Origin of the sequence: Mycobacterium sp. SMC-21, from assembly GCF_045310825.1 — a bacterium.
Taxonomy (GTDB): Bacteria; Actinomycetota; Actinomycetes; order Mycobacteriales; family Mycobacteriaceae; genus Mycobacterium.
On sequence record NZ_JBJIAO010000016.1, the window covers coordinates 56,266 to 111,164 of the forward strand.

Genomic DNA, 54,899 nt, shown 5'->3' on the forward strand with positions numbered 1-54,899 from the left:
CGGAATCCCGTTGGCGGACTTGGAGAATTCCTGCGTCAACCTGACCGACCTCTGGGGCGCCGCCGCCACCCGGCTGCGTGAGCAACTGATCGAGACACCGGGCTGGCCGCGGCGCATCGAGATCGTGGAAGCCTTCCTCCTCGCCCGGTTGCGGCCGGTATCCCACACGCTGATGCCCGTCCTGCACACCGCCGAACACCAACCGTCGCTTCGGGTTTCCGAAGCGGCCGAACTGACCGGCCTCTCCCCCAAACGCCTGATCGCGACATTCCGCAACGAGATCGGGCTCACCCCGAAGGCCTATCTGCGCGTGCGGCGGCTCCAGGCCGCCCTGCGCCTGCTCGATGCCGGCAGCGGCGACGGCGCCGGCGTCGCGGCCACTCTCGGGTACTTCGATCAACCCCACTTCGTGCGCGAATTCCGCGGGTTCACCTCGGTCACGCCGACGCAGTACACCCAGCGGCGCAGCGCGCTGCCGAGTCACGTCGGGCTGACGGGATAGTCGCGGAGGCGGCAAAAATATCCAAGCGCAGGGCTCGGCTGACCGGCAGCATGGAGGCATGCACGAAGGAGCACAGGCCGTCGCGAACACCGGCCTTCTGGTCGCCGCCATCCGCGCCGACGAATCCCGCCGGCCCGACCGCCTTTTCACCGATCCGTTCGCCGAACGCCTGGCCGGTGAGACGGGCCGCCGACTGCTCGCCGAGGCCGTCGCCGAAGCCGGGGACCGCCCGACGCGGCAGATCGTGGTGCGCACCCGATTCTGGGACGAGGCCCTGCTGCGCGCCACGCAGTCTGTCCGCCAGGTCGTCATTCTCGCCGCGGGCATGGACGCCCGCGCGTTCCGGCTTTCCTGGCCCGGCGCCACGACCGTCTACGAACTGGACCAGCCCGATGTGATTGCCGCCAAGGCCGCGGCGCTGGCAGGCGAAGAACCGTCGTGCACCCGGGTTGCCGTCGGCGTCGATCTCACCGGCGACTGGACAGATGCCTTGCGGTCCAATGGCTTCGATGACCGGCAGCCGACGGTGTGGTTGATCGAAGGCCTACTGCAGTACCTCGACGCGGCCGCCGTCGGCACACTCTTCGAACGCGTCGACGCGCTGTCCGCGGCCGGTTCGGTGCTGCTGTACGACGTCGTCGGCAAGACGCTGCTCGACGCACAGCTGCTCGCGGCGGTACGCCAGTCGATGGCCCGCAACGGCGCGCCGTGGCTGTTCGGGACCGATCAACCGGGTGAGCTCGCGGAGCGCCACGGCTGGTCGGCCGTCGTCACCGATGTGGCTGTGCCGGGCAATGAGTGGGGACGCTGGTTCGCCCCCGCGGTACCGATGGACGTACCCGACGTGCCGCGCGGTTACTTCGTCGAGGCGACGAAGTAGCCGCGCCTGCGCCGTGACGTCAGGTCAGGTGGTCGAATTCACCGCTGACATGGCGGATATGAGCGTCGGCGGAGCGGTGCACGATGTCCTTGGCGTCGTGGTCGATCTCGTCGCCACCCAGGGTGTAGAGCCGGTCGTATTCGTAGGCATCAAGGCGGTCGACGATACGCCGAACCACTGCCGCCGACAGCGGCAAGTGCTTGGGGTACATGCGCTGGAACGACACCCAGTCTTTGGCCAGGGCGCCCGAGATGGTGTCCCCGACGAGCAGCGTGCCGTCCGGGCACACCGCCACGGCACTGCCCCGCATGTGACCACCCACGTGCACCAGCCGAAGTCCCGGCAGCGGCTCGATCTCGCTGTCCCAGTATTCGATGACCGGATCGGCGACCGGAACCCATTCCTGGTCACGGGCATTCACGTAGACCGGGGCGCCGCCGAACGCCTTGCTCCAGGACAGCTGGGCGCCGAACATATGGGGATGGCTCGACGCGATCACCGCGACCCCGCCGAGCGCATTCACCAGACCGACGATCGAATCGTCCAGGTAGCTCGGCGCATCCCACAACATGTTGCCGGCAGCAGTCTGCACCAGATATGACCGGTGCCCGATCGCGAACCGGGGTGCCCTGCGCAGGCTGTGCACTCCCCGGCCATGGTCGACGTATTCGGTCTGATGTGGCTGCGCGGCAAGACGTTCCAGAGTCGTCCAGGTGCCATGTGGTGGCAAGTGGCCGCATTCCTCGATGGGAACGACCTCGACCGTGAAAACACAACTGTTCTCGGGCGGCCGCGTGTCGGTGTCGGCGTGCTCGACTCCACATCCGTCGCAAATCCAAGTAGGCATGCACCCAGCCTGCAAGCTCAACCATGGTTGAGATCAAGGTGCAGTGTTCGAGAGCACTTCCAGCCAGGGATGATCCGGATGCACCTGCGACAGCCAACCGGACAGCCGGGATCGCCGGGACCGATCCATCATCGGGAGTGCGCGCAGAAAGTCTGCTTGATCTTTGGTGCGTTGCGCTTTCGCCTTGAACAGGAGCACGACCTCGGGGATCAGATACGGGATGCCGGTGTCGGTATGAAGAATCAGCTCGTCGTACGGCATGGTGATCGAAGCGTCGCGGCGGCACACCCACCGGTCGCCGACGTGCGGCTCCCGGAAAACGTCGAGGCGGTAGTACCCGGTCGCCGGGTCACGCAGCCAGGTCTGGTGCATGGTGTCCGCTTCTTCGGGGAACGGCCAGACACGACCGCCGCCGACGACATCCCATTCGAAGCCCGGAAACGCGCCGACGAGCCCGGCGAATTGGTCACGCGGAACTCCGATTTCGAGATCGTCGTGGGCACGTCCCAGCCCACCGACGAACAGGTCCAGCGCCCAACCCGCGGCGACATACCAGCGGGCCGAGGTGCCCGAGAGCCGTTCGGCGACTTCCGTCGGTGTCCAGGCCTGCCAGAGCCGATCGCATTCCTCGGCCGACAGCAGGCGTCCGGTCATCAGAGTCAGGCCGGAGCCACCGCCGGCCTCCGGTCGGCCGCTGTCCGCGGCTCGGTCACCGTATCGGCCTCGGTGAATTCCTTGGTCCAGCAGGCGAATTCCAGCGTGATGCCGTCCGGGTCCTGGAAGTAGAACGACCGCACGTACACACCGGGATGCACCGTGGCCGACGCCTGCATGGGGCTCTCGTCGTGGTTGAGTACCGGGCCGACCCGCACGCCCTTTTCCTTCAGCCGCTTGCGGTACTCGTCGAACTTCTCCGCGGGCACATGAAAGGCCAAGTGGTTCAACGAGCCGACGGCACTCACGAACTCGCCGAGGCCGGGCAGCGCCGCCGGCTGCGAGATGCCGGGCTCCCCGTCGGGCGCCTGCGCGAACCAGAAGAACGCCACGCAGTCGCCGTTACCGGCGTCGAAGAAGAAGTGCTGCCCCATGCCGCCCGGCAGATCCAGTGACTTGACCAACGGCATGCCGAGCACGCCCGAGTAGAAGTCGACGGTCCGCGCCATGTCCGCGCAGACGAGGGCGACATGGTTGATGCCGCCCAGCTCGAATTCAGCGTTGCGGTTGTCGGGCTTGATCATCGTGCCACTCCTGACGACAGGGTCTGGTCAATCACCTAATCTGAATCTAACATCAGGTTCAGGTTTGATCAATGACTCTTCGGAAGGACGCCACCGTGACCGTCGCGCCCCGCGAGCAGCTCCCCACCGTGCGGGGCCGCCAGACGCAGGCGGCGATCGACAGCGCCGCGCGCGCCGTCATTGCCCGCAAAGGCATTCTGGCGACCACCATTTCGGACATCGCGGCCGAGGCCGGCCGCTCCACCGCGTCGTTCTACAACTACTACGACTCCAAGGAGGCGATGGTCCATGAATGGGCACAGCGCTTCCGCGACGAAGCCCGCGAGCGGGCCCTGCCGGCCATCAGCGCCGAACTGACCAACTGGGAACGCTCCCACCAGGCCGCCGCCGCGCACTGGGAGACCTACCGGCACCGGCTTGCCGAGGTCATCGCCATTTCCCAGCTGGCAATGATCAACGAGGATTTCGCGCAGTATTGGTCCGAAATCTGCGAGCTACCGATCTCCCTGATCGTGTCGATGGTCAAACACGCTCAGCAGCAAGGCTTCTGCCCGGACGACAATCCACGGCTCGTTGCCGTGGCATTGGTATCGATGCTGAACCAGTTCTGCTATACCCAATTGTCAGGCGACGGCGCCACCACCGCAGACGACGACGCCTGCGTCACCACCCTGGCCAACATCTTCTACCGGACCATCTACCACGAGGGGAATCCGCGTACATGAACAGACCCGGAAGTTCGTCCGCCGCGGGAGTCACCCGAGAATTCATCGGAATGGACTCGCCCACCGCGCTGCGCGCCGGGTCCGGTGGCCACCCGTGCCAGGGCATCTACTACCGGGGCATGGGCCGCAAGCCCAAGGTGGCGATGATCGCCACGCACTACCAGATCGACTTCGCCGAGCACTACCTCGCCGACTACATGGCAACCCGCGGTATCGGGTTCCTCGGCTGGAACACCCGATTCCGCGGCTACGAATCCAGCTTCCTGCTCGATCACGCGCTCGTGGACATCGGGGTCGGGGTGCGCTGGCTACGCGAGGTGGCCGGCGTGGAAACCGTTGTTCTGCTTGGCAATTCAGGCGGCGGATCGCTCATGGCCGCCTATCAGGCCCAGGCGCTGTCACCGCACATCACCCCACTGGACGGGATGCGCCCGGCCGCGGGCGTCTACGACCTGCCGCCGGCCGACGGCTACATCTCCAGCGCGGCACACCCGGGCCGACCGGACGTGCTCACCAATTGGATGGACGGTTCGGTGACCGACGAAACCGACGCGCTGGCAACCGATCCCGATCTCGACCCGTTCGCCGAGCACAACGGCCCGCCCTTCTCCCCGGAATTCGTTCAGCGCTACCGCGACGCGCAGGTCGCCCGAAACCACGCGATCACCGACTGGGTGGAAGCCGAGTACGCGCGTGTCCGCGCCGCGGGCTTCCGCGACCGCCCCTTCACGGTCATGCGGACCTGGGCCGACCTGCGCATGATCGACCCCACGCTCGAACCCACCAAACGCCCGGCCAATCAGTGCTATGCGGGCACCCCCGTCCAGGCCAACCGCTCGGCCAACGGCATCGCCGCCGCCTGCACGCTGCGCAGCTGGCTGACGATGTGGAGCCTGCGTCACGCGCAGACCCGGGCCGAACCGCACCTGGCCCTCATCGACAACCCCGCGCTGGTGATCAACGCCGAGCAGGATTCCGGCGTGTATCCCTCTGACGCGCAACGCATCTTCGACGCCCTGGCGTCCACGGACAAGACGCTGCACGCCATCGACTCCGACCACTACTTCACGACCCCGGGCGCCCGCAGCGAACAGGCCGATCTCATCGCCAAATGGATCGCCAAGCGGTGGCGGTGAATCCGGCCATCCGGGTACTGGCGCACTTCACGCCCGGCCCGCGCGTTACCGAATTCCTGGCCCCGCTCGGCGATCTGGTCGATGTGCGGTTCTGCGCCGCGGACGACGACGCGACGTTCTACCGGGAACTGCCGGAGGCCGATGTGCTGTGGCATGTCCTGCGGCCGGTCAGCGCCGACGATCTGGAACGGGGCCGGCGCCTCAAGCTGGTCCACAAGATGGGCGCGGGCGTCAACACCATCGATGTCGATGCCGCGACGCGCCTCGGCATTGCCGTGGCCAACATGCCCGGCGCCAACGCGCCGTCGGTCGCCGAGGGCACCGTCATGCTGATGCTGGCCGCCCTGCGCCGGCTACCGGAACTCGACCGCGCCACGCGCGCCGGCGCCGGCTGGCCCACCGACCCGACGCTCGGCGAGACGGTGCGGGATCTCGGCAGCTGCACCGTCGGCCTGATCGGGTACGGCAACATCGCCAAACGAGTCGAGACCATCCTCACCGCCATGGGCGCGACCGTCGTGCACACCAATACCCGTGGCGCACAGGGCCACCCCGGCTGGCGGGCGCTCCCTGTCCTGCTGGCCACCAGCGATGTCGTCTCGCTGCACCTGCCGCTCACCGAACACACCGAGGGACTGCTCGATGCCGAGGCGCTGTCCCGGATGAAACCGGGTGCGGTCCTGGTCAACACGTCACGCGGCGCCGTCATCGACGAGCCCGCACTGGTGTCCGCGCTACAGAACGGACCGCTACAGGCCGCCGGCCTCGACGTCTTCGCCACTGAACCCGTCGATCCCGGCAACCCGCTGCTGGCGCTCGACAACGTCGTCGTCAGCCCGCACACCACCTGGTACACCGCCGACACCATGCGGCGCTACCTGGCCGAAGCGGTGGGTAACTGCGAGCGACTCGCCGCCGGACAGCCGCTCGCCAACGTGGTTAACGAAGTGAACCTCTAAACACCCGTCAAGTGGGTTACGCTCGGAGTCAACCGACCAGTTATTTGGTTGGGTGCGCCACAAGCCCACAGCCGGTCACAGGAGGCAACGATGCCCATCGCGATCACGTCCGAGCACAACGATCTGGCCGATTCGGTCCGGTCCCTGGTGGCGCGCGTCGCGCCGTCCGAGGTGCTGCACGAGGCCCTCGAGACACCGATCAGCAACCCACCGCCGTACTGGGCTGCCGCCGCCGACCAGGGCCTGCAGGGCCTGCACCTGTCGGAAGCCGTTGGCGGACAGGGCTTCGGCATCCTCGAGCTCGCGATCACCCTGGCCGAGTTCGGCTACGGCGCGGTCCCCGGCCCGTTCGTCCCGTCGGCCATCGCCAGCGCACTGATCGCCGCACACGACCCCAAATCGGCCCTGCTGCCCGGTCTGGCCTCCGGCGAGACCATCGCCGCGTACGCCTTGACCTCGGGACTGACCGCCACCGCCCAGGGCGACGGACTCGTCGTCAGCGGTGAAATCCGCGCCGTCCCCGCCGCCGCGCAAGCTTCCCTCCTGGTGGTGCCCGCCGACGACCGGTGGGTCGTGCTCGATACCGCGGGTCTGCAAATCGACCCGGTCCAGAGCGTCGACCCGCTGCACCCCGTCGCCCATGTGCGCGCCGACGCCGTCCCGGTCGCCGCCGACCGCGTCCTCACCGGCCTGACGCACCCGCACGCACGGGCCCTGATCACGACGCTGCTGTCGGCCGAATGCGTCGGTGTCGCCCGGTGGGCCACCGACACCGCCGCCGGGTACGCCAAGATCCGGGAGCAGTTCGGCCGGCCCATCGGACAGTTCCAGGCCATCAAGCACAAGTGCGCCAACATGATTGCCGAGACCGAGCGCGCCACGGGCGCCGTCTGGGATGCCGCCCGCGCGCTCGACGAGCACGCGGCGGGTGACGCGGAGGCGAGCGGAGCGACGGGGGAAGTGCAAGACTCCGACTACCTGTTCGCCGCCGCGGTGGCCGCCACGTTGGCACCCGTCGCCGCTCAGCACTGTGCGCAGGACTGCATCCAGGTGCACGGCGGCATCGGCTTCACGTGGGAACACGACACCAACGTGTACTACCGGCACGCCATCGCGCTGGTCGCCGGGTTCGGCCGCGCCGCCGAGTACCCGCGGCAGGTCGTGGACCTGGCCACCACCTCCGGCATGCGGTCCATCGACATCGACCTGGACCCGGACACCGAGAAGCTGCGCGCCGAGATTCGTGCGGAAGTGGCTGCGCTGAAGGCACTTCCGAGCGGACCGGAGCGCAACGCCGCGATCGCCGAGGGCGGCTGGGTGCAGCCGCACCTGCCGACGCCGTGGGGCCGGGCCGCGACGCCGATCGAGCAGATCATCATCGCCCAGGAGTTCAGCACCGGGAAGGTGCGGCGCCCGCAGATGGGCATCGCGGCATGGATCATCCCGTCGATCGTGGCGTTCGGCACCAGCAAGCAGCAGCAGGACTTTCTGCCGCCGACGTTCCGCGGCGACATGATCTGGTGCCAGCTGTTCTCCGAGCCGGGCGCCGGTAGCGACCTCGCCAGCCTGACCACCAAGGCCGTCAAGGTCGACGGCGGCTGGCGCACCACCGGCCAGAAGATCTGGACCACCGGCGCGCAGTTCTCCGCGTGGGGTGCGCTGCTGGCCCGCACCGACCCCAATGCGCCGAAACATCAAGGCATCACGTACTTCCTGCTCGACATGAAGAGCCCCGGGGTCGAGGTCAAGCCGCTGCGTGAGCTCACCGGCAACGCGATGTTCAACACCGTGTTCATCGACGACGTCTTCGTCCCCGACGACATGGTGCTCGGCGAGGTGAACCGCGGCTGGGAGGTCAGCCGCAACACCCTGACCAACGAGCGGGTGTCGATCGGCAGCAGCGAGCCGCCGTTCCTGGCCAGCCTGGACCAGTTCGTGGAGTTCCTGCGGGACGGCGAATTCGACGAACTGCAGCGCCACGAAGCAGGCAAGCTGATCGCCGAGGGGCACGCCGCCAAGCTGCTCAACATGCGCTCGACGCTGCTGACCCTCGCCGGTGGCGATCCGATGCCGGCCGCCGCGATCTCCAAGCTGCTGTCCATGAAGACCGGCCAGGGCTACGCCGAATTCGGGGTCGCGTCATTCGGCAGCGACGCCGTCGTCGGTGACCCGCAGCAGCCCTCCGGCCGGTGGGACGAATACCTGCTGGCCGGCCGCGCGACGACCATCTACGGCGGCACCTCCGAGGTGCAGCTGAACATCATCGCCGAGCGGCTGCTGGGCCTGCCCCGCGACCCGTAGCCGGCACTCGCCGACGGTCGGAAAACCCCCATTTCAGTGCAGAAATGGGGGTTTTCCCTACTGTCTGCGGGCATCCACCCAGGTGTACCGTTGACGTAGACGGAAACATTTTTGGTGGTGATGATCATGACCACACGAGTATTGGCGACACGAGCGTCGCGCGCGCTGCGACTGGTGTTCATCGGGGCCGTCGCGATCGCGTTCACGATCCTGCCGACGGCGCTGCGCAACCCGACCGTAACGCTGCATGCGACCGGGGAACCGTGCGTCGACGGCGTCGTCCCGTGGAACCCCTACGTCGTGAACTGCAACCTGCCGGCGCGCAACACCCCCAAGGTGCGCGGCGCGGCTCCCGACGCGGGCGCCATCATCGCGTGCCACGACAAGCCCGGTTGCCTGTCCTGGTACGTCAACAACTAGGCGACTAGACGTCCATGTCGCGCAGCGCGCGCTTGAGGATCTTGCCCGTGGGGTTACGCGGCAACTCGTCGAGGAAGATGACCTCGCGCGGAACCTTGTAGCGCGCCAGGTGATCTCGCACGTAGGCCTTGATGTCGTCCTCGGTGACCGTCGCCCCGTCGACCTTGACGACGAAGGCCCGCAGCCGCGCGCCGAAGTCCTTGTCGTCGACGCCGATCGCGGTCGCCTCCACCACGTCGGGGTGTCCGCTGATCAGGTCCTCGACCTCGGCGGGGAACACGTTCTCGCCGCCGGAGACGATCATCTCGTCGTCACGGCCGCTGACGTACAGGAGTCCGCGCTCGTCGAAGTAGCCGACGTCGCCCGACGACAGCATCCCGTCGATGATCTCCTTGCCACCGCCGCCGGTGTACCCCTCGAACGGGAATGTGGTGCCGACGAAGATGCGCCCGACGCTGCCCTGCGGCACTTCCTTGCCGTTGTCGTCGAAGATCTTCACGCGGACGCCCTTGACCACCGGGCCGACCGTCGCCGGGTTGATCGACAGGTCCTGCGGACGCGCGATGGTGGCGAACGAGATCTCGGTTGACCCGTAGAGGTTGTAGATCACCGGGCCCAGATCTTTGAGCGCGCGCGTCGCCAGTTCGGATCCCAGCTGCGACCCCGACACGAACACGATGCGCAGACTCGACAGATTCGGCTTCGGTGACGTCTTGTCCAGTTCGTCGAGGATGCGCGACAGCATCACCGGCACCACCACCATGGCGGTGACCCGGTGCCGCTCGATGTCGGCGAGTACGGTCGCCGGCTTGAACCGGCGCCGCAACACCAACGTGCTGCCCAGCAGCATGGCGATGGTCGAATGCAGGTAGCCCAGCGCGTGGAACATCGGCGCGGGCAGGCTGGTGACCTCACCCGATTTGAACGGCACCGACGACAGCACGCCACCCACCGGGGCCAGCGACGGCGGGGCACTTCGGTTGGCGCCCTTGGGCGTTCCCGTGGTGCCGCTGGTCAGGATGATGATGGACGCGGGCTTCGCGACCTTCGGCGGCGCGAGGCTGCTGGTCCGGGCGATGACGTCGGCCAGGGATTCATCGAGGCTGCCCGACGGTTCCGCCTTGTCGGGGTTGTGTCCCAGGGCCCGCAGCTTGCCCAGCGGCGGCTCGGACAGCGCGACGGCGTCGGCGTACTCGTCGTCGTAGATGATGAGCTGCGCGCCCTCGCGTTCGGAGACCTCCTTGATCTGCGGACCCGAGAATTCGGTGTTCATCAGGATGATTCGCGCGCCGACCCGCGCCGCGCCGTACACCGAGATCAGGAACCACCGATGGTTGCGGGCCAGGATGGCCACACCTTCGCCGGCCTGAACACCCTTGGCGCGCAACGCGTTGGCCGTCGCGTTCACGGCGTCGTCGAACTCCTGGAAGGTGATGTCGCCGTCGTCGTCGATGACGGCGGTGCGGTGCGGGGTGCGGCGCGCGTTGAGCGCCGGGACCATACCGATCTCACCCCACCGGACGATGTCGGCCAGCATCGCCGCGATGTGCTGTGGCGATTCGAGTTTGAGCGCACCCGCTTCGAACATCTTCCGGGCGTAGTGCAATTCGGCGGCGCCGCGGTCGACATATTTACCGACCGACTTCTCCAAAGTTTCCTGAACCTTGTTTGCCACCTGTGACGGGAGGTCGGTCAGCTTCGCCATGAGCCAACCATAGGTGACACCGCGGGTAACGCGGCCAGAACTCCAGCCCCAATTCTCGGGCCAATTACGATGACTTCATGGGTGACTCGCGGTCCCTCGAGGTGGGTGGGCGCGAGGTTGTCGTGAGCAACCCCGGCAAGGTGATCTTTCCCGAACCGGGCGTGACCAAGCTCGACCTGGTCAACTACTACCTCGCCGTCGCCGACGGCGCGCTGCGCGGCGTGGCCCGGCGGCCCATGATCCTGAAGCGGTTCGTGAAAGGCATTGCCCAGGAAGCGATCTTTCAGAAGCGGGCACCGGAGAAGCGGCCGGACTGGATCGACGTCGCCGAGCTGAAATACGCGTCGGGCACCTCCGCGAAGGAAGCCGTCATCGACGAGGCCGCCGGGCTGGTGTGGGCCGTCGGCCTGGGCTGCATCGACTTCAATCCCCACCCGGTCCGGGCCGACGACCTGGAACACCCCGACGAGCTGCGCGTCGATCTCGATCCGATGCCGGGTGTCGAGTGGCCGCAGATCCTCGACGTCGCAGCTGTCGTCCGCGACGTGCTCACCGACTACGGGCTGACGGCCTGGCCCAAGACGTCCGGCTCGCGGGGCTTCCACATCTACGCCCGGATCGAGCGGAACTGGCCGTACAAGCAGGTGCGGTTGGCGGCCCAGACCGTGGCCCGTGAGGTGGAGCGACGGGTGCCCGACCTGGCGACCAGTCGCTGGTGGAAAGAGGAACGCCAGGGCGTGTTCGTCGACTTCAACCAGAACGCCAAGGACCGGACGGTGGCGTCGGCCTACTCGGTGCGGTCGCGGCCCGACGCCCGCGTCTCGACACCGCTGTTCTGGGACGAGGTTCCGGGCTGCCGTCCCGAGGAGTTCACCGTGGCGACGGTGCCCGGCCGGTACGCGCAATTCGGTGACCCCTGGGCCGGGATGGACGACGCTGCCGGCGGCCTGGAGGGGTTGCTGGCGCTGGCCGAAGAACTGGGTCCGATGCCCAAAACCGAGAAATCCGGGGGTGGCGCGTCGGCCGACGGACGCCGGGCGTCGCAGATGCCGCTCATCGAGGTGGCCCGGACAAAGACGCGCGACGAGGCGATGGCCGCGCTCGACGAATGGCGGGCGAAGCATCCGGAAGCGGCATCTGCGCTGGAAGCCATAGATGTTCTGGTCGACGGCATGCGCGGCCCCAGCTCGATCTGGTACCGCATCAGGATCAATTTGCAGCACGTGCCGGAGGAATTGCGGCCGCCGCAGGAGCCTCTCATCGCCGACTATTCGCCGTGGGTCGGGTACCACGGCCATCAGATGCGCCGTCCGTGACCGTTACCCCGCTGAGATCATGTTTGCTAGCTGGAGCAATCACACTTCTTAGCGATGATTTAGGACTTACTCCCCGGTACCTTAACTTGGCCACATAACTTCGATCTCGAGCCGGAGAAACGACACAGCTGTCGGGCGTCCGGCAACATCGAAGGGAGGCATCACATGGCTGTAGTGACAGGCAAGGCCACCGGCGACGCAACAACGTCTGCCGCTTTCCGCTATGGCAATCCGGCGGTCGCCTGCGGCGACGCCGAGGTGCGCGCCCAGTGCCGTCAACTGGCGACGGTGCTCACCGTCACCGGAGTCATCGACGAAACCGATGTGGACCTGGTTGCAGCGCAGGCACGGCGCTGCGTACTCCCAGAGAAGCCGTTCATCCTGGACCTGAGCGGGGTCACCTCGTTCGCAGTGTCCTGCGTCGAACTGCTCGACAAGGTCAACGACAGCTGCATCGCAGCAGGCAACGAGTGGTCTCTCATCGCATCCCAGCCGGTTTCGACCGCACTGCTGGCCTGCGGCGCAGAGTCCGCCTTCCCGACCGCAACCTCCGTCTCGGAAGCGCTGCACCACTTCTCGGACAGCATGTACGAGCGTCGCCGGTTGCTGCCGTTCCTCACCAAGAAGTCCGCGTAAGACAGGAACTGAACATGTTGATCGATCTCCGCTGGCTGAGTGCCCTGCTCCACCACCGTCGTAAGACGCAGATGGCGACGCCGGCCTTCTGACCGCTTCGACCTCCAACACGGTGCCGACACCAATCTGGTGTCGGCACCGTGCTTTTTGTCAGTCTTGATTCCTGTCTGGGCACAGGATCGAACGTCAGGCGCTGAAGTCGATGCGCACGATCGCGCTGTCGTCCCAGACACCGCGGTTCCGCGCCTTCTGCCACTTTTCCCGCCACGGCAGCCCGGCGTGCACCTGGGTCACTCCCGGAATCCTGATCAGCGGCACCAGATTCCACTGCCACCCGTAGCGCCGGTGCAACACCCGGTTGGCCTCGGCCGCGGCCCCATCCTCGAGGATCGTCGCCGTGCCGGTGAATACGGTTGCGCCGCTGCGCTTTCGGCCGCGGTAGTCGCACGCCGTCAGTTCGACTTGCGGATGTGCGCGCAGCCGTGCGGTTTTCGGACCGCGCTTGGTCCGGAACACGATCGAATCCTGCTCGACGGCGAACCAGATCGGCGTATCGACCGGCTCGCCGTCGCGCCGATAGCTCCGGAGCATTGCGTAGCGGGTCCTGCCCAATTCACTGATGTCTGATCGCTGTGTGTTGGTAGCCATACGGACAGTCAACGACTTAGAGTTGGCTTCAAGTCAAGGCCGAACCAGGAGTGTCATGGCCACGTTCACCATCGGCGAAGTGTCGGCGCGCACCGACGTCGCCGCGACGACGCTGCGCTACTACGAACAGATCGGCCTCATCCCGGCGCCGGCACGCGCCGGGGGGCAGCGCCGCTACGACGACACCGTCATCGATCGCCTCAACGTCATCCGGGTGTGCAAGACGGCGGGGTTCTCTCTCGATGAGATCCAGCTGCTGTTCGCCGACGACGCGCCCGGGCGCCCGGCCAGCCGCGCGCTCGCGGAGACCAAGCTTGCCGAGATCGACGCCAAGATCGCCGAACTGCACCTCGCGCGCGCGGTCGTCGAATGGGGCATGCAGTGCACCTGTCCATCGATCAGCGCGTGCAGCTGCGGTATTCACCCCGCCAAGCCCGGGGACACCCGGACGGCCTGAGGCCTGCTGTCAGTGCCCGCCCGCGCGGGAACCGCCGACCTCCGCCGGCAACGGCGGCGGCAACGGCGTGGTCGGTACGGGCGCGGGAGCTCCGGTGACCGGTGTGGGCGGCGCACCCACCGGTGGCGCAGCCGGCGCAGGCGTGGCGGCCGCGGCTCCGGGCAGGGGCCCGCCGCTGCGGAAAAAGGTCATGGGCTCGGACCGGATGGACTGCGAACCCGCGCTGATATCAAGTGATTTCGCGCTGACGGTATAGGTGATGCCATCGCTCGTCGCGGTGTAGCCGCCGCGGCCGTCCGCGCTCGCGGCGACGATCAGCTTCGCGCCGTCGCTGATCCGGACGCCGCGATATTGGTACTCTCCGCCGGCGCTCCTGCAGACGGCGACCCGTGACGATGCGGTACTGCCGAACGCGACCGCGGTATCGCCCGTCGGGCAGCGCGCCGTCGAGTCGAGGAACCCCTGGGCGTCCGTCGCGGGCTCGGCCACCACCAACGGGCTTCCGGCCAGCGCCAACACCGCACCCGTCAGCGTCGCGGCAGCCAGCCCCCCGGCACGGAATCTGAAGTCGGACATCGTCACCACCACATCACACCGTGACCGGTTCGGCGAGCGCCCACACCGCACCGCCGGCAAATGATGTGGCCGTCACAGCGGCCGGGCCTGGATGAATTCTTGGAAAACTTCAGCTTGATTTATTTACCCGGGCAGGGAAATAGTGCACGTATTGCCTGGTCAGGCGGCCGATGGGGGTTTTTGCTCGGCTAGAGGCACCTCCGTCTTTCCGCTACTTTCAGACCGCCTAATTCCGCTCTGCCTCACTGAATCCGGGGTCCATCATGCAAATCGCTGTTCGGCACAACGCACTGCCTTCGTCTCTCGTTGCCGGAATGTGCTCGGTGTGCGTCGTCGCCTCGGTAGGAGCCGCGGCACCGTTGCCCGCGCCGCACTCCCTGCAGGCGGCACATTCCGCTGTGGCCACCGTGTCCCACGTGTCCACCTACGCGGAGAAGTACTACCTGACCGCCTTCCCGGCCGATCTGCTCCAGCTGATCTCGCTGCCGTTCACGGCATACCAGACGTTCCTGAACAACCTCATCGCCGGCCCGAATGAGTTCATCAAGGCCATCAACACGCTCAACGCCGCGATCTACAACCAGACCGTCGGGCCGTTCGTCGCGCAGTTGATCCAGGGCCCGAACGCGATCATCACCGGCCTGAACACCATCAACAAGGCGATCTACAACCAGACGCTCCTGCCGATCGTCAACACCCTGATCGCGGCGCCGAACGCCATCATCAAGGGCATCAACGCGATCAACGCCACCTTCTTCAACGGCACGACCGCGAAGATCCCGGTGCTCATCACCACCGCGATCAACACCGCGATCGCCGCGTTGCAGAACCTCAGCACGCTGCCGGCCACCATCATCAAGGGGATCAGCGCCTTGCCGGGTGCCCTCATCGCCGGACTGCAGGCGCTGCCGGGCGCCATCCTGTCCGGATTCCCGTTGGCCGCAACGCCGTTGGCCGCCACCACGTCGCTGAAGACGCTGGCCTCGACCACGACGCTGCCGACCACCCAGACGCTGTCGCTGACGGCCAAGCCCGCCGCCGCCGAGGCGGAGACGCCGAAGGCCACCGGTGCGACGTCGCCCGAATCCGGCACACCGGGCACGACGCCCACGGGCACCGACACCGGTAAGACGACGGAAACCGCCGGCGCCCCCACGGACAGCCAGACGGACGCCAAGGACACCAGCAAGACCGCCGGCAAGACCGACGAGAAGGCCGAGACCAAGGGCGCCGACACCAAGTCGACCGACACCAAGGGCACCGAGACCAAGACCACCGATGCCAAGGACTCGGGCGCCAAGGACACCGAGACCAAGGGCGCCGACAAGTCGACCGACGACAAGTCCGCGAAGGCCACCTCGGGCAAGTCCAAGAAGACCGACAAGTCCGCGAAGGGCGGCAAGCACAGCGCTCCCGAGGGCGCGAGCGGTTCGGTCTCCGTTCCCGCGGGTTCGACCGGCGGCAAGCACCGCGCCCCCGAGGGCGGCAGCGCGTCGCACGCGTCGAGCAGCAGCAGCAGCCACGACAGCTGACAACTAGCGCAACAACATTGAGGGCTGTGGCTTTTCGAAGCCACAGCCCTCAATGCGTTCCCGTAGGCGGGATCAGAATCAGTAGCCGGGTATCGCCGGAACGACCGGCGAGGACGCCAGCTGCAGCGGCGCCTGCGTCGCGGGAGCCAGCAGACCCGGTGTGGGCACCGTTACCGCCGGGGCGGTGAGGCCCGGCGCCGAAGCCACCGGGGCGGTCGCCGCACCGAGCGCACCGGAGACCGGAGCCGTCGCGGCCCCCAGCGTGCCCGGCAGGGGTGCCGTAACAGCGCCCAGCGTGCCCGGCAGTGGTGCCGTCGCGGCCCCCAAGGTGCCCGGCAGCGGGGCCGTCGCCGCGCCCACGACGCTCGACACCGGGGTCGTCGCCGCGCCCAGCGTGCCCGGAACCGCAGCCGTCGCGCCCGACAGGTTCGGCAGGCCGACCGACGGCACAGAGGGCAGCCCCGGCGGCGTCACCGGCAGGCCGCCGTTCATCAGGGCCGGGATGTTGCCGTTGGCGAGCGCCGTCATGAATGCGGGGCACTGAGTCTGGATCGCGACCTGCGTGGCGAACCCGGCCAGCGGCGGGGCGATGCCGCCGTTGCCGCTCATCTGGGTTGCCGTGCTGGCCATCTGACTACCCGGCTGCACCAGCAGCGGGCAGATCGAGGCACCCACCTCGGCGATCGCGTTGCTGACGGGTCCGTTGTTGCCGATGCCGACATCATTGAGCGCGTCATGGACGACGTCGGCCTGCGCGCGCGGTCCCCACATGAGGGCGGCGGCCACGATGGCGCCGGCCACCACGACAGGTCGCAGCACCGCGGCGGACGTCGCGATGACATCCACCGAGCCGACCTGGGTCCTTCCGGTCTTCGGCCGGCCCGGGCGGGCGGCCACCGGTCGTCTGCGGTACGTCACTTCAGTAGTTGCGGTCATCAGCACGCTCCCTGTTCCTGAGTGCTCGGCGCCACACTGGGCACTGGTTTCACTTCGGTAACGGTGGGCTACAAAAGTCACAAAAACAACACGGACCGATAACCGTTCGAACCCTATGCGTTTCGCTACCTTGATCTCTGAGACCGGGCTGAAATTCTGTCTCCTTTTCTTACGGGAGCTTCAACTCAATAACACCAGTAGTCACATTCGCCCCATTTGCACCTTTTGACACAAATTGAATGTGGCGTCAATACCTGGCCGAAGATCGGCCGTTTCGAGCCCTGTCATCACCAACTCGACCCGCCGTCGGACGTCGAGAAAACCCCGCATCAATTGACGCCGGAGTAGGCCTTACTTTGTTCATAGGTAATGGTCAGACGCGTGTGACATACTGCACTTTGGTCAGAAAAGGGGAGGTGATCTCCGCGTGATGCCCCACGCGCGGCTGCTCGCCGCCTCCAGCCTCGTAACAGCGGGTTTGCTGGCGCTGGGCCCCGCAGCCGTCGTGGCATTGGCCGACACCGACAGCGGCAGCTCCAGCACAGGGACCTCGGGCGGCTCGACCACCGGCGGCACCACGGGCACCACAGGCACCACGACGGGCACGACCACCGGCGGCACCACCACCGGCTCGGACACCTCGTCGACGACCGGTGGCAGCACCACTACCGGCTCCACGACCACGGGATCGTCGACCACCACCGGCTCCACGACCGGCGGCAGCTCGTCACCGAACCTGCAAACCACCTTGGGCGGCATGGTCGGCCAGTTCACCCGCATCATCCAGCACCCGACCAGCGTCATCGGCGGTGCACCGCTGACGGGCCTCGTGCCGGGCGTCAAGCCCAAGCCCGGTCAGAACGCTCCGCTGCTCACCCCCGGCGGCTCGTCGACGTTCTCCGCGCCGGCGCCGGCAAACACCGGGGCACCGCAGCCGTCGGCGGCTCTGACTCCGGAACCGACGAAGAACAGCCAGGACACCGGCCCCGCGACCGAGTCCAAGCCCCCGCTGGCGCAGCTGCCGCTGGCCGCGGCCCAGGTTCCGTTGACCGCACTCGACCTCGTCAAGACCACCATCCCGACGGTCGTCGACGCGGTCCCGATTCCGGGTCTCGCGGCACTACCCGTCTTCGCCGACGCCCTGATCAACCCCATCGAGACCACCGTCCGCGAGTTGGCGACGGCCGCGTCCAACCTGCCGTTCCTGCAATACACGCCGGGCATGCCCGCCATCCAGTTGCCACCGGACAGCCGGTCCTTCCCGCAGAGCTCGTCCCAGCTGCCGAAAACCTTTGCCGCAAGCACTGATTCGTTGCCACGCGACATCTCGCCGGGCGCTCCGGGCACCACCGACAAGCCGGTCCCGCCGGTCCAGCCCCGGAGCGTCTTCGCCGCCGAGTCGCACCTCGTCGCGTCGAAGGACTTCCGGCCGGGTTATCCGGACTACCTGCGGGCCGCCGGCCTCAGTGAGGTGGCGGCGGTCGCCGTCCCGGGGTTCGCCGGCATCATCACGCTCACCGCCGCCGGAGGGTTGGTCGGCTACCGGCAGGCGCGCGCCACCTCGTCGGCACCCGCTCGCGCCCAGCGATTCGTCAACTAGGTCCTGGCCCAGGTCTCCGGACGCGGCGACTTTCGCGGGCGCCCACGGGATTTCCGCCGAGGACTCCCCCGATGCCCGCCGACCGGGAAGAATCGGTCGTGACCGGAATAACCCGGCTTCCTCAATCCGTTGGGAATCGACGTGACCGAACATGAACTGAGCCCCACCGACTGGGTGCGCAAGCAGACCGAACAGATTCTCGCGCAGGGCACCACCGATGGTGTGCAGATCCTCGATCGGCCGGTGGTCCTGTTCACCACCACCGGAGCCAAGTCCGGCAAGAAGCGTCTCGTGCCGTTGATGCGCGTCGAGCACAACGGCCGCTACGCCCTCGTGGCATCCAAGGGCGGCGCCCCCGAGCACCCGTCGTGGTACCACAACGTCAAGGCCCACCCGCAGATCACCGCGCAGGACGGCGACAAGGTCTACGAGCTGACGACACGTGAGCTCGAGGGTGAGGAACGGCAGGAATGGTGGGACCGGGCCGTCGAGGCCTACCCGCCCTACGCCGAGTACCAGACCAAGACCGACCGGCTGATCCCGGTCTTCATCGCCGAATAGCGTCCCGCTCCTCCACCGCAAGCAGCCGCCGCGCGGACTGCAACAAGATGCGGTGGAGTTCGTCGTCGGGGATGTCCTGCAAGTCGGGATCCATCGCACTGCCGTAGACGCCCGAGGTGACCAGCGACATGGTCACCCGGGTCTCGGTATCCGCGCTGTCCATGCCCAGCACCTTGCGCAGGCGCTGGTTGATGGCGCTGCACTCCTCGTGGGTTTTGACCAGGGTGTCGATGGCCGGGTCGCGATAGAAGACGGCCGTCACGCGCCGGTGCCGGACCGCGAGCTCGACGAAACCCGTGATCGCGGCTTCCTGCCGTGCCGCCGCGCTCTCCGCGGCCTCGATCGCCGTGGCCAGTTGATCGAGTTCGGCGAATACCGGCCGGATCACGGCAAGCACGATGTCGTCCTTCGAGTGGAACTGGTAGTACACGGAAGCCTTGCTGACCCCGAGGTGATCGGCGATCATCTGCAACGATGTGCCGTTCACGCCGTGGTCCGCAAACAACGCCAGGGCGGCTTCGATCACCCGTGCCCGCGCCGATCCGCGTGGCCCCACCGATTTGGCCAATCCTCGCTCCCTGTTCAACGCCGACCCGAACCGGTCGTCGTGTAGCGGCGGTCACCGCTGTTGCGGCGACGTCACCTGCGTCACACGGGAAACCCCGATGTGGGCACCGACCTGCATCAATTGATTCGCTTAACTTGTCTAAGTTTACCGTGGTGGATACGCTGAGTCTGCCGATCGGCAGATTGAAATGTGACACAGCTGGAGGTGCCGCACAAGCGGTGCGCAACGCCCCAGCTCACACGGTCCGCCAAGGCATGTCGAGCAACAAGGACGGGGAGGTCAGCGTGACCAAGGAGATCGCAGCGTGATCGGCAATGCGCTCAAGAAGGCGTGGATCCCGTTGCTCATCCTCGCCGTGGCCCTCGTCGCCGGCTTCACCGTGCAGCGCGTACGCACCTACTTCGGCCAGAACCCCGTCATCGTCACCCCACGCAACTTCGCCGACGATGCCAAACCGTTCAAACCCAAGGTCGTCACCTACGAGATCACCGGCACCGGCAGCTACGCCGACATCAACTACCTCGACCTGGACGCCAAGCCCCAGCGCATCGACCACGCGCCCCTGCCCTGGAAGCTCACCCTGTCCACCACCGCACCGGCAGCGTCGCCGAACATCGTCGCCCAGGGCGACGGTGACTCCATCACCTGCACCGTCCACGTCGACGACGAACTCAAAGACACCCGCACCTCCACGGGCGTGCACGCCCAGACCTTCTGCCTGGTGAAATCCGCATGAGCAACCACAGCCTCGATACCCCGACCGACTCGTTTCCCAAGGCCGGGCAGGCACCGCACCGGCCGCTGATCCCGCGGGTCATCCGCACGCTCGCCGTCCCGGTCATCCTGGCCTGGATCGGCATCGTCGTGGTGCTGAGCACGATCGTCCCGCCGCTCGACGAGGTCGGCAAGATGCGCTCGGTCTCCATGTCGCCGCACGACGCGCCGTCGATGATCGCCATGAAGCAGATCGGTTCCGACTTCAAGGAATTCGACTCCGACAGCTCGGCCATGGTGGTGCTCGAGGGCGAGCAGCCGCTGGACGCCGCCGCCCACGCGTACTACGACCAGATCGTCGCCAAGCTCCAGGCCGACACCGCGCACGTCGAGCACGTCCAGGATTTCTGGAGCGACCCGCTGACCGCGTCGGGCTCGCAGAGCGCCGACGGCAAGTCCGCCTACGTGCAGGTCTACCTGCGCGGTAATCAGGGCGAATCGCTCGCCAACGAGTCCGTCGAGACCGTCGACAAGATCCTCAAGAGCGTCCCCGCGCCGCCGGGCGTCAAGAGCTACGTCACCGGTGCGGCCGCCCAGGCGTCCGACATGAACGTCGCCGGTGACCGCAGCCTGAAGATCATGGAGGCCGTCTCGTTCGCGGTCATCATCATCATGCTGCTGCTGGTGTACCGGTCGATCATCACGGTGCTGATCGAGCTGTTCATCGTCATGGTGCTGGTGGGGGCGGCGCGCGGCCTGGTGGCCGTGCTCGGCTACTACAAGATCATCGGCCTCTCGACGTTCGCCACCAACCTGCTGCCGATGCTGGCCATCGCGGCGGCGACCGACTACGCCATCTTCCTGATCGGCCGGTATCAGGAAGCGCGCACCGCGGGCATGTCCAAAGAGGACGCCTACTACGACATGTATCACGGCACCGCGCACGTCATTCTCGGTTCGGGTCTGACGATCGCCGGCGCGACGTACTGCCTGCACTTCACTCGACTGCCGTACTTCCAGACGCTGGGCATCCCCCTGGCCATCGGCATGGTCACCGTGGTGTTCGCCGCGCTGTCACTCGGCCCGGCCCTCATCACCGTGGTCACCAAGTGGGGCAAGACGCTCGAACCCAAGCGCGCGATGCGGGTGCGGGGCTGGCGCAAGATCGGTGCGGCGATCACCCGCTGGCCGGGCCCGATCCTCGTCGCCACCATCGCGGTGGCGCTGGTCGGCCTGGTGGCGATCCCCGGCTACAAGACGAGCTACGACGACCGCCAGTACATGCCCGCGGACCTCACGTCCAACGAGGGTTATGCGGCCGCCACCCGGCACTTCTCCCCGGCCCGCATGAATCCCGACCTACTGCTGGTCCAGACCGACCACGACCTGCGCAACCCGGCGGACTTCCTCGTGATCAACAAGATCGCGAAAGCCATTGTGGCCGTTCCCGGTATCGCTCAGGTGCAGGCCATCACACGGCCCGAGGGCACGCCGATCGAGCACTCGACCATCCCGTTCCAGCTGGGCATGCAGAGCACCACGCAGGTCATGAACCAGAAGTACCAGCAGGACATGATGAACGATATGCAGAAGCAGATCGGTGACATCCAGGTGAGCATCGACACCATGACCAAGATGCAGGGCATCACGGTCCAGATGTCGACCGTCATGGACAGCATGGTCGGCAAGATGCACGGCATGTTGTACGACATCGAAGATCTGCGCAACCACATCTCCGATTTCGACGACTTCTTCCGGCCGATCCGCAACTACCTCTACTGGGAACCGCACTGCTACGACATCCCGGTCTGCTGGTCCATGCGGTCGGTGTTCGACACCCTCGACGGCATCGACACCATGACGGATGACTTCCAGTCCGTCATTCCGGACATGGACAAGATGTCCGCGCTGACGAAGCAGATGGTCACGGTCATGCCTCCGCAGATCGAGACCATGAAGAACATGAAGAAGTACATGCAGATGATGTACGCCACCCAGAAGGGGCAGCTGGATCAGCAGGCCGAGGGCCAGAAGAACTCCAGCGCCATGGGTGAGGCCTTCGACAAGTCGAAGAACGACGACTCGTTCTACCTGCCGCCGGAGGCCTTCGACAGCGCCGACTTCAAGCGCGGCATGAAGAACTTCATCTCGCCGGACGGCAAGTCGGTGCGGTTCATCGTGCAGCACGAGGGCAATCCGCTTACGCCCGAAGGCATCTCGCACATCGATGCCATCAAGCTGGCCGCCAAGGAGGCGATCAAGGGCACTCCCCTGGAGGGCTCGAAGATCTACCTGGCCGGTAGCGCGGCGACCTTCCGTGACATGGCCGAGGGTTCCGACTACGACCTGATGATCGCCGGAATCTCCGCTCTCGCACTGATTTTCGTCATCATGCTGCTCATCACCCGGGCGGTGGTGGCGGCGGCGGTGATCGTGGCGACGGTGGCGATCTCGCTCGGCGCGTCGCTGGGTATGTCGATCCTCATCTGGCAGTACCTCATCGGGCTACCGCTGCACTGGATGGTGATCCCGATGTCGGTGATCATCCTGTTGGCCGTCGGCGCGGACTACAACCTGCTGCTGGTCGCCCGTTTCAAGGAAGAGATTCAGGCCGGCCTCAACACCGGCATCATCCGCGCGATGGGCAGCACCGGCTCGGTGGTCACCAACGCCGGCCTGGTCTTCGCCTTCACCATGTCGTCGATGATCATCAGCGAGCTGCGCATCATCGGCCAGGTGGGCACCACGATCGGCCTGGGCCTGCTGTTCGACACCCTGGTCGTCCGGTCGTTCATGATGCCGTCGATCGCCGCCCTCATGGGCAAGTGGTTCTGGTGGCCGCAGATCGTGCGTCAGCGGCCGAAGCCGGTGCCGTGGCCGACCCCCGCCGAGAAGGTCGACGCGACCGTCTGACCCGTCGTACCGAAAAGCGCCGCGCTGAGATCGCCTCTCAGCGCGGCGTTTTTGTTCTGTAGAGAACTCCCCAATTGCGAGATACGTCGTTTCAGTCACGAGGCACCGACGGCCATCCCGACTGAAGCCAGGGACTTTCTCGGGCCGCCGGCGGTCCCTGGGTTCGATCGCGGCGTCAGATCGCCGTCACGATTGAACACACGCACTCATTCGCGAGGCCGGCCGGTACGAGAGCAGCGCCACGGACCCCTGGCACGCAAAATGCCCGCCTCCGCGCGACGAGGTTGTCGCTCGGAGACGGGCACAAGCGTGAGTAGGGGTTGGAATGGCGGGCCGGCCGGGCCCTGGCAGCACCGCGGCGCTGCCGGGCTACGGAATCAGGCGCCGAAGCCGCGGCCCGTGGACCACGCGAACACCGCGTAGGCCGCCGAACCCGACAGCTGGTGGATTTCGGCTTCCGTGCCACCGAGTTCGCGGATGCGGTCGGCGAAGGTCGACTCGATGATGCCCGAACACGTCGACAGCAGTTCCATCAACGATGCGTCCGCCGCCGGCTGTGCCGACTCGAACTGGTTCGGCAAATGCGCTACTGCTCCCACGACCACTCCTGACCTCAAACTGATATTTCCAGCTATCTAATTTTATCGGCTAAGTACCGGTCGTGACTAGGCCTTTTGCCGTGACACTGACCAGTGTACCTAATGCGTTGTGGCGTGCGTCACATCGACGCGACCGAGATTCAACTTTGATCGCATCGTTATCACCACTGGTCCCACGGCACACTCCAGTCGCCGTTCTGCCACAGCTCCAAAGGCTTGCCGCCGGTGTTCCGCACCTCGACCACGTCGCCGGGTACGGAGAAGTTGTAGAACCACTGCGCGTTGTCGTGGTTCAGGTTCAGACAACCGTGACTGGTGTTGGTGTTGCCCTGGGCCCACACCGTCGCGTCGAGCTGATGCAGGTACACACCATCGGTGCTGACGCGCACGGCGTACGGGATGGTCTCCTTGTACCCGAGGTGGTTGTTGATCGGCAGGCCGTACGTCGACGAATCCATGACCACCGGATTGCTCTTGTCGAGCACGGTGTAAACCCCCGGCTGGGTCCAGAAACTCAGCGTCTTGCCGTTGACGGTTTCGGTGCCGCCGCGCCCCATCGAGGTCGGCATGGTCTTCACCAGTGCGCCGCCGTCGTAGACGGTGACCTTCTTGGTCTTGTCATCGGCGATCGACACGTGGGACGCGCCGATGTTGAACGTCGGGCCCCCGGCCACCGACACCACGGTGCCCGGCGCCCAGTACTGCGGCGGGCGCCAGTGCGCGGTGGTGTTGTTCACCCAGTGCCACGACCCGGTCACCGGCGGGTTCGCGGTCACCACCAGATCCCGCGCGGCGGCGGCCTCATCGACCGGAGCGGCGAAGTGCGCGACGATCACCGTGCCGACGCCGTAGGTGGCGCCGTCCCGAATCGGTGCCCCGGAGGTCATCGCGAACGAGACCGGCGGTGGCCCGGGCGGGGGCGCATCGTCGTCTGCGGATGCCACCGCGGTGGGGACGAGAAGAATCGTGGTCATTGCCAATACAAACGCGCGTGCCGCCAACATGCGGTCACAGTACCGATGCTCCATTCGCCACCCCCTCTCCGGTGAATCCCTCGTTGTGCCAGCAACATTAGGGACGGGTACTGAGGGCGGCTTAGTCTGCGCCTAAGAATCGGCTGAGTGGCCGAGTAACGCCCGCCACACCGCCACGAGCGCCCGCTCCGCCGTCACAATCCGTTGCCGTCCAAGGCGAACCGCGGGCGTTCACCTAGCATCGTCATCGATGGAGCACAGGCCCGACGACTCCCCTGCGGTCCCGGTCAAGACCGCCGATCTGGTGCTGTCGGGTGGCGGCGTCAAGGCAATCGGCTTGGTCGGCGCTGTCGTCGCTCTGGGCGACGCGGGCTACCGCGTCGGCCGGGTGTCCGGGACGTCGGCCGGCTCCCTCGTGGGCGCGGTCATCGCCGCCGCGAACCGTCGTCAGCCGGCCGGGTGCCAACTCACCGGCGCCCAACTCCGGGAACTGGCGATGTCTCTGCCCTATCGCAAATTCCTGGATCCCGTTGGCACCAGCCGAATCCCGGTGCTCGGCAAGTACTGGACGGCGTTCCGTGGCCAGGGGATGTACCGCGGCGACGCCATTCACGACTGGGTCGACGGCGAGCTGCGCAATCTGGGCGTGCGGACCTTCGGCGATCTGGCGCTCGACGACCGCGAGCTGCCGCCGGAGCAGCGCTACCGCCTGGTCGTCACGGTCGCCGACATCACCCGCGGCACGCTGGTCCGGCTACCGTGGGACTACCGCCGGATGTACGGCCTCGACCCCGACGAACAGTCCGTCGCCGACGCTGTCAGCGCGTCCATGGCCATCCCGTTCTTCTTCCGGCCGGTGACGATCACGAGCGCCGCGGGGACGACCTCGACGCTGATCGACGGCGGGCTGCTGTCGAACTTCCCCATGTACTCGCTGGATCGCACCGACGGCAAGGTCCCGCGCTGGCCCAGCTTCGGCATCACTGTGACGGCACAGCGACCGGCCCAGGGTGACGGCGACCCGAGCCCGGGTCTGGCACCGGTGATCGATCTGCCCGGAGCCCCGCATCTCCTGGAGAACCTCATCAACACCGCACTGCTCGGTCACGACCAGACTTATCTCCGGCAGCCATCCGTCGCGGCGCGCACGATAGTGGTCGACGCCGCCGGCATCGGATACCTGAATTTCGACATTTCCCAGGCCGACCGGAAGCGGCTATATGACAACGGCTACTCCGCCGCAAACGAATTCCTGAATACCTGGGACTGGCCCGCTTACCTACATCGATTTCGCGCCGGTTCGGCGTGAATTCACTGCCATCTCAATAGCGAGGGCGCGGCACTCCGTCGGCGCCGATGTTCAAACCGGGGCACAGATGCACCATCGCCATATCCATCACGAAAGTCGCGGAGGCCTTGTTCACCTTCAGGGACTTGGAGATGTCGTTGACGGCGTCGCCGGTCGGCTGACCGGCGTACACGAACATATTGCAGGTCAGGCGCCCAGTCTTGAGCAGATCGGCATCGCTGCTCTGCATGCGGCCGTGCAGCTCGGTGAGATAGGCGAGCTCCGCTGCGTTGGCAGCGGCATTCGTCGGCACGCAGTCGAGCGGGTTGCCCCGTTCGGCGCAGGCCGCCATCTGGCCCGTTCCGACGTCAGCCGATGCGGGGGCAGAAAGGCCTGACGCAGCCACCGCCAGAGCCGCCAACAACTGACCGGTGATCACGCGCGCAGTCATCGCAACGACACCTCCCGCCGCCATATAAGACGCTTCCGTCAATTAATGCCGGGCACCGCCCCCGCAGTGTCCGTAACGGAATAATAAAGATTGTTCGGGCATTGCGATAACCGAACGGGAAATGAAGCTTTAACGACCTATAGCCGTAATACCGGCGAAACGGTCAGACGGCGCTTCCGGCCACTTTTTGTTCGGCGACCTGCGGCACCATTCCGGCGGCGACCAGACCGAGCTCTCCCGACGGGTCCAGCGCATCGGGCCACGGCCCGGCGAGGGCGTCGAACTCCACCTGATGACGGCCCACCGCCCGCTCCACCGCGCGCAGCGACACGCTGCAGTCACGGGCCCTGCGGCCACACGCGCACTGCTGACCGGGATGCTCGGCGCAGCCGGCCACATAACGGTCGACCGCGGCACGAAGCGTCGGATGCACGGGACGGGCCAAAGCGATGCTGCGCACCTGGCCGCGGCGCCCGATCCAGCTGGCCACCACGTCTTCACCCATGTCGTCGAGAGCCTGGACGTACGCCTCCAACTCGGCGCGCGGCGAGGGGTCGCCGGCGGCGGCCGGGCCGACGATCTCGATCACGGCGTGGCCCTGCCAGTCGACCGGCCGGAACCGCAACGTCCGCCGGCCGGAACGCACGATCTGACCGCCCGCGCTCACCATCGCGCCGTCCGGTTGGGCCGTGTCGAACAACCACCGCATTCCGATGAGCAATTCGGGGAGATGCCGGGTGACGACGCGCTCCGGTCGCTTCGAACCGAGCCCCTGACGCACCTCGGCCCGACTATGTCGCCGCGAGCCGCGCAGCCCGCTCGAATCGATCGTCATAGCAGCCTCCCAGCAAATTCCTCTTGTCCGCCGAAGAACGACGTCCGTTCCCATTAGAGCATGGCCACAGGCGGCCCGACGATACGTCAAACGACTGACATTGCGCGGTTCTCGCTAACCCAATGCGCCAAACCACGGGTAACGACTGGACCACCTGCCCCAGGGGAAACGTGTGTTACATATCGGCATTTAACTGCCATTTTTGGGATACCCGCCCGCGAAAGCACCTGGCCACCGAAAGTTTGGCGGGCCACGGCACACGCGCGCCCAGCTAATAGTCCAATAAGGTACATACCTAGGGTATGTTTACCCTTCCCCATCGGCACGCAGCTTCCCCGCCATCGATATTTACGTTGTCGGCAAACCATCCCGGGAATTCGGTCGGTAACGGCATCCTGGCGCGTCACACACCAGCCGCCCCGGGTGCGTTCGCGTGTTAGCAGAGCCATTCCGCGAGGCAGATGCAAGACTCACGACGTGTACCCGAACCGCTCGCGCCGTAATTTCCTGGCACTGGCCGTCGGTGCGGCCGGTGCCGCGATGGTCGCCGCATGCTCCAAGCCGCCGGCCTCGGGCACCGTCGCCGGCGACGGGTCGGTGACGATCAATCACGCGTTCGGATCCACCCGCATTCCGGCGCCGCCGAAGAGTGTCGTGTGCGCGGGCCTCACCGGGCAGGACGACCTGCTGGCCGTCGGCGTCGTCCCGATCGCGGTGACCGAGTGGTTCGGGAATCAGCCATTCGCCGTGTGGCCGTGGGCGCAGCCCGCGCTCGGCCCGGCCCAGCCGGTCGTCCTGAACCTCAACGACGGCATCCAGGTGGACAAGATCTCCGCGCTGAAGCCCGACCTCATCATCGCCACCAACGCGGGACTGGACGCCGACACCTACAAGAAGCTCTCGGCGGTCGCCCCGACGATCGCCCAGTCCGGCCAGGACGCCTTCTTCGAGCCCTGGAAAGAACAGGCCACCGTCATCGGGCAGGCCGTCTTCAAGGCCGACGACATGAAGCGACTCATCGACGGCGTCGATGCGAAGTTCGCCGGCGCAGGGCAGGCCAACCCGCGGCTCGGTGGCCGAAAGATGTTGATCGTCAACGGTCTTCCGACTGCGGACGGCGTCGAGATCACACCGGCGGGCTGGCGCACCGACTTCCTCACCGAGATGGGCATCGCCCTGCCGGGCGGACTCGACTCGTTCACCAAGGGGCAACACGCCTTCGTGCCCCGCGACCAGATCGCCACGGCGTTCCGCGACGCCGACGTGCTGATCTGGACGCTCGACGCCGACGAACAGCGGCCCGCGGTGCTGGCCGACCCGACCATCGCACAACTGAGCCAGGCCAAGTCCAACCGGATCGTCTTCCCCAACAAGGATTTGTCCGCGGCCATCACATTCGCCTCGGTGCTGTCCTACCCCGCCGTGGCCGATCAGCTGCCACCCCTGCTGACCGCCGCGCTGGCCTGAGGTTGCACTCGCAGCTCTGCCTGCCAAGATGTTCGACGTGACCGTCGCCGAGCGCCCCGACCAGCACGCCCGCTTCGCGCAGGTCGGATCGGCCTACTATCCGATCCTGATCGCGGTGTTCACGGCCCTGGTGATCATTTCGAACGTCACCGCCACCAAGGGCGTGGCCTTCGGGCCGATCATCACCGACGGCGGCTTCATCGTCTTTCCGCTCACCTACATCATCGGTGACGTGCTGTCCGAGGTGTACGGCTTCAAGGCCGCGCGGCGGGCGATCTATCTCGGCTTCGCCATGAATATCCTTGCCGCCCTGACCTTCTGGGCGACGATCTACCTGCCGGCCGCGGACTTCTACCCGAACCAGGCGCACTTCGAGAACGTCGTGCACTCCTACACGCAGCTGATCATCGCCGGGCTCGCCGGCTTCATCGTCGGGCAGACGATCAATGCGTGGGTCGTGGTGGCCATCAAGGAACGCACCAAGGAGAAGCACCTGTGGGCTCGCCTGGTCGGCTCGACGTTCGCCGGGCAGCTCGGTGACACGCTGGTGTTCTGCGCCATCGCCGCCAACGCCATCGGCATCAGCACCCTCCACGACTTCGTCGTCTACACCGGCCAGGGCTGGCTGTACAAGACCGCCGTCGAGGTGATCTTCCTGCCGGTGACGTACCGGGTGATCAGCTACATCAAGCGGCACGAACCAACGTACGAATTTGCTGTCTGAGCGGTTGTTAAGGCTCTTCTGGCGAGTGCGTAAGGACGCGTTAATTACCGGCTACTCGCGGGTAGGTTGGAGTGATGACCGTCACAGTGGACAAAGTTGACATGACGATGCTCGGCACCGTCCGCGACTATGGCGACCAGGCGCTGCTCCTGGAATTCAACAGCACCGCCGAGGTCCTGGCGTGGACCGACACGCTGCGCACGGCGGGTTTGCCCGGCGTGCTCGACATCGTGCCGGCGTCGCGGACCATCCTGATCAAGCTCGCCGCACCGCGATATCAGATTCCCACCGCACAGCGGCTGTCCAAGCTCCGCCTCGGCGAAATCGACAACACCGAGGCCAGCGCCCCGCAGCAGGCCGACGTGACCATCGACGTCGTGTACGACGGCACCGATCTCGACGAGGTCGCCAAGCTGACCGGGCTGACCTCCGACGAGGTGATCGCCGCCCATACCGGGTCGCTGTGGCGCGTCGCATTCGGCGGTTTCACGCCGGGCTTCGCCTATCTGGTCGGTGGCGACGAGCGACTCCAGGTGCCGCGCCGCAGCGAGCCGCGCACGCGCGTGCCGGCGGGCTCGGTGGCCCTCGCCGGTGAGTTCGGCGGCGTCTACCCGCGCGAGACCCCGGGCGGCTGGCAGTTGATCGGCCGTACCGACGCCACGTTGTGGGACCTCGAACGGGAGCAGCCGGCGTTGCTGATTCCGGGCATGCACGTGCAGTTCCGGGCAATCGGTTAGGAGCGCGACCATGACCGCAACACTCGAAATCCTCAAGACCGGCCCGCTCGCGCTCGTCGAGGACCTGGGCCGGCCCGGCCTGGCCCACATGGGCGTCAGCCGCTCGGGCGCGGCCGATCGCCGCTCACACACGCTGGCCAACCGGCTGGTGGCCAACCCCAACGACCGCGCCACCATCGAGGTGACGTTCGGTGGCTTTTCTGCCCGGGTCCATGGCGGCGGGAAAGAGGGCGTGGCGGTGGCCGTCACCGGCGCCGACGCCGATCCCTCCGCGAACGGAATCCCGTTCGGCACCAACAGCATCCACTACGCGCACGACGGCGAGGTGATCTCCCTGGGTGCGCCCCACACCGGTCTGCGCAGTTACGTCGCGGTCCGCGGCGGCTTCGTCGTCGACCCGGTGCTCGGCTCCCGCAGCTACGACGTGATGTCCGCGATCGGCCCGCGGCCGCTGCAGGTCGGCGACATGCTGACCATCGGTGCGCACACCGCGGAGTTCCCGGAGCTGGATCAGGCGCCCGTGGCGGCCATCGCCGAGGACCTGCTGGAGCTGCTGGTGGTGCCCGGCCCGCGTGATGACTGGTTCGTCGACCCCGACGCCCTGGTGCACACGGAGTGGATCGTCACCGATCGCAGCGACCGCGTCGGCATGCGGCTGAACGGCCGGCCCCTGCAGCACCGCTGGCCGGACCGCCAGCTGCCCAGCGAGGGCGCGACACGGGGCGCAATTCAGGTGCCGCCCAACGGTTTACCGGTGATCCTCGGCCCCGACCATCCGGTCACCGGCGGGTACCCGGTGATCGGTGTCGTCGCCGACCACGACATCGACAAAGTGGGGCAGATCCGGCCCGGTCAGCACGTGCGCATGCACTGGTCCAGGCCGCGTCATCCGTTTGGCGCCTGAACCCGCACAGGCACCAGCGCAGGCTGCGCAATCCTGGTAGAACGAGGGGGTGCACCCCACGGATCTCTCCCGCGTCCACAACGTTCACACGGCGCGACTGGTCCACACCGCTGATCTGGATGCCGAGACCCGGGAGGGCGCCCGGCAGATGGTCATCGACGCCTACGACGGCGATTTCTCGGATGCCGACTGGGAGCACTCACTGGGCGGCATGCATGCGCTGGTCTGCCGCCACGGCGCGATCATCGCGCACGGTGCGGTCGTCCAACGCCGGCTGATGTACCGCAACACCGCGCTGCGGTGCGGCTACGTCGAAGCCGTTGCGGTCCGCGAGGACTGGCGGGGCCAGGGCCTGGCCACGGCGGTGCTCGACGCCGTCGAGCAGGTGATCCGCGGCGCCTACGAGATCGGGGCGCTCAGTTCCTCGGATGCGGGACGGCCGATCTACACCGCACGCGGCTGGCTGCCGTGGCGGGGCACGACGTCCGTGCTGGCGCCCGCCGGCGTCAATCGCACGCCCGAAGACGACCATTCGCTGTTCGTGCTGCCGGTCTCGGTTGAGGTCGACACCACCGCCGACATCACGTGTGACTGGCGCGAAGGCGACGTCTGGTGAGGTCTTGTGAGGTTTCTGCCCACAAAAGCCCAGTTCAGCACCGCGTGTGACATAAACGTCACCGTTTCCGGGGCGGCGACACCGCTGAGCAATGGCCGGGTAACCAGCCGGAAACACGTTGTCCCTTCACTGAACGCATGAGTGATCCCGAACGGGCCCCGCTCACCGGATTTCGGGTGGCGGTGACCTCCGCACGACGTGCCGATGAGCTGTGCACCCTGCTGCGCCGCCGCGGCGCGACGGTGATCGCCGCCCCCGCCATCTCGATGGTCCCGCTGCCCGACGACGACGAGCTCCGCACCAACACCCAGGCGCTGCTCGAAGTGCCGCCCGACGTCCTGATCGCCACGACCGGCATCGGCTTCCGCGGCTGGATGTCCGCCGCCGACGACTGGGGCGTGTCAGGCGAACTGACCGATGCCCTCAGCCGCGCCCGGATCGTCTCCCGCGGCCCCAAGGCCACCGGTGCGCTGCGGGCGGCAGGCCTGCCCGAGGAGTGGTCACCCGATTCCGAGTCGTCCCGCGAGGTGCTGGGCTACCTGCTGCAGGGCGGTATCGCCGGCATGCGGATCGCCGTGCAGCTGCACGGCGCCACCGATGAGTGGGACCCGTTCCCCGAGTTCCTCGATGAGCTACGCCGCGCCGGCGCCGACGTCGTCCCGATCCGGGTGTACCGGTGGCAGCCGGTGCCGTCCGGCGGTGCATTCGACTCGCTGGTCAGCGATATCGCCGAGCGCCGGCTCGACGCCGTCAGCTTCACCTCGGCGCCCGCGGTGGCGGCGACCCTGATGCGCGCGACCGAGCTCGGCATCAATGATCAAGTGCTGGACGCGTTTCGGGGCCCGGTGCACGCCATGTGCGTCGGGCCGGTGACGGCGCGGCCGCTGGCCCGGCTCGGGGTGCCGACGTCCGCCCCCGAGCGCATGCGCCTGGGTGCGCTCGCGCGCCACATCGCCGATGAGCTCCCCGTGCTGCAGACCCGAAAGCTGCGGGCCGCCGGACACGATCTCGAGATCCGTGGTACCTGCGTCGTGGTCGACGGGGTGGTCAAGGACCTCTCGCCGGCCGGGATGTCCATCGTGCGGGCGCTGGCGCTGCGGCCCGGTGCGGTGGTGTCACGGCAGGAACTGCTGGCCGCGTTGCCGGGCAGCGGGTCGGACACCCATGCCGTCGAGACCGCGGTGCTGCGGCTACGAACCACGTTGGGCGACAAGGAGATCGTCGCGACCGTGGTGAAGCGTGGCTACCGGCTGGCGGTCGATGACTACTCGGTAGGTGCACGATGAACCCCGTCCTGGTCGCCCACGGCACCCGCAAGGGCTCGGGTGTCGCGATGATCGGCGAGCTGGCCGAGCAGGTCAGCGGACTGCTGGACCGTCGCGTGCACACCGCGTTCGTCGACGTCCTCGGGCCCACACCGGCCGAGGTGCTGTCGACGCTGCCGCCCGGACCCGCCGTCGTCGTCCCGGCCTTCTTGTCGTCGGGCTACCACGTCCACAAGGACATCCCCGCCGGCATCGCCGAAAGCGGCCACCGGGACGTCACGGTGACGCCGGCCCTCGGGCCCTCGACCGCAATGGTCCGGGTGCTCGCTGACCGACTGATCGAATCGGGCTGGCGCCCATCGGATTCCGTGGTGCTGGCGGCTGCCGGAACCTCGGACCCGCGTGCAGCCGGTGACCTGCGCCGGACGTGCGCCATGCTGTCGGCGACGCTGGGCAGCCGCGTCGAGCTCGCATTCGCGATCAGTGGCACGCACTGGGTGGGCGACGTGGTGGCCCGGCTGCGGAAGCACGGCGCCGAACGCGTCGCCGTCGCGTCGTACCTCTTGGCCGACGGCCTCTTCCAGGACCGGCTGTACACGTGCGGAGCCGACGTGGTGACCGACCCGTTGGGCCGGCACCCGGGCGTCGCCAAGCTGGTGGCACACCGGTTCCGGACGGCCCGGTTGTCGCTGGCCGCCTAGGTTTTCGGCGGAAACGCAAGGGGTACCGCGCATTTGTGGGGGATATCGCGGCCCATACTGGAGACATGGCCAAGCGGACGGGCAATGACGTAGCGCTGGACACCTACCGGTTTCTCCGTGGCGGCATGGTGGTCATGGCCGTGCTGTTGGGTGCCGCGCTGGCCGTCGAGCGCGCGCACGCCACGTGCTGGCAGACGTCGATCAGCGCCTACTACTTCACCACCGCGCATGCCGTGTTCGTGGGCGTGCTGTTCGCCATCGGCGCCATGCTGATCGTTTACCAGGGCGCCAGCGACACCGAGAACACGCTGCTCAACCTGGCCGGGGTGTTGGCCTTCGTGATCGCCGTCGTCCCCACCACGCGGCCGGTACTGCAGTGCGGCACAGCTGATCCCGTGGCAGTGCAGACGGGGTCGGCCGTACTGTTCAACGCCTGGACGGTCACGGTGGTGCTCGCCGGTTCACGCGCCGCGTCGTGGTTGTTGTTCCGGCCCAAGCGGCCCGGCACCGTGCTGGGTGCCGCCGCGAGGTGGCTGCAGCGCGCGGTGCTCGGGACCGGCGTCGTGGTGCTGATCGTGGCCCCGGACTGGTTCCGGATCAACGCCCACGGCATCGCCGCGGCCGTCATGTTCGGCGCCATCGTGCTGACGGTGTTCAGCTCGGCTTTCGGCACCGCGCCGGCGTGTGGAAGTCGTTACCGTGGCGCGTACCAGACGATCTCACTGTTGATGGCCGCCAGCTTGCTGACCGCGGTGGTGCTGCACCTGAGTCTCGACGGCTTCAATCACGCCGTGCTGATCGCCGAGATCGCGCTGATCATCGAGTTCACGGCGTACTGGGTGTTGCAGACCATCGAGGACAACAGCTGCTCGCGCTGATGCCCAGCGGCAATCAGGCTGCCACGTCGACGCCCAGCGGGCCGATCTCGACCAGACCGGCCCACACCCGGATCGGGTAGACGGGCAGGCGCACCGAGGGATCATCAAGGCAGACACCGTCATCCAGGGCGAAGGCCTGCTTCTTGATGGGGCTCTGCACGCAGACCCGGCCGGCGCGGTCACCGACGAGCCCACGGGACATCACGGCCGCACCGGAGAACGGGTCGATGTTGCCGACGGCGTACAGCGATCCGTCGTGCAGGCGGAACAGCGCGGCCTGCGAGCCGTCGGGCAGCAGCACACCGGCACCGCGGCCGGGCACCAGCCGGTGATACGAGCAGACCGCGGTCCACTCCGAACGGTCCTGGTACTGAGCAACTTCGGAAAGGTCGTTGAGCGTCATCGTGGCCTCCTGATCAACTCTTGGCGGGCGGGACGGTGGGCATGCCGATCGGCACCTTGCGGCCGTTGCGTTCGGTGAACGCGATGGTCGGGTCGGCGACGTCAGGCGCGTTGACGAACGAGACGAACTGGGTCAGCTTGGCCTTGTCCTCCAGCACGCCCTTCCACTCGCAGGAGTAGCCGTCGACGTGCCGTTCCATGGCGGCTTCGAATTCGCTTGCCAGGCCGAGAGAGTCGTTGCACACGACGTCACGGACGTGGTCGAGACCCATCTGGTCGACCCACGGCGCCGTGCGCTGCAGCCGGTCCGCGGTGCGGATGTAGAACATCAGGAACCGATCGATGTAGCGGACCAGGGTCTCATCGTCGAGGTCACCGGCCAGCAGCTGCGCGTGGGCGGGTGTCATGCCGCCGTTGCCGCCGACGTACAGGTTCCAGCCGGTCTCGGTGGCGATGACGCCGACGTCCTTGCCGCGGGCCTCGGCGCACTCCCGGGCGCAGCCGGAGACACCCATCTTGATCTTGTGCGGTGACCGCAGTCCGCGGTAGCGCAGCTCCAGATCGATGGCCATCTGCACCGAATCCTGTTGTCCGTAGCGGCACCAGTCGCTGCCGACGCAGCTCTTGACGGTGCGCAGCGACTTGCCGTACGCCTGCCCGGACTCCATGCCGCCGTCGACGAGGCGCCGCCAGATCTCCGGCAGCTGGTCCACCCGCGCACCGAACATGTCGATCCGCTGGCCACCGGTGATCTTGGTGTAAAGCCCGAAGTCCCTGGCGATCTCACCGATCAGGATCAACTGCTCCGGCGTGATGTCACCACCCGGGACGCGCGGCACCACCGAGTAGCTGCCGTTCTTCTGGATGTTGGCCAGGAAGTGGTCGTTGGAGTCCTGCAGGGCGGCCTGTTCGCCGTCGAGGATGTGACCGCTGCTGGTCGACGCCAGGATCGAGGCGATGGCGGGTTTGCAGATGTCGCAACCCTTTCCGGTGCCGAACTTCTCGATCAGCCCGGAGAACTTCCGGATCTCGGTGGCCGAGATGATCTCGAAGAGCTCGGCCCGCGACTGCGGGAAGTGCTCGCACAGCGCCTTGGACTGCTCGACGCCCTGGGCTTCCAGCAGTTGCTTGAGCAGCGGAACGCAGGAGCCGCAGGAGGTACCGGCCTTGGTGCAGGCCTTCAGGCCGGCGACGTCGCTGCAGCCGCCTTCGATCGCACCGCACAGGTCGCCCTTGGTGACGTTGTTGCACGAGCAGATCTGCGCGGCGTCCGGCAGGGCACCCACACCGAGAGCGCTTGCGCCGTCGCCGGATCCGGCGGGGGCGATGAGCGCCAGCGGGTCACCGGGCAGTGCCTCGCCGACCATCGGGCGCAGCACGCCGTACGCCGACGCATCGCCGACCAGGATGCCACCCAGCAGGGTCTTGGCATCGTCGGACAGCACCAGCTTGGCGTAGGTCTGCTTCACCGGGTCGTTGACCACGACCTGCAGGCAGTCAGGTGTGACGCCCTGCGCGTCACCGAAACTCGCGACGTCGACGCCGAGCAGCTTCAGCTTGGTCGACATGTCGGCCTCGGGGAACTCGGCGGCACCCCCGAGCAGGCGGTCGGCGACCACCTCGGCCGTGGTGTAACCGGGACCGACCAGGCCGTAGCACCGGCCCTCGACCGCGGCCACCTCACCGACGGCGTAGATGTCCGGATCGCTTGTCACGCACGACAAGTCCGTCAGGACGCCGCCGCGCTCGGCCATGTCCAGACCGGCGTCGCGGGCCAGTTCGTCTCGCGGACGTACACCGGCGGCGAAGATGACCAGGCCGGCGTCGATCAGGGTGCCGTCGCTGAGCAGCACGCGCACGCCCTCGTCGAGCGGCTCGATGGCGTCGGTGCCGACATCCAGGTGCACCGAGATGCCCAGCTTGCCGATCATGCGGGCCAGCAGCGCACCGCCGGCGTCGTCGAGCTGCTGGTTCATCGGACGGGGCGCCCGCTCGACGATGTGGGCCTGCATGCCGAACTGGCGCAACGCATTCGCCGCTTCCAGACCGAGCAGACCACCACCGATGACCACGCCGGTGTTGTTGCCGTGTTCGGCCGACCGCTGCATGGCGGCGCGGATGCCGTCCAGGTCGTCCAGGGTGCGGTAGACGAAGCAGCCGTCGAGCTGGTGGCCGGGCACCGGCGGCACGAAAGCGTAAGAGCCCGTGGCGAGGACCAACTTGTCGTACGAGATGCCGCGGCCCGACTCGGTCACCACCGTCTTGGTGGCGCGGTCGATACCGCCGACCTTGTCGGCCAGCACGAGGTCGACCAGGCCGTCGCCGTCATACCCGTTGCCCGGCAACGCCAGCTTCGACCGGTCCCAGTGCTCGGTGTAACCCGTCAGCCCGACGCGGTCGTACGCCGCGTCCGCTTCTTCGGACAGCACGGTGATGCGCCATTGGCCCGCGGTATCCCGCGAGCGCAGCGCCTCGACCAGGCGATGCCCGACCATTCCGTGGCCGACGACCACAAGGTTCTTCGCGTCCATGCCCCAAAAGGTAGGAAGCCGATATTGCGGATTGTGTTGCCGCGTGTGAATCGACCGTCACGCTCTTCTCACAGGCCTCGGCAAACGCCGGTGAAGTGAGTGGCCCCGGTCACAGACCTGGGCTTCCGAGCTACCCGACGCCGGCAGGCGGGGCGGTGGTCGGGGTGGTGTACGGGTTGTAGATCGTGGTCGTGGTGGTCGTCGTCCCGTAACCGGAGGTGCTCGACGGCGTGTAGGTGCTGGTGGACGTCGTCGTGTCATCCGTCGTCGACGTCTCCGACGTGCTTTCCGTCGTCGTCGTCGTCGTTGTGGTCGTGGTGGTGGTCGTCGTCGTGGTGGTCCGGGTCGTCGTCCGCTTGGTGGTGGTCGGATACGTCGTCAAAACCGTAGAGTCACCGACGGGACCGGACGGCTGCTCGGACTCCTCGGAAGTCTGGATCACCTGGTAGATCAGGATGATCAGCAGGATCGCGGCGGCAACGCCTGCGGCCCACCACAACCCGTAGTTCTCCTCGGCGCCGTCGGGCTCGCTCACTGCCACCGCGCCAGAATATCGGCGGCCACCGTACCCAGAGCGCGCTGCAGGAACGGCCCGAAGCTGATGCGGCCGACGCCCAGCGGGCCGAAGGACGCGGGATCGTCGGACTCCGGGATCGCGATGGCGTTGATGGGCAACGGCAGGTCGGCGGCCAGGCGGCGATAGGTGTCGTCATCGTGGCGGCCCACCGGGTACAGGGAATCCGCGCCGGCCGCCGCGCACAGCTTCAACCGCTGCACGGCGCGCTCGTACCGGTCGGCCTCGTCACCGATCTGGCGCAGGAACAGGTCGGTGCGCGCGTTGATCACGACGTGCACCCCGGAAGCGTCTGCCGCCCTGCGCAATTCACCGACCAGGTCGGCGTGCTCCTGCGCGTCGCGGATGCGGCCGCCGTCCTTGTGCACGGTGTCCTCGATGTTCAGACCCACCGCGCCCGCGGCGAGCAGCCCGGAGATGAGGCGGCTCGGGGCCTCGCCGTAACCGGATTCGATGTCGACCGACACCGGCACGTCGACGGCCGCGGTGATCTGGCTGACGCGCGTGGTGAGGTCGTCGAACGACATGCCTTCGCCGTCGGGCTTGCCCACCGAGTCGGCGACGGGGTGGCTACCGACCGTCAGCGCGACGAACCCGGCCGACACCGCGAGCTTCGCCGACCAGGCGTCCCACACAGTCGGGAGGACGACCGGATTTCCCGGCTGGTGCAGGGCCAATAGTGCTTCGGCGCGCTGCGCCAGAACCGCGTCGGACATGGTCATACCGTACCGACAGCCACTGCCACGACATGCCGACACCGTCGCGACAAACGTGACCTGTCTCACTTTCATCTCCGGATCTGACTAGCATCCGGTGTCGTACTGTGATTTATGACACCCTTCAGCCCAAGGAGGTCGCCCGATGTCCACCACCACTGAGCTCACCGAACTGCACGAGTTGATCGGCAGTTTGCGCCGGTCCGTCAGCTCGCTGGCCGCCAAATACGGGGACTCCCCCGCCACCCGCCGCATCGCGAATGACGCCGAGCGCCTGGCCGTCGACATCGAGCGGCTGGACATCGACATCGAAGAGCTGGAATTCAGCCGCGGCATCAAGACCCAGCACGCCAAGGAAAAGATCGTGATCCCCGACCACGACTACTCCAGCGAATTCTGGAACGACCACGACGGTGGCGTCGGCGGCTGACCGACTCGGGCACGACGGCCGTCGTGCCCATCACCGCCGTCCTACAACTTCATAGGTAGGCCCTGCCCCCAACCGAAATCGAGGATGCTTTCGTGAGCGCACCCGCCGCCAACCGCCCCGGGACCGGCGTCTTCTCCCCCACGCGTGCGCAGATACCGCAGCGCACCCTGCGGACCGACAACTGGCTCAAATCCCCGATTCTCATCGACCTGGGTTTCGCCGCGTTCGTCATCTACGCGACGGTGCGCGCCTTCCAGCGGGACCACTTCTACGTCGCGGACTACCACTACCTGACGCCGTTCTACTCACCGTGTCTGAGCGTCAAGTGTGGTGCGGCCAGCGAGTTCTGGCCCCAGATTCTGCCGGCCGACGGACCGCTGTCGCTGATTCCCTTCGCGGCGCTGTCCCTGCCGTTCCTGCTGCTGTTCCGGCTGACCTGCTACTACTACCGCGGCGCCTACTACCGCACGGTGTGGCAGTCCCCGACCGCGTGCGCCGTCGCCGAACCGCATGCCAAGTACACCGGTGAGACGCGGTTCCCGCTGATCATCCAGAACACCCACCGGTACTTCTTCTACATCGCGGTCATCATCTCGGTGATCAACACCTACGACGCCATCGTCGCGTTCCACTCACCCAGCGGTTTCGGCTTCGGGCTCGGCAACATCATCCTGCTGGGCAACGTCATCATGCTGTGGGTCTACACGGTGTCCTGCCACTCCTGCCGGCACGTCACCGGCGGCCGGCTCAAGCACTTCTCGAAACACCCTGTGCGCTACTGGATCTGGACGCAGGTCAGCAAGCTCAACACCCGCCACAAGCTGTACGCGTGGATCACCCTCGGCACCCTGATGTTCACCGACTTCTACGTCATGGCGGTGTCCGCCGGGTGGTTCAGCGACCTGCGATTCGTCGGCTGAGTCAAACGTCTTGATTTTCAACGCTATTCACAACAATTTGGAGTTATTTCATGGCTGAACTCGAACGGCACGAGTACGACGTCGTCGTAATCGGAGCCGGCGGGGCGGGGTTGCGTGCGGTCATCGAGGCCCGGGAGCAGGGCCTGCGCGTGGCGGTGGTGTGTAAGTCGCTGTTCGGCAAGGCCCACACCGTCATGGCCGAGGGCGGCTGCGCCGCCTCGATGCGCAACGCGAACTCCAAGGACAGCTGGCAGGTGCACTTCGGTGACACCATGCGCGGCGGCAAGTTCCTGAACAACTGGCGTATGGCCGAGCTGCACGCCCGCGAAGCACCGGACCGCGTGTGGGAGCTGGAAACCTATGGTGCGCTGTTCGACCGGACCAAGGACGGCCGGATCAGCCAGCGCAACTTCGGTGGCCACACCTACCCCCGCCTGGCGCACGTCGGTGACCGCACCGGCCTGGAGATCATCCGCACCATGCAGCAGAAGATCGTCTCGCTGCAGCAGGAGGATTTCGCCGAGACGGGTGACTACGAGGCCCGCATCAAGGTGTTCCACGAGTGCACCATCACCGAGCTGGTGAAGGACGGCGACCGGATCGCCGGCGCGTTCGGCTACTGGCGCGAGTCGGGCCGGTTCGTGCTGTTCGAGGCGCCCGCCGTGGTGCTGGCCACCGGCGGCATCGGCAAGTCGTTCAAGGTGTCGTCGAACTCCTGGGAATACACCGGCGACGGGCACGCCCTGGCGCTGCGGGCCGGCGCGACGCTGATCAACATGGAGTTCATCCAGTTCCACCCGACGGGCATGGTCTGGCCGCCGTCGGTGAAGGGCATCCTCGTCACCGAGGGCGTGCGCGGCGACGGCGGAGTGCTCAAGAACTCCGAGGGCAAGCGCTTCATGTTCGACTACATCCCCTCGGTGTTCAAAGGCCAGTACGCCGAGACCGAGGAAGAAGCCGACCAGTGGCTCAAGGACAACGACTCCGCACGCCGCACCCCTGACCTGCTGCCGCGCGACGAGGTGGCCCGCGCCATCAACTCCGAGGTCAAGGCCGGCCGCGGCACCCCGCACGGCGGCGTCTACCTCGACATCGCCTCGCGCATCCCCACCGAGGAGATCAAGAAGCGCCTGCCGTCGATGTACCACCAGTTCATGGAGCTGGCCGAGGTCGACATCACCAAGGACGAGATGGAAGTCGGGCCGACGTGCCACTACGTCATGGGTGGCATCGAGGTCGATCCCGACACCGGTGCGGCCCGCACGCCCGGCCTGTTCGCGGCCGGCGAGTGCTCGGGCGGTATGCACGGCTCGAACCGGCTCGGCGGTAACTCGCTGAGCGACCTGCTGGTGTTCGGCCGGCGGGCCGGCCTCGGCGCCGCGCAGTACGTCAAGGCGCTGCCCGCGCGGCCGGTCGTCTCCGATGACGCACTGACCACGGCGGCGCGGGAAGCCTTGGCGCCGTTCGACGAACACGTCGGCGCGGAGAACCCGTATACGCTGCACACCGAGTTGCAGCAGGCCATGAACGACCTGGTCGGCATCATCCGCACCAAGGAGGAGATCGAGCAGGCACTGCTCAAGCTCGACGAGCTCAAGCGCCGGATGCACAACATCACCGTCGAGGGCCACCGGCAGTTCAACCCCGGTTGGCACCTGGCCGTCGACATGCGAAACATGCTGCTGGTCAGCGAGTGCGTGGCCAAGGCCGCGCTGGCCCGCACCGAGAGCCGCGGCGGCCACACCCGCGACGACTACCCGGAGATGAGCGCCGACTGGCGCAACATCCTGCTGGTGTGCAGTGCCGGTGGGGGTGACCCGATCGTCCCCGACGTCACCGTCACGCCGGAACAGCAGGTGCCGATGCCCGCCGAGCTGCTCGCCTGCTTCGAGCTGTCCGAGCTGGAGAAGTACTACACCGACGCCGAATTGGCCGCCCATCCGGAACGGAGCCAGCGATGAGCAACAGCTACCAAGCCAATCTGCGGGTCTGGCGCGGGGACGACACCGGTGGCGGCCTCGACGACTTCAAGGTCGAGGTCAATGACGGTGAGGTGGTGCTCGACATCATCCACCGCATCCAGGCCACGCAGGCCCCGGACCTGGCGGTGCGGTGGAACTGCAAGGCCGGCAAGTGCGGGTCGTGTTCTGCGGAGGTCAACGGCCGGCCCCGGCTGATGTGCATGACGCGGATGTCGACGTTCGATCCGGCCGAGACCGTCACCATCACCCCGCTGCGGGCGTTCCCGATCATGCGCGACCTGGTCACCGATGTGTCGTTCAACTACGAAAAGGCGCGCCAGATCCCGTCTTTCGCGCCGCCGAAGGACCTCAAGCCCGGCGAGTACCGGATGCAGCAGGAAGACGTCGAGCGGTCGCAGGAGTTCCGCAAGTGCATCGAGTGCTTCCTGTGCCAGAACACCTGCCACGTGGTGCGCGACCACGAGGAGAACAAGCAGGCCTTCGCCGGGCCGCGCTTCCTGATGCGGGTGGCCGAGCTGGACATGCATCCTCTGGACACCCTCGACCGCAAGGACATGGCGCAGGACGAGTTCGGCCTGGGTTACTGCAACATCACCAAGTGCTGCACCGAGGTCTGCCCCGAGCACATCAAGATCACCGACAACGCGCTGATCCCGATGAAGGAGCGCGTCGCCGACCGCAAGTACGACCCGATCGTCTGGCTGGGGAACAAGCTCTTCCGGCGGTAGGTTGCCGATCCGGCGGGGCCGGCGATGTTTCGGCGTACGCTCGGAAGGGCAGCCAATCCTTGACGAAAGGCAGCCAGATGGGCCAATCAGAAACGCACAGCGTCAACGACATTCGGACCGCGATCCGCGAGCTCTCCTTGCGCGCCGAACTGGCCCGCAAGGAAGGGCGGCCTGACGACGCCGCTGAACTCGAGGCGCGGGTCGCGGGGTATCGCCAGGAGCTGGCCTCCCGGCCCTGACGCGGGCGCTAGGCGGAGAGCAATCCGAAGCTCACTGCTCCACCACAGATCGCAACCAGCCCCGCGACGATGAACGCCGCGCTCAGGCCAGGTGTCGAGATGCCGGCGGCCGGGTCACCGGTTGCGGCCAGCGCGCCGCACAGCGCAACGCCGATGGTCAGACCGAGCTGACGAGCCGCGTTGACCGCGGCGGCCGCGGTTCCGGCACGAACCGGTGGTACCGAGGTTGCGGCGACGGCGGGCAGCACGGGTGACACGATCCCCGCTCCGACGCCGGACACCACCAGCGCGCCGATGAACGTCGTCCACTCCGGCCGGGTGACGACGGCGCCGCCCGACAGACATGCCAGTCCGGTCAGGACCGTGCCGCCTCCGAGCACCCAACTTGGCGGGGCGTCGTGCAGACGGGCGCTGAGGGCTAGCGATACCGCGATGAAGGCCACCAGCTGAATGGTCAGGATGAGCGCCGCCTGCAGTGCGCTCATGCCTGCGGTGCCCTGCAGCCAGCGAGACAGCGCGGGCAATACCGCGAAACCGGCGAAATAGTACGCAAACGAGGCGGCGAGCGCGCCGGTGAAGCCGCGGGTGGCGAAGAGGCCGGCAGGCAAGACCGGATTGGCAACGCGGCGTTGAACCACGACGAACACGCCGGCAGACACCAGACCTGTCGCAGCGCCGGCGGCCGTGCCGGTCGAGGTCCATCCGTGTTCTCCGGCGTTGATCATGGCGTAGGTGAGCCCGGTCATCGCCACCGTGATCAGCGCTGCGCCTGCGAGGTCCACTCGGCCACCGCGGTGGTGCTCACGCGGTAGTGAGACAACGCCGAGGAGTAACGCGATGCCACACACGGGCACTGCGGCGGCGAACAACCAACGCCAGCTGACGAATTCGGTGACGGCACCCCCGGCGAGGGTGCCGACCGTGCTGCCCGCGCCGGCCACCGCGCCCCATACCGCAAACGCGATTCCGCGGGCGCGCCCGGCATAGCACTGTGCCAGCAGCGGCACTGCAGTCGCGAATATCGCTGCGCCGCCGACACCTTGGGCGGCACGGGCGGCAACCAATTGACCGCCGGAGCCCGCGAGCGCGCAGACCGATGACGCGGCGCCAAATGCGGCCAAGGCGAGCAGGAACAGCCGGCGGTGCCCGATCCGGTCACCCAGAGTTCCCATGGCCAAGACCAGGGCGGCGAGGGCGAGCGTGTAGACGTCGACGATCCACTGCGCGACAGTGAATCCGGTCCCGAAGTCGTCAGCGATGGTGGTGGCACTGACCGTTACCACCGTGGTGTAGACGAGGAGAAGAAACGTTGCGGCGCAACATGCCAACAGCGGGCGTCGGTCTGCCGGCCGGTTGACCACGGCGATACGTTGACTGGACTTCGATGCGGAGGATGTTGACGGCACAGTGCCACGTTGATGTAATGCCCTTGTGCGTGTAAACCCTTACACCGCGCCACTGTTGCAGAACGTGACCGACCTGCTCAACCGGCCCGCATCCACGCCCGCCGAGCTCCAGGATCGATGGACCGCCCGGGCGATGCCGACCGACCAAGATGCGACGGCCGAAGACCTGCGTCACGTGCGAGAGTTCTTACAGCAGTGGGAAAAGCTGGTCGAGGCACGCACCGATGAAGACCGGGTGAGCGTTCTCAATGAACTGCTGGACCGCTATACGACCAGTCCGTCGATCACCAATCACGACGGCAGCGGCTGGCACCTGCACTACCGCGCTCCCGACGCTGGATTCGCCGCCACCCTGGCCGGCGCTACCAGCGCCGCTGCGGCCCAGTACCTCACTGACCGGGGCCTGCACCGGATACGCAGATGTGCACGGGCCGGCTGCTCGAACGCCTTCGTCGACTTCACTCGACCGGGGACGCAGAAATACTGCAGCCACCCTTGCGCCAACCGCGACGCCGTGCGGCGGCATCGGGCATCATCACGGCGCAGTGGTTGAGTCTCAGGCCTCCAGGCGGCGGAATGCGCTGCGGTGGAAGACCATCGGCTCGACGTCGGGGTTGATGACGATGTCACTGATCGCCAGGACCACGATGGTGTGATCGCCGGCGGGGACCAGCTGATCGATCGACGTCTCGAGCCACACGCTGGTGCCGTGGATGAACAGCGCACCGTTGTCGCGTGCCTCGGTTTCCATGCCGGCGAAGCGGTCACCGGTCTTGGCGGCCAGCGTGCGCGCCGCGGCGTCGTGCTGCTGGCCCAGCACGCTGATGCCCAGGGCCGGCAGGTCCTTGAGCTTCGGCCAGGTGGTCGACGTGTTCTGCACACAGAACGACACCAGCGGCGGTTCCAGCGACACGGGCACGAAGGTGCTGGCGGCCAGGCCGACCTTCTCGCCGTTGACGTGGGCTGCGATGGCGACGACACCGATCGGGAAGTGGCCGAACGCCGCGCGCAGGGATGCCGGGCTGAGATCTGTAGAGCTCATAGTCCGTCCATCTTCACATGGCACTCCCCGAGGCACCCGAGCAAGCGTCCGCTTGGCGGGAACGCCCTGCTACCGGCCGAGGTAGCGCGCCAGCGAGTCTTCGGCCGCCTCGGGTATGAATCCCGCTGATTCCAGCTTCTGGGTGTCGAGCACGCTGTTGCGCGGCCGCGGGGCCACCGCGCCGGTCGCCGAGGCGAAGTAGGCCTCGGTGCTGACGCCTGTCACCCGCGCCGGATCGTGGCCGGAGAGCTCGAACACCCGGCGGGCGATGTCCGCCCACGACATCGCCGGGCCCGAACCGGTGACGTTGTACGTCCCGTACGGCGCGCCGGTCGTGGTCAGGTGCCGGATCGCCCGGGCCAGCTCGGAGGTGAACGTCAGCCGCCCGACCTGATCGTCGACCACGGACGGGTCGACGCCGCGCTCGGCCAGCGACGCCATGGTCCGCACGAAGTTGCGGCCGTCCCCGATCACCCACGACGTCCGCAGGATGTAGTGCCGCGGCACCGTCGCGACGATCTGGTCGCCGGCCGCCTTGGTCTGGCCGTACACCCCGAGCGGGCCGATCGGGTCGTCCTCCCGGTAGGGCGAGTCAGAGGTGCCGTCGAACACGTAGTCACTGGAGAGGTGCACCAGCGTGAGGCCGCGGGCGGTCGCGATACGGGCTAGCGCGGCAACGCCGGTGACGTTGACGGCCCAGGCGTCGGCTCGCCCGCTCGGGGTCTCGGCCGCGTCCACGGCGGTGTACGCGGCGGCGTTGATGACGGTGTCATAGTCCTGCCAGCGCAGCACCGACTCGAGGTCACCGGACAGGTCCACCTGCTCGCGGGTGACGAACTCGACGCTGGGGTCATCCCCGTATTCGGCGCGCACGGCCCGGCCGACTTGGCCATTGGCGCCCAGTACCAACGTCTTTCGCGGTGCGACCGGTTGGATGTCCGCCAGCCGGGGATGCGTCCGGTCCTTGGCCGAGAGCTCGGCGCGTTCGAGCGGAATCGGCCAGTCGATGGCCAGCGTCTCGTCGGCCAGGTTCACCGAAACATACTGCGCGTCAGGCGAATAGTGGTCGTTGACGAGGTAGACGTACGCGGTGTCGGGCGCCAGGGTCTGGAACGCGTTGCCGACCCCGCGGGGTACGAACACCGCCCGCGACGGGTCCAGCTCGGCCGTGAACACCGCGCCGAACGTCGGGCCGTCGCGCAGGTCGACCCAGGCGCCGAAGATCCGGCCCGTCGCCACCGAGACGAACTTGTCCCACGGTTCGGCGTGGATGCCGCGGGTCGTGCCCGCCGCGTCGTTGAAGGAGATGTTGTTCTGCACGGGCCCGAAATCCGGCAGCCCGAGCGCCGTCATCTTCTCGCGCTGCCAGTTCTCCTTGAACCAGCCGCGGTTGTCGCCGTGCACCGGCAGGTCCCAGACGGTCAGGCCCGGAATCGGTGTGGCAGTGGCAGACAACGGTTTTCCGTACTCGGTCACGGGTTGCCCATCACTCACTGGCCCTGGCTCGCGTAGCGCGCTTCGGTGGCGTCCTTGACCGGACGCCACCACGCCTCGTTGTCGCGGTACCAGGCGATGGTGGCGCTCAGCCCGTCAGCGAAGTCGACATATTTTGGCCGCCAACCGAGTTCGGTGCGCAGCTTGGTCGAATCGATGGCGTAACGCAGGTCGTGTCCGGCGCGGTCCGTCACGTGGTCGTAGCCGTCGGACGGCCGGCCCATCTGCGTCAGGATCATCTCGATGACGGTCTTGTTGTCCTTTTCGCCGTTGGCGCCGATCAGGTAGGTCTCGCCGAGGCGGCCCTTCTCGATGATCGTCAGCACGGCGGACGAGTGGTCGTCCACGTGGATCCAGTCCCGCACATTGCGGCCCGCGCCGTAGAGCTTCGGCCGGATGCCGCACAGCACGTTGGTGATCTGCCGCGGAATGAACTTCTCGACGTGCTGGTAGGACCCATAGTTGTTGGAGCAGTTGGAGATTGTGGCGCGGACACCGAACGAGCGCACCCAGGCCCGGACCAGCAGGTCACTGCCGGCTTTGGTCGACGAATAGGGCGACGACGGGTTGTAGGCCGTGCGTTCGGTGAACTTGGCGGGGTCGTCGAGTTCGAGGTCGCCGTAGACCTCGTCGGTCGAGATGTGGTGCAGTCGGGTGCCGTGCTTGCGGACCGACTCCAGCAGCGTGAACGTCCCGACCACGTTGGTGTGCAGGAACGGCTCCGGATCGCGCAGCGAGTTGTCATTGTGCGATTCGGCGGCGAAGTGCACCACGATGTCCGTCGTCGCCATGAGCTCGTCGACCAGCGCGGCGTCGGCCACGTCGCCCAGGACGAACGTCATCCGCTGTTCGGGCAGCCCGGCAAGGGATTCCCGGTTGCCCGCGTAGGTCAGCTTGTCCAGCACCGTGACGTGATGGTCGGTGTGGGCCAGGACGTATCGGACGAAGTTGGCGCCGATGAATCCGGCGCCACCGGTGACCAGCAGCCGTGCCATCAGTACCCCCTGCTCAGCAGATCCAGCAGGTACGTGCCGTAGCCGGACTTCACCAACGGCTCGGCGCGCTCGCGCAGCTCGTCGCTGCTCAGATAGCCACGCCGCCAGGCGATTTCCTCGGGCACCCCGATCTTCAGACCGGTGCGGCGCTCGATGGTCCGCACGAACTCGGCGGCGTCGGTCATCTGATCGAACGTCCCGGTGTCGAGCCACGCCGTGCCGCGCGGCAGCACCTGCACACGTAACCGGTTCTGCGCCAAGTACGTTCGGTTGATGTCGGTGATCTCGTACTCGCCGCGGGCACTGGGCTTCAACTCGCGCGCGATCGACACCACGTCGTTGCTGTAGAAGTACAGCCCCGGCACGGCGTAGTTGCTCTTGGGCACCGCGGGCTTTTCCTCGAGCGAAACCGCCTGCCCGGCATCGTCGAATTCGATGACGCCGTAGGCCGACGGTTCGGCGACCCAGTAGCCGAAGATCGCGCCGCCGTCGACGTTGTTGAACCGCTGCAGCTGCGTGCCCAGACCCGGGCCGTACAGCAGGTTGTCGCCGAGGACGAGCGCCACGCTGTCGCCGCCGAGGAAGTCGGCGCCGATGGTGAAGGCCTGCGCCAACCCGTCGGGCGACGGCTGCTGGGCATAGCTGATCGAGACGCCGTACTGCGATCCGTCGCCGAGCAGCCGCTCGAAACTCGGCGCGTCGAGCGGCGTCGTGATGACCAGGATGTCGGTGATCCCCGCCAGCATCAACGTGGACAGCGGGTAGTAGATCATCGGCTTGTCGTAGACCGGGATCAGCTGCTTGGACACCCCGGCGGTGACGGGGTGTAGTCGCGTGCCCGCGCCCCCGGCCAGGATGATGCCTTTCACCCGGCCATCCTGACATACGGCGGTTGGCTGCAGAGCAACATGCGACGGGCCGCAGCCGGCATAAGCGCCAGAACGTTACGTCGAGTCCGACCGATTCCAGACAATCGTGTTCCCACGCCCGATATATGTCAGTGATATCGAGCGCTCAGTGACGTTGAGAACCCCATACACCAGGTTAAGAACCGGACTCGGCTTGAGCCACAGGACGCAGTCGTTCTCATCACCTGGGCGGGCTGGCTGGGGCGTGTTGCTCCACTTAGTGAATTCCCAAGTGCCGGCAACGGTCTCAGCCCCACCACCGCTGGTCATCGTGCCATCCGCGTTCAACGTCTTGATGCCAGTCGAGTCCGCTTCCGATTCCTTCCAAGTGCCAACGAATTGCGAGGCCATGAACTGGCCGTTGCAGTCTGCTGCGGGCGCAGACGGCGAGGAAGTCTCGCTTCGGGACGAGGTACTTGTACATCCCGCGCCGGCGGCGCAGCAGGCCATTACGAGCATTGCGATGGGCAAGTTCATCGACCTAACACCTGTAATCCTTTCTGGTAGTACTCAGTCCGCGCCGCCAGACCATGGTCACCACCATTAACCATCTCTGTGATGGCCCGAATATCCCCAGTATCTGCTACAGCATTACCGTTGTGCGTATCCCAGTACCAAACGGCAGTCTTGAACGCCCACTCTGGGGTCGCAGCCAGCTCAGGATGGCCAACAAGGTCAACTCCCAGTGCTTTGCTCGCTGCGGCGTAGTTATCTCTGCCTGTCAACTGGATGACTCCCCGACCCTTGAAACGCATCCCGTCACCAGGCTGACAATTTCCCAAACCGCTCGGTCCAGAGCACCGACCTTCGTACTCGGCACCACTTGCGTATTCTTCGTACGTCCTAAATCGATCGGACTCGACGGCAATCTGAGAGATGAACGCGGCCTGTCTCGCTGGAGTGTTCATGCCGCCCTGACGCATCGCATCGTTTAGCGGGCCGACCATCTCTTCCGCTTTCTCCCGGCTTAATTCGGGCACAATCTGCATTAACTGGTCCGCCGTAACGGGAGTGAAGCCATCGGTCGGCGGTGGCGCTGGTGGTGGTGCCTGTGACGTCGTTGGGTCATCGCCAACGGCAGCTCGCATTGCGGCGGCCAACTCGTCATCGGTGGCTTCGGCTTTGGCGTGCAGTTTTGTCAGGTCATCTTGCAACGTCTGCCAAGCTCCGATGAAGGCCAGGTCACTACCGCGCCCTTCGCCGGTATTGCCGATATCCACTTTCCAGTCCGGCGTGACGGTCCAGTGATTCGCTCGAGCGAGTTCATCGATCCGACGCATTTCCGAACGACACTGGCGGACATCTTCTTCCGCCTTGGACGCAGCGGCAGCAACCTTGGCAGTTTGGGTGGCGTCAGCATTGGTCTGAGTGATGGCTTTAGTGATGTTTGCGCGAAAGGCGTCGGCAGCATCCCCGTGCCAGTCCGCCAGCATTTGTTGCACCTGCTGCAGACGGCCTGCCGTCGTCTTCAGAGTTTGGGACCGGCCAGTGGCCGCGTCAAAAATCTGCTCAATGGCGAACAGGTTCCAGCGCCGCACATCGTCGGTGGAAAGATCACCCACCTATAGACCCATCCGCCCGGCGATACCCGTGATGTTCTCGGCACCATCCACATCGGTGCCTGTGTACAAGGCCGCTGCCTCTATCAGCGCCTCCGACAACTGCGTCAAAGCCTGCAGATGTTCTGTGTGGCGAGCCTGCCACACTCCTGCAACCTCGCCCAGGGATTGCTTCGAGGAGCCGATCCACCCCTCGGATGCATCCTCTACCTCGGCTTCATGATCAATGAAGCATCCCGCCGCATGTTGAATCGCGTCGAAAACATGACCACCGCCCTGGTGGACAATCACCGGATCAACCTGCAAGTCGCCCACAATCACGCCCCCACTGTCGCCTACAGATGGCTCCCCCGAACCAGCGTATCGCCCTGCACCGCAGCGTTCCGTCATCAATTTGAGGGCTGCGCTACGACCATCCCTGGCAGCTGATGTTTGCGTCAACCAACGGGAACGCGACGATCCGAGCACGAAACAGCCGCCCTGCTTCTGACCTGAACAGAAACAAGCCGCCCACCTCGGCGTGAGATGGGCGGCCTCTGTCTGGCTACAGCGTCCCTAGCGCTTGTCCATGATGCCCTCGATCTGGTCGACACCGTGGATGCCGCTGTTGGTGTCGCTGGCCAGGACGATGAGCCCGTTGCCCTCGTGGTTGAGCGTGACCAGCATGGTCTCGTGCGCCATCGCGGCGTGCTTGTTGCCGTGGTTGTAGAGCGGCGTGACGACGTCGTCGTTCAGCTTGGCGAAGAAGTTGGTGTCGATGCCGTTCGCGTTCCAGGCGCGGTACTGATGCTTGCTGTTCTGGACGAAGGTCTTGTCGTGGTCGGTGACCTCGATGACCTGGTCGACCCACTTGTGCTCGTCCTTGCTGACCTTGCCGGCCTTGACGGCCCGGTCGATGTCTTCGCGGGCGGGGCCGTAGAGCCGGGTGAGGTGGATGTGCAGTTGGTCGTATCCGCGGCCGTCCTGCGAGTTGATGCCGAGGGCCCAGTCCGGCGAGCTCCCGAAGTGGATCGAGTCGTAGGCGTCCTTGAAGTAGTTGGGGGCGTCCGAGCGCAGCAGGTTGGGGCATTCGATCCCGGTCTCCCGGACCGTCGGCACCACCAGCAGATCCTGGACCGCCTTGATGTCGTGCTTGCCCGGGTGCACAGCGAAGCCACGGGTCGAGTCATTGCCCGGCCACTGGACCTGCAAGTTGTGACCCGGGTTCTTCGGCGAGTGCTCTCCCACGCCGTGCGCCGGCGGCTTCACGCCGTCCCAGATCTTGTCGTCCTTGTGGGTGAGGTCGCACTCCATGAAATGCTGCGTGCCCGTCTCCGCGTGGGCGGCGGGCGAGAGACCGAACGCCAGCGCCGGCGCTGCCACCAGGGCGGCGGCGGCCGCGATGCGGCGGGTGTAGCGGGAGCGGGTGGTCACGGTCGTGGTGGTCATATCGTCTCCTGAAGGTTGTGGGCCGTTTTGGCGTTGAAACAACCTTCGCGGAATCGACGCCCCAGGTCAGTCCGCTGATCGGGCCCTCGACCGGACGAAATCGGCGTCCCCCGATTGGGGGACATGCACCGGTTTCCGATGATCGGCTCTCTTTCGACACATTCGATTTGGAGCCGTCAACTTTCCTTGGCCGTCAACGAAAGTTGACGGCTCCCGACGAAAGGTGTCTGTGGAGAGCCCGGCCTCGGTGACCGGTGTAGCCCCCGCCGGCAAACCAGGTACCACCGGTCACATGTGAGTTGAGTAACCTGGCGCCATGTCCGATGCGTCGATCCTGTCCGTGCTGCGCGAGCGCGCCGGCGCGACTCCCGACGACGTGGCCTACACCTTCACCGACTACGACCACGACTGGGACGGCGTCACCGAGAGCCTGACCTGGGCCCAGCTGTACCGTCGCACCCTCAACGTGGCGCATGAGCTCCGCATGCACGGCGTCCCCGGCGACCGCGCGCTGATCATCGCGCCGCAGGGGCTGGCCTACATCGTCGGGTTCCTGGGCGCCATGCAGGCGGGTTTCATCGCGGTGCCGCTGTCGGTCCCGCTACCGGGTTCGCACGACGAGCGGGTGAGCGCCGTCATCACCGACACGTCGCCGACGGTCGTGCTGACCACCGCGGCCGCGTTCGACATCGCCGCGCAGAACGTGGACGACGGCGCCTCCATGGTCGCCGTGATCGCCGTCGACACCCTCGACCTGGACGCCGACCGCGACTTCGACGAAGAGGTCCCGCCGGGTCCCGACATCGCTTACCTGCAGTACACCTCCGGGTCGACGCGGCTGCCGGCCGGCGTGATGATCTCGCACCGGAACCTGCGGGTGAACGTCGAGCAGTTGCTGGCCGACCTGCTGTCGCAGCACGGTGGAGAGCTGCCGCCGGGGTCGACGCTGGTCTCGTGGCTGCCCTTCTACCACGACATGGGCCTGGTGCTCGGGATCGCGGTCCCGATCTTCTCCGGCCACAAGGGCGACCTCATGAGCCCGATCGCCTTCCTCACGCGCCCGGTCCGCTGGCTGCAGGCGCTGTCGCGGAACAACCCCGCATGGTCGGCAGCCCCGAACTTCGCGTTCGACCTCGCGACGCGCCGCGTCACCGACGAGGAGATGGCCGAGCTCGATCTCAGCGGCGTCATCGGCATCAACAACGGCGCCGAACGCATCCACCCACCCACCCTGATCAAGTTCGACGAACGCTTCGCCTCCGTCGGCTTCCGGCCCGAGATGATGGTGCCGTCGTACGGCCTGGCCGAGGCGACGCTCTACGTGGCCAGCGGTGCGCACGGCCGGCCGCCAGAGGTCGTCGAGTTCGCCGCAGACGAACTCACGCAGGGAATCGCGTTGCGCAAAGCGGGTGGGACGCCGCTCATGCGGTACGGCCGGGCGCCGTCGCCGCTGCTGGAGATCGTCGACGCCGACACCTGCCAGCCGTGCCCCGACGGCGTCGTCGGCGAAATCTGGGTCCGTGGCGACAACGTCTCCGCCGGGTATTGGCGCAAGCCCGAGCAGACCGGGTCCGCCTTCGGCGCGACCCTGGTGGACGCCCCCGAGGGCACGCCCGAGACGGGCTGGCTCCGAACCGGGGACCAGGGCTTCCTCTCCGACGGCGACCTGTTCATCGTCGGCCGCATCAAGGACATGCTGATCGTGCGCGGCCGCAACCACTACTCCGACGACATCGAAGCGACGGTGCAGAAGATCAGCCGCGGCCGGGTGGCGGCGATCGCCGTGACCGACGACCACACCGACCAGCTGGTCACCATCATCGAACTCAAGTCGCGCGCCGACGCCGCTGAGCTCGATGGGCTGAAAAACGATGTGGTCGCGGCGATTTCGCGGGCGCATGGGTTGCAGGTCGCCGACGTCGTGCTGGTGGAAGCCGGGTCGATCCCGACCACCACGAGCGGCAAGATGCGCCGGTCGGCCTGTGCCGAGCAGTACCGGCAGGGGCAGTTCGTCCGGTTGGACGCGTAACCGCGCCGCATGTGGATCACCCTGCTGGTGATGGCGGTCGCGGTCAGCCTGGAGCCGTTCCGCATCGGCATGTCCGTCGTCATGCTGAACCGCCCGCGCCCGCACCTGCAGCTGGCGGCGTTCCTGTGCGGCGGTTTCCTGATGGGCCTGTCCGTCGGCGCGGTTGTGCTGTTCTTCCTCGAGTCCCGGCTACCCGCTTGGGCCTCAGCACATTTCAACCTACCGACGGTCCAGATCGTGATCGGCGTATTGGCGTTGGTGGCCGCGGTGCTGCTGGCCGTGACGAAGGGGCGCGAGCGGACCGTCCCGGACTGGCTGACCCGGCTGCTCACCGGCCGGTCGTTGTGGGTCGCCGGCGTCGCGGGCCTGGGCATCGCGCTGCCGTCGGTCGACTATCTCGCGGCGCTGGCGGTGATCGCCGCCGCACACCTCGAGGCCGGGGTGCGGATGGGTGCGCTGGTGACCTTCAACGTGGTGGCCTTCTCGTTGGTCGAGATACCCTTGCTGGCCTACCTGATCGCCCCGCAACGCACGCGCACCGCAATGAGCAACCTGCACAACTGGATTCGCGCCCGGCAGCGGCACGAAGTCGCCGGCCTGCTGGCGGTGGTGGGTGTCGTACTGGTCGCGGCGGGTGCGCTGGGGATCTAGTGCGCGCTCGGCCCGTGGCTCAGCACGTAGTTGATGCCCGACATCAGCTGTGACACCGGGTCGGCGGCACCACCGAAGGCGGCCTGGGTGGCCGGGGCGGTGGCTGCGGCGGGGTCGTAGCCGTTGACGGGATCGACGGTGACGGGTGCGGTCGCCGGGTCGTCGTTGCGCGAATATCCGGCTCTTCATGATTGACGGTGTAGTTGGGGTCTGAATCCGCCGGTTTCGAGTAGGGATCGGGCGATGTAGTGGGTGA

55 protein-coding genes and 2 pseudogenes (1 of these 57 running past the window's edge) are annotated in these 54,899 nt (G+C 66.7%); 32 read left to right on the forward strand and 25 right to left on the reverse strand.

Annotated features, from left to right (window positions below; all coding sequences use genetic code 11):
* On the forward strand, positions 1-502 hold the 3' portion of the coding sequence (locus tag ACJH6H_RS16975; RefSeq protein ID WP_406775405.1) for a helix-turn-helix domain-containing protein. The gene continues 308 nt to the left of window position 1, outside the view; the window shows 502 of its 810 coding nt (coding positions 309-810); its start codon lies off the left edge, out of view; its stop codon occupies positions 500-502.
* A 58-nt stretch (positions 503-560) separates the two neighbouring features.
* Entirely contained in the window at positions 561-1,382 is an 822-nt protein-coding gene (locus tag ACJH6H_RS16980; protein WP_406775406.1) for an SAM-dependent methyltransferase, read from the forward strand.
* A gap of 19 nt (positions 1,383-1,401) precedes the next feature.
* Here ACJH6H_RS16980 and ACJH6H_RS16985 read toward each other — a convergent pair whose 3' ends face one another.
* The 3 genes from ACJH6H_RS16985 to ACJH6H_RS16995 are packed head-to-tail and all read right to left on the reverse strand — an operon-like array spanning position 1,402 to position 3,467.
* Positions 1,402-2,229 (reverse strand): hydrolase, encoded by an 828-nt coding sequence (locus tag ACJH6H_RS16985; RefSeq protein ID WP_212808026.1) that lies wholly within the window; start codon positions 2,227-2,229, stop codon positions 1,402-1,404.
* 33 nt (positions 2,230-2,262) lie between these two features.
* Positions 2,263-2,883 carry a hypothetical protein gene (locus tag ACJH6H_RS16990; RefSeq protein WP_212808025.1) on the reverse strand — a complete coding sequence of 207 codons (621 nt, stop codon included), beginning with the start codon at positions 2,881-2,883 and terminating at the stop codon, positions 2,263-2,265.
* Positions 2,884-2,888: 5 nt separating this feature from the next.
* Positions 2,889-3,467: a VOC family protein gene (locus ACJH6H_RS16995; protein ID WP_133425883.1), complete on the reverse strand. Its 579-nt coding sequence runs from the start codon at positions 3,465-3,467 to the stop codon at positions 2,889-2,891.
* Between the two features lie 95 nt (positions 3,468-3,562).
* Between ACJH6H_RS16995 and ACJH6H_RS17000 the strand changes: the two genes are divergently transcribed.
* From ACJH6H_RS17000 to ACJH6H_RS17020, 5 genes are all read left to right on the forward strand, one after another.
* On the forward strand, positions 3,563-4,192 hold the full coding sequence (locus ACJH6H_RS17000; RefSeq protein ID WP_212814446.1) for a TetR/AcrR family transcriptional regulator: 630 nt from the start codon (positions 3,563-3,565) through the stop codon (positions 4,190-4,192).
* Positions 4,189-5,328 carry an alpha/beta hydrolase gene (locus ACJH6H_RS17005; protein WP_212808024.1) on the forward strand — a complete coding sequence of 380 codons (1,140 nt, stop codon included), beginning with the start codon at positions 4,189-4,191 and terminating at the stop codon, positions 5,326-5,328. The genes ACJH6H_RS17000 and ACJH6H_RS17005 overlap by 4 nt, the downstream gene beginning before the upstream one ends.
* Positions 5,304-6,287, forward strand: coding sequence for a 2-hydroxyacid dehydrogenase (locus ACJH6H_RS17010; RefSeq protein WP_406775407.1), 984 nt, complete (start codon positions 5,304-5,306; stop codon positions 6,285-6,287). The genes ACJH6H_RS17005 and ACJH6H_RS17010 overlap by 25 nt, the downstream gene beginning before the upstream one ends.
* 90 nt (positions 6,288-6,377) lie before the next feature.
* Entirely contained in the window at positions 6,378-8,588 is a 2,211-nt protein-coding gene (locus ACJH6H_RS17015) for an acyl-CoA dehydrogenase (RefSeq protein ID WP_406775408.1), read from the forward strand.
* A 126-nt stretch (positions 8,589-8,714) separates the two neighbouring features.
* Positions 8,715-9,008: a hypothetical protein gene (locus tag ACJH6H_RS17020; protein ID WP_318984737.1), complete on the forward strand. Its 294-nt coding sequence runs from the start codon at positions 8,715-8,717 to the stop codon at positions 9,006-9,008.
* A 4-nt stretch (positions 9,009-9,012) separates the two neighbouring features.
* Here ACJH6H_RS17020 and fadD2 read toward each other — a convergent pair whose 3' ends face one another.
* Positions 9,013-10,713: a long-chain-fatty-acid--CoA ligase FadD2 gene (fadD2, locus tag ACJH6H_RS17025; protein WP_318984738.1), complete on the reverse strand. Its 1,701-nt coding sequence runs from the start codon at positions 10,711-10,713 to the stop codon at positions 9,013-9,015.
* Positions 10,714-10,790: 77 nt separating this feature from the next.
* On the opposite strand from fadD2, the gene ligD reads away from it, so the two are divergent.
* Positions 10,791-12,029 (forward strand): non-homologous end-joining DNA ligase, encoded by a 1,239-nt coding sequence (gene ligD, locus ACJH6H_RS17030; protein WP_212808019.1) that lies wholly within the window; start codon positions 10,791-10,793, stop codon positions 12,027-12,029.
* A 165-nt stretch (positions 12,030-12,194) separates the two neighbouring features.
* On the forward strand, positions 12,195-12,665 hold the full coding sequence (locus ACJH6H_RS17035; protein WP_073694664.1) for an STAS domain-containing protein: 471 nt from the start codon (positions 12,195-12,197) through the stop codon (positions 12,663-12,665).
* Positions 12,666-12,851: 186 nt separating this feature from the next.
* On the opposite strand, the gene ACJH6H_RS17040 is transcribed toward ACJH6H_RS17035, so the two are convergent.
* Positions 12,852-13,313, reverse strand: a complete 462-nt coding sequence (locus tag ACJH6H_RS17040; protein ID WP_212808018.1) for a PPOX class F420-dependent oxidoreductase — start codon at positions 13,311-13,313, stop codon at positions 12,852-12,854.
* Positions 13,314-13,368: 55 nt separating this feature from the next.
* Between ACJH6H_RS17040 and ACJH6H_RS17045 the strand changes: the two genes are divergently transcribed.
* Positions 13,369-13,770, forward strand: a complete 402-nt coding sequence (locus ACJH6H_RS17045) for a MerR family transcriptional regulator (RefSeq protein WP_133425877.1) — start codon at positions 13,369-13,371, stop codon at positions 13,768-13,770.
* A 9-nt stretch (positions 13,771-13,779) separates the two neighbouring features.
* Here ACJH6H_RS17045 and ACJH6H_RS17050 read toward each other — a convergent pair whose 3' ends face one another.
* Positions 13,780-14,346 carry a hypothetical protein gene (locus tag ACJH6H_RS17050; protein WP_244872705.1) on the reverse strand — a complete coding sequence of 189 codons (567 nt, stop codon included), beginning with the start codon at positions 14,344-14,346 and terminating at the stop codon, positions 13,780-13,782.
* Between the two features lie 416 nt (positions 14,347-14,762).
* Between ACJH6H_RS17050 and ACJH6H_RS17055 the strand changes: the two genes are divergently transcribed.
* The gene (locus ACJH6H_RS17055; RefSeq protein WP_212808016.1) at positions 14,763-15,878 is read left to right on the forward strand and encodes a hypothetical protein; all 1,116 of its coding nucleotides are present in this window, start codon (positions 14,763-14,765) and stop codon (positions 15,876-15,878) included.
* A gap of 78 nt (positions 15,879-15,956) precedes the next feature.
* Here the strand turns inward: ACJH6H_RS17055 and ACJH6H_RS17060 are convergent, their stop codons facing one another.
* Entirely contained in the window at positions 15,957-16,814 is an 858-nt protein-coding gene (locus ACJH6H_RS17060; RefSeq protein ID WP_212808015.1) for a DUF732 domain-containing protein, read from the reverse strand.
* Positions 16,815-17,241: 427 nt separating this feature from the next.
* Between ACJH6H_RS17060 and ACJH6H_RS17065 the strand changes: the two genes are divergently transcribed.
* Both ACJH6H_RS17065 and ACJH6H_RS17070 read left to right on the forward strand, forming a co-directional pair.
* Positions 17,242-18,414 (forward strand): hypothetical protein, encoded by a 1,173-nt coding sequence (locus ACJH6H_RS17065; RefSeq protein ID WP_212808014.1) that lies wholly within the window; start codon positions 17,242-17,244, stop codon positions 18,412-18,414.
* Between the two features lie 141 nt (positions 18,415-18,555).
* On the forward strand, positions 18,556-18,975 hold the full coding sequence (locus ACJH6H_RS17070) for a nitroreductase family deazaflavin-dependent oxidoreductase (RefSeq protein ID WP_133425869.1): 420 nt from the start codon (positions 18,556-18,558) through the stop codon (positions 18,973-18,975).
* Here the strand turns inward: ACJH6H_RS17070 and ACJH6H_RS17075 are convergent.
* The gene (locus tag ACJH6H_RS17075; protein WP_166427985.1) at positions 18,962-19,543 is read right to left on the reverse strand and encodes a TetR/AcrR family transcriptional regulator; all 582 of its coding nucleotides are present in this window, start codon (positions 19,541-19,543) and stop codon (positions 18,962-18,964) included. The genes ACJH6H_RS17070 and ACJH6H_RS17075 overlap by 14 nt on opposite strands.
* A 304-nt stretch (positions 19,544-19,847) precedes the next feature.
* Here ACJH6H_RS17075 and ACJH6H_RS17080 point away from each other — a divergent pair, with 304 nt between their 5' ends.
* Entirely contained in the window at positions 19,848-20,279 is a 432-nt protein-coding gene (locus ACJH6H_RS17080; RefSeq protein WP_133425868.1) for an MmpS family transport accessory protein, read from the forward strand.
* The gene (locus ACJH6H_RS17085) at positions 20,276-23,170 is read left to right on the forward strand and encodes an RND family transporter (protein WP_133425867.1); all 2,895 of its coding nucleotides are present in this window, start codon (positions 20,276-20,278) and stop codon (positions 23,168-23,170) included. The genes ACJH6H_RS17080 and ACJH6H_RS17085 overlap by 4 nt, the downstream gene beginning before the upstream one ends.
* A gap of 377 nt (positions 23,171-23,547) precedes the next feature.
* On the opposite strand, the gene ACJH6H_RS17090 is transcribed toward ACJH6H_RS17085, so the two are convergent.
* A complete protein-coding gene (locus tag ACJH6H_RS17090) occupies positions 23,548-23,769 on the reverse strand; it encodes a hypothetical protein (protein ID WP_346415499.1) in 222 nt (73 codons plus the stop codon).
* A gap of 161 nt (positions 23,770-23,930) precedes the next feature.
* Positions 23,931-24,653, reverse strand: a pseudogene (locus ACJH6H_RS17095) (L,D-transpeptidase); the annotation flags it as partial.
* 340 nt (positions 24,654-24,993) lie between these two features.
* Between ACJH6H_RS17095 and ACJH6H_RS17100 the strand changes: the two are divergent.
* Positions 24,994-26,052: a patatin-like phospholipase family protein gene (locus ACJH6H_RS17100; RefSeq protein ID WP_212808013.1), complete on the forward strand. Its 1,059-nt coding sequence runs from the start codon at positions 24,994-24,996 to the stop codon at positions 26,050-26,052.
* A gap of 13 nt (positions 26,053-26,065) precedes the next feature.
* Here ACJH6H_RS17100 and ACJH6H_RS17105 read toward each other — a convergent pair whose 3' ends face one another.
* Complete coding sequence (locus ACJH6H_RS17105) at positions 26,066-26,482, reverse strand: DUF732 domain-containing protein (RefSeq protein WP_212808012.1); 417 nt, start codon at positions 26,480-26,482, stop codon at positions 26,066-26,068.
* A 163-nt stretch (positions 26,483-26,645) separates the two neighbouring features.
* Complete coding sequence (locus ACJH6H_RS17110) at positions 26,646-27,317, reverse strand: hypothetical protein (RefSeq protein WP_133425863.1); 672 nt, start codon at positions 27,315-27,317, stop codon at positions 26,646-26,648.
* A 477-nt stretch (positions 27,318-27,794) separates the two neighbouring features.
* Here ACJH6H_RS17110 and ACJH6H_RS17115 point away from each other — a divergent pair, with 477 nt between their 5' ends.
* The 8 genes from ACJH6H_RS17115 (at position 27,795) to ACJH6H_RS17150 (ending at position 34,609) form a co-directional block, all read left to right on the forward strand.
* Positions 27,795-28,784 carry an ABC transporter substrate-binding protein gene (locus ACJH6H_RS17115; protein ID WP_212808011.1) on the forward strand — a complete coding sequence of 330 codons (990 nt, stop codon included), beginning with the start codon at positions 27,795-27,797 and terminating at the stop codon, positions 28,782-28,784.
* 28 nt (positions 28,785-28,812) lie between these two features.
* Positions 28,813-29,508 (forward strand): queuosine precursor transporter, encoded by a 696-nt coding sequence (locus ACJH6H_RS17120; protein WP_133425861.1) that lies wholly within the window; start codon positions 28,813-28,815, stop codon positions 29,506-29,508.
* 74 nt (positions 29,509-29,582) lie between these two features.
* Positions 29,583-30,245, forward strand: coding sequence for an allophanate hydrolase subunit 1 (locus tag ACJH6H_RS17125; protein WP_212808010.1), 663 nt, complete (start codon positions 29,583-29,585; stop codon positions 30,243-30,245).
* Between the two features lie 10 nt (positions 30,246-30,255).
* A complete protein-coding gene (locus ACJH6H_RS17130) occupies positions 30,256-31,149 on the forward strand; it encodes a 5-oxoprolinase/urea amidolyase family protein (protein ID WP_133425859.1) in 894 nt (297 codons plus the stop codon).
* Between the two features lie 49 nt (positions 31,150-31,198).
* Positions 31,199-31,765, forward strand: coding sequence for a GNAT family N-acetyltransferase (locus ACJH6H_RS17135; RefSeq protein ID WP_133425858.1), 567 nt, complete (start codon positions 31,199-31,201; stop codon positions 31,763-31,765).
* A gap of 137 nt (positions 31,766-31,902) precedes the next feature.
* Complete coding sequence (locus tag ACJH6H_RS17140) at positions 31,903-33,051, forward strand: uroporphyrinogen-III synthase (protein ID WP_133425857.1); 1,149 nt, start codon at positions 31,903-31,905, stop codon at positions 33,049-33,051.
* A complete protein-coding gene (locus ACJH6H_RS17145) occupies positions 33,048-33,731 on the forward strand; it encodes a sirohydrochlorin chelatase (protein WP_133425856.1) in 684 nt (227 codons plus the stop codon). The genes ACJH6H_RS17140 and ACJH6H_RS17145 overlap by 4 nt, the downstream gene beginning before the upstream one ends.
* A gap of 65 nt (positions 33,732-33,796) precedes the next feature.
* Complete coding sequence (locus ACJH6H_RS17150; protein ID WP_212808009.1) at positions 33,797-34,609, forward strand: hypothetical protein; 813 nt, start codon at positions 33,797-33,799, stop codon at positions 34,607-34,609.
* Positions 34,610-34,622: 13 nt separating this feature from the next.
* Here ACJH6H_RS17150 and nirD read toward each other — a convergent pair whose 3' ends face one another.
* The 4 genes from nirD to ACJH6H_RS17170 all read right to left on the reverse strand — a co-directional run bounded on the left by nirD (position 34,623) and on the right by ACJH6H_RS17170 (position 38,832).
* Complete coding sequence (gene nirD, locus ACJH6H_RS17155) at positions 34,623-35,012, reverse strand: nitrite reductase small subunit NirD (RefSeq protein ID WP_212808008.1); 390 nt, start codon at positions 35,010-35,012, stop codon at positions 34,623-34,625.
* 13 nt (positions 35,013-35,025) lie between these two features.
* On the reverse strand, positions 35,026-37,542 hold the full coding sequence (gene nirB, locus ACJH6H_RS17160; RefSeq protein ID WP_212808007.1) for a nitrite reductase large subunit NirB: 2,517 nt from the start codon (positions 37,540-37,542) through the stop codon (positions 35,026-35,028).
* A gap of 130 nt (positions 37,543-37,672) precedes the next feature.
* A complete protein-coding gene (locus ACJH6H_RS17165; RefSeq protein ID WP_406775409.1) occupies positions 37,673-38,083 on the reverse strand; it encodes a hypothetical protein in 411 nt (136 codons plus the stop codon).
* The gene (locus ACJH6H_RS17170) at positions 38,074-38,832 is read right to left on the reverse strand and encodes an isocitrate lyase/phosphoenolpyruvate mutase family protein (RefSeq protein ID WP_029105699.1); all 759 of its coding nucleotides are present in this window, start codon (positions 38,830-38,832) and stop codon (positions 38,074-38,076) included. Before ACJH6H_RS17170 ends, ACJH6H_RS17165 begins: the two co-directional genes overlap by 10 nt.
* Positions 38,833-38,977: 145 nt before the next feature.
* Here ACJH6H_RS17170 and ACJH6H_RS17175 point away from each other — a divergent pair, with 145 nt between their 5' ends.
* The 5 genes from ACJH6H_RS17175 to ACJH6H_RS17195 all read left to right on the forward strand — a co-directional run bounded on the left by ACJH6H_RS17175 (position 38,978) and on the right by ACJH6H_RS17195 (position 43,131).
* The gene (locus ACJH6H_RS17175; protein ID WP_064986061.1) at positions 38,978-39,262 is read left to right on the forward strand and encodes a hypothetical protein; all 285 of its coding nucleotides are present in this window, start codon (positions 38,978-38,980) and stop codon (positions 39,260-39,262) included.
* 92 nt (positions 39,263-39,354) lie between these two features.
* Positions 39,355-40,182, forward strand: coding sequence for a hypothetical protein (locus tag ACJH6H_RS17180; protein WP_064986059.1), 828 nt, complete (start codon positions 39,355-39,357; stop codon positions 40,180-40,182).
* 50 nt (positions 40,183-40,232) lie between these two features.
* Complete coding sequence (locus ACJH6H_RS17185) at positions 40,233-42,143, forward strand: fumarate reductase/succinate dehydrogenase flavoprotein subunit (RefSeq protein WP_212808005.1); 1,911 nt, start codon at positions 40,233-40,235, stop codon at positions 42,141-42,143.
* Positions 42,140-42,892 carry a succinate dehydrogenase/fumarate reductase iron-sulfur subunit gene (locus ACJH6H_RS17190; protein ID WP_029121197.1) on the forward strand — a complete coding sequence of 251 codons (753 nt, stop codon included), beginning with the start codon at positions 42,140-42,142 and terminating at the stop codon, positions 42,890-42,892. The genes ACJH6H_RS17185 and ACJH6H_RS17190 overlap by 4 nt, the downstream gene beginning before the upstream one ends.
* Before the next feature lie 77 nt (positions 42,893-42,969).
* Positions 42,970-43,131, forward strand: coding sequence for a hypothetical protein (locus ACJH6H_RS17195; protein ID WP_166427982.1), 162 nt, complete (start codon positions 42,970-42,972; stop codon positions 43,129-43,131).
* Positions 43,132-43,139: 8 nt separating this feature from the next.
* Here ACJH6H_RS17195 and ACJH6H_RS17200 read toward each other — a convergent pair whose 3' ends face one another.
* Positions 43,140-44,537 (reverse strand): MFS transporter, encoded by a 1,398-nt coding sequence (locus tag ACJH6H_RS17200; RefSeq protein WP_406775410.1) that lies wholly within the window; start codon positions 44,535-44,537, stop codon positions 43,140-43,142.
* Positions 44,538-44,601: 64 nt separating this feature from the next.
* On the opposite strand from ACJH6H_RS17200, the gene ACJH6H_RS17205 reads away from it, so the two are divergent.
* Positions 44,602-45,090 (forward strand): CGNR zinc finger domain-containing protein, encoded by a 489-nt coding sequence (locus tag ACJH6H_RS17205; RefSeq protein WP_406775411.1) that lies wholly within the window; start codon positions 44,602-44,604, stop codon positions 45,088-45,090.
* A gap of 3 nt (positions 45,091-45,093) precedes the next feature.
* Here ACJH6H_RS17205 and ACJH6H_RS17210 read toward each other — a convergent pair whose 3' ends face one another.
* The 7 genes from ACJH6H_RS17210 to ACJH6H_RS17240 all read right to left on the reverse strand — a co-directional run bounded on the left by ACJH6H_RS17210 (position 45,094) and on the right by ACJH6H_RS17240 (position 51,963).
* Positions 45,094-45,579: a flavin reductase family protein gene (locus tag ACJH6H_RS17210; RefSeq protein ID WP_406775412.1), complete on the reverse strand. Its 486-nt coding sequence runs from the start codon at positions 45,577-45,579 to the stop codon at positions 45,094-45,096.
* 69 nt (positions 45,580-45,648) lie between these two features.
* Positions 45,649-47,055: a sugar nucleotide-binding protein gene (locus tag ACJH6H_RS17215; protein ID WP_406775413.1), complete on the reverse strand. Its 1,407-nt coding sequence runs from the start codon at positions 47,053-47,055 to the stop codon at positions 45,649-45,651.
* A 14-nt stretch (positions 47,056-47,069) separates the two neighbouring features.
* Complete coding sequence (rfbB, locus tag ACJH6H_RS17220) at positions 47,070-48,068, reverse strand: dTDP-glucose 4,6-dehydratase (protein ID WP_406775414.1); 999 nt, start codon at positions 48,066-48,068, stop codon at positions 47,070-47,072.
* Positions 48,068-48,937, reverse strand: a complete 870-nt coding sequence (gene rfbA / locus ACJH6H_RS17225; protein ID WP_212808001.1) for a glucose-1-phosphate thymidylyltransferase RfbA — start codon at positions 48,935-48,937, stop codon at positions 48,068-48,070. The genes rfbB and rfbA overlap by 1 nt, the downstream gene beginning before the upstream one ends.
* 512 nt (positions 48,938-49,449) lie before the next feature.
* A complete protein-coding gene (locus ACJH6H_RS17230) occupies positions 49,450-50,538 on the reverse strand; it encodes a glycoside hydrolase family 19 protein (protein WP_406775415.1) in 1,089 nt (362 codons plus the stop codon).
* Positions 50,539-50,856 carry a WXG100 family type VII secretion target gene (locus ACJH6H_RS17235; protein ID WP_406775416.1) on the reverse strand — a complete coding sequence of 106 codons (318 nt, stop codon included), beginning with the start codon at positions 50,854-50,856 and terminating at the stop codon, positions 50,539-50,541.
* A 234-nt stretch (positions 50,857-51,090) separates the two neighbouring features.
* A complete protein-coding gene (locus ACJH6H_RS17240) occupies positions 51,091-51,963 on the reverse strand; it encodes a CDP-diacylglycerol diphosphatase (protein WP_406775417.1) in 873 nt (290 codons plus the stop codon).
* A gap of 316 nt (positions 51,964-52,279) precedes the next feature.
* Between ACJH6H_RS17240 and ACJH6H_RS17245 the strand changes: the two genes are divergently transcribed.
* Complete coding sequence (locus ACJH6H_RS17245; RefSeq protein WP_406775418.1) at positions 52,280-53,992, forward strand: AMP-binding protein; 1,713 nt, start codon at positions 52,280-52,282, stop codon at positions 53,990-53,992.
* A gap of 9 nt (positions 53,993-54,001) precedes the next feature.
* Positions 54,002-54,643 carry a GAP family protein gene (locus ACJH6H_RS17250; RefSeq protein ID WP_406775419.1) on the forward strand — a complete coding sequence of 214 codons (642 nt, stop codon included), beginning with the start codon at positions 54,002-54,004 and terminating at the stop codon, positions 54,641-54,643.
* On the opposite strand, the pseudogene ACJH6H_RS17255 reads toward ACJH6H_RS17250, so the two are convergent.
* Positions 54,640-54,825 (reverse strand): annotated as a pseudogene (locus ACJH6H_RS17255) (PE-PPE domain-containing protein); the annotation flags it as partial. The gene ACJH6H_RS17250 and the pseudogene ACJH6H_RS17255 overlap by 4 nt on opposite strands.
* Positions 54,826-54,899 lie beyond the last annotated feature (74 nt).

What these genes read in the sequence shown, in the direction of transcription:
- ACJH6H_RS16980 (WP_406775406.1), top strand. Translation starts at nt 561, where the DNA reads ATGCACGAAGGAGCACAGGCCGTCGCGAACACCGGCCTTCTGGTCGCC.
- ACJH6H_RS16985 (WP_212808026.1), bottom strand. Translation starts at nt 2,229, where the DNA reads ATGCCTACTTGGATTTGCGACGGATGTGGAGTCGAGCACGCCGACACC.
- ACJH6H_RS16990 (WP_212808025.1), bottom strand. Translation starts at nt 2,883, where the DNA reads ATGACCGGACGCCTGCTGTCGGCCGAGGAATGCGATCGGCTCTGGCAG.
- ACJH6H_RS16995 (WP_133425883.1), bottom strand. Translation starts at nt 3,467, where the DNA reads ATGATCAAGCCCGACAACCGCAACGCTGAATTCGAGCTGGGCGGCATC.
- ACJH6H_RS17005 (WP_212808024.1), top strand. Translation starts at nt 4,189, where the DNA reads ATGAACAGACCCGGAAGTTCGTCCGCCGCGGGAGTCACCCGAGAATTC.
- ACJH6H_RS17010 (WP_406775407.1), top strand. Translation starts at nt 5,304, where the DNA reads ATGGATCGCCAAGCGGTGGCGGTGAATCCGGCCATCCGGGTACTGGCG.
- ACJH6H_RS17015 (WP_406775408.1), top strand. Translation starts at nt 6,378, where the DNA reads ATGCCCATCGCGATCACGTCCGAGCACAACGATCTGGCCGATTCGGTC.
- ACJH6H_RS17020 (WP_318984737.1), top strand. Translation starts at nt 8,715, where the DNA reads ATGACCACACGAGTATTGGCGACACGAGCGTCGCGCGCGCTGCGACTG.
- fadD2 (WP_318984738.1), bottom strand. Translation starts at nt 10,713, where the DNA reads ATGGCGAAGCTGACCGACCTCCCGTCACAGGTGGCAAACAAGGTTCAG.
- ligD (WP_212808019.1), top strand. Translation starts at nt 10,791, where the DNA reads ATGGGTGACTCGCGGTCCCTCGAGGTGGGTGGGCGCGAGGTTGTCGTG.
- ACJH6H_RS17035 (WP_073694664.1), top strand. Translation starts at nt 12,195, where the DNA reads ATGGCTGTAGTGACAGGCAAGGCCACCGGCGACGCAACAACGTCTGCC.
- ACJH6H_RS17040 (WP_212808018.1), bottom strand. Translation starts at nt 13,313, where the DNA reads ATGGCTACCAACACACAGCGATCAGACATCAGTGAATTGGGCAGGACC.
- ACJH6H_RS17045 (WP_133425877.1), top strand. Translation starts at nt 13,369, where the DNA reads ATGGCCACGTTCACCATCGGCGAAGTGTCGGCGCGCACCGACGTCGCC.
- ACJH6H_RS17050 (WP_244872705.1), bottom strand. Translation starts at nt 14,346, where the DNA reads ATGTCCGACTTCAGATTCCGTGCCGGGGGGCTGGCTGCCGCGACGCTG.
- ACJH6H_RS17060 (WP_212808015.1), bottom strand. Translation starts at nt 16,814, where the DNA reads ATGACCGCAACTACTGAAGTGACGTACCGCAGACGACCGGTGGCCGCC.
- ACJH6H_RS17085 (WP_133425867.1), top strand. Translation starts at nt 20,276, where the DNA reads ATGAGCAACCACAGCCTCGATACCCCGACCGACTCGTTTCCCAAGGCC.
- ACJH6H_RS17100 (WP_212808013.1), top strand. Translation starts at nt 24,994, where the DNA reads ATGGAGCACAGGCCCGACGACTCCCCTGCGGTCCCGGTCAAGACCGCC.
- ACJH6H_RS17105 (WP_212808012.1), bottom strand. Translation starts at nt 26,482, where the DNA reads ATGACTGCGCGCGTGATCACCGGTCAGTTGTTGGCGGCTCTGGCGGTG.
- ACJH6H_RS17110 (WP_133425863.1), bottom strand. Translation starts at nt 27,317, where the DNA reads ATGACGATCGATTCGAGCGGGCTGCGCGGCTCGCGGCGACATAGTCGG.
- ACJH6H_RS17120 (WP_133425861.1), top strand. Translation starts at nt 28,813, where the DNA reads ATGTTCGACGTGACCGTCGCCGAGCGCCCCGACCAGCACGCCCGCTTC.
- ACJH6H_RS17125 (WP_212808010.1), top strand. Translation starts at nt 29,583, where the DNA reads ATGACCGTCACAGTGGACAAAGTTGACATGACGATGCTCGGCACCGTC.
- ACJH6H_RS17130 (WP_133425859.1), top strand. Translation starts at nt 30,256, where the DNA reads ATGACCGCAACACTCGAAATCCTCAAGACCGGCCCGCTCGCGCTCGTC.
- ACJH6H_RS17140 (WP_133425857.1), top strand. Translation starts at nt 31,903, where the DNA reads ATGAGTGATCCCGAACGGGCCCCGCTCACCGGATTTCGGGTGGCGGTG.
- ACJH6H_RS17145 (WP_133425856.1), top strand. Translation starts at nt 33,048, where the DNA reads ATGAACCCCGTCCTGGTCGCCCACGGCACCCGCAAGGGCTCGGGTGTC.
- ACJH6H_RS17150 (WP_212808009.1), top strand. Translation starts at nt 33,797, where the DNA reads ATGGCCAAGCGGACGGGCAATGACGTAGCGCTGGACACCTACCGGTTT.
- nirD (WP_212808008.1), bottom strand. Translation starts at nt 35,012, where the DNA reads ATGACGCTCAACGACCTTTCCGAAGTTGCTCAGTACCAGGACCGTTCG.
- nirB (WP_212808007.1), bottom strand. Translation starts at nt 37,542, where the DNA reads ATGGACGCGAAGAACCTTGTGGTCGTCGGCCACGGAATGGTCGGGCAT.
- ACJH6H_RS17170 (WP_029105699.1), bottom strand. Translation starts at nt 38,832, where the DNA reads ATGTCCGACGCGGTTCTGGCGCAGCGCGCCGAAGCACTATTGGCCCTG.
- ACJH6H_RS17175 (WP_064986061.1), top strand. Translation starts at nt 38,978, where the DNA reads ATGTCCACCACCACTGAGCTCACCGAACTGCACGAGTTGATCGGCAGT.
- ACJH6H_RS17185 (WP_212808005.1), top strand. Translation starts at nt 40,233, where the DNA reads ATGGCTGAACTCGAACGGCACGAGTACGACGTCGTCGTAATCGGAGCC.
- ACJH6H_RS17190 (WP_029121197.1), top strand. Translation starts at nt 42,140, where the DNA reads ATGAGCAACAGCTACCAAGCCAATCTGCGGGTCTGGCGCGGGGACGAC.
- ACJH6H_RS17195 (WP_166427982.1), top strand. Translation starts at nt 42,970, where the DNA reads ATGGGCCAATCAGAAACGCACAGCGTCAACGACATTCGGACCGCGATC.
- ACJH6H_RS17210 (WP_406775412.1), bottom strand. Translation starts at nt 45,579, where the DNA reads ATGAGCTCTACAGATCTCAGCCCGGCATCCCTGCGCGCGGCGTTCGGC.
- rfbB (WP_406775414.1), bottom strand. Translation starts at nt 48,068, where the DNA reads ATGGCACGGCTGCTGGTCACCGGTGGCGCCGGATTCATCGGCGCCAAC.
- ACJH6H_RS17240 (WP_406775417.1), bottom strand. Translation starts at nt 51,963, where the DNA reads ATGACCACCACGACCGTGACCACCCGCTCCCGCTACACCCGCCGCATC.
- ACJH6H_RS17245 (WP_406775418.1), top strand. Translation starts at nt 52,280, where the DNA reads ATGTCCGATGCGTCGATCCTGTCCGTGCTGCGCGAGCGCGCCGGCGCG.
- ACJH6H_RS17250 (WP_406775419.1), top strand. Translation starts at nt 54,002, where the DNA reads ATGTGGATCACCCTGCTGGTGATGGCGGTCGCGGTCAGCCTGGAGCCG.